The organism is Streptomyces macrolidinus (assembly GCF_023887685.1).
Lineage (GTDB): Bacteria > Actinomycetota > Actinomycetes > Streptomycetales > Streptomycetaceae > Streptomyces > Streptomyces macrolidinus.
Map to the genome: position 1 here is coordinate 113,713 of NZ_JAMWMR010000011.1, position 53,209 is coordinate 166,921.

A 53,209-nucleotide genomic window follows, 5' to 3' on the forward strand; every position below is an offset into this window, starting at 1 on the left:
CGCTCGCCGGGGCACCTGTCACGCCTGCTGTGATCGGGCCGCACCCACCCTGTGTGAGTCCGGGCGCCGCGGGCGAGCCGATCTCCCTAGCCCAGAACGGGTACGGGGGACCCAGGCACCCGGCGAACCCGGGGGCCGGACCGACGGAGGAGCACACGTGACCGTGGAGAGCACTGCCGCGCGCAAGCCGCGACGCAGCGCCGGAAGCAAAGCCAGCACCACCGGCACCAAGCGCACCAGCACGACGCCCAGGAAGGGCGACGAACCCGAGATCGTCCAACTGCTGACCCCCGAGGGCAAGCGGGTCAAGAACCCCACGTACGACCCGTACGTCAAGGGCATCACCCCCGAGCAGTTGCGCGGCCTGTACCGGGACATGGTGCTGACCCGGCGCTTCGACGCCGAGGCGACCGCGCTCCAGCGTCAGGGCGAGCTGGGCCTGTGGGCGTCGCTGCTCGGCCAGGAGGCAGCCCAGATCGGCTCCGGCCGGGCGCTGAAGGACGACGACTACGTCTTCCCGACCTACCGTGAGCACGGCGTCGCCTGGTGCCGCGGGGTCGACCCGACCAATCTGCTCGGCATGTTCCGCGGCGTGAACAACGGCGGCTGGGACCCGAACAGCAACAACTTCCACCTCTACACGATCGTCATCGGCTCGCAGGCGCTGCACGCCACCGGCTACGCGATGGGCGTGGCCAAGGACGGCGCCGACTCGGCCGTGATCGCGTACTTCGGCGACGGCGCCTCCAGCCAGGGCGACGTCGCGGAGTCGTTCACCTTCGCGGCGGTCTACAACGCCCCGGTGGTGTTCTTCTGCCAGAACAACCAGTGGGCGATCTCCGAGCCCACCGAGAAGCAGACCCGGGTGCCGCTCTACCAGCGCGCCCAGGGCTTCGGCTTCCCGGGCGTGCGCGTCGACGGCAACGACGTCCTGGCGTGCCTCGCGGTGACCCAGTGGGCGCTGGAGCGGGCGCGCAACGGCGAGGGCCCGACCCTGGTCGAGGCGTTCACGTACCGCATGGGCGCGCACACCACCTCCGACGACCCCACCCGCTACCGTCACGACGACGAGCGGGCCGCCTGGGAGGCGAAGGACCCGATCGCGCGGCTGCGCGCGTACCTCGAGGCCTCGAACCACGCGGACGAGGGATTCTTCGCGGAACTCGACGCGGAGAGCGAGGCGTTGGGAAGGCGGGTGCGTGAAGCGGTCCGTGCCATGCCGGACCCGGACCACTTCGCCATCTTCGAGAACGTGTATGCGGACGGGCACGCGCTCGTCGACGAGGAGCGGGCCCAGTTCGCGGCCTACCAGGCCTCGTTCGCGACGGAGACCGAGAGCGGCGTCGCCGCGGGCGAAGGGGGCCGGTGACATGGCGGAGAAGATGGCACTCGCCAAGGCGATCAACGAATCGCTGCGCAAGGCCCTGGAGTCGGACCCCAAGGTCCTGGTGATGGGCGAGGACGTCGGCAAGCTCGGCGGCGTGTTCCGGGTGACGGACGGCCTCCAGAAGGACTTCGGCGAGGAGCGGGTGATCGACACCCCGCTCGCCGAGTCGGGCATCGTCGGTACGGCGATCGGCCTCGCGCTGCGCGGGTACCGGCCGGTGGTGGAGATCCAGTTCGACGGGTTCGTCTTCCCGGCCTACGACCAGATCGTCACCCAGCTCGCGAAGATGCACGCCCGCTCGCTGGGCAAGGTCAAGCTGCCCGTCGTCGTCCGTATCCCCTACGGCGGCGGCATCGGCGCGGTGGAGCACCACAGCGAGTCGCCCGAGTCGCTGTTCGCGCATGTGGCCGGTCTGAAGGTCGTCTCCCCGTCCAACGCGTCGGACGCGTACTGGATGATGCAGCAGGCCATCCAGAGCGACGACCCGGTGATCTTCTTCGAGCCCAAGCGGCGCTACTGGGACAAGGCCGAGGTCAACCGCGAGGCCATCCCCGACCCGCTGCACCGGGCCCGGGTGGTGCGCGAGGGCACGGACCTGACGCTCGCCGCCTACGGGCCGATGGTGAAGGTGTGCCAGGAGGCCGCCGCAGCCGCCGCCGAGGAGGGCAAGTCCCTCGAGGTGCTCGATCTGCGCTCGGTCTCGCCGCTCGACTTCGACTCCGTCCAGGCGTCGGTGGAGAAGACCCGCCGCCTGGTCGTGGTGCACGAGGCGCCGGTGTTCTTCGGCTCGGGCGCGGAGATCGCCGCCCGCATCACGGAGCGGTGCTTCTACCACCTGGAGGCGCCGGTGCTGCGCGTGGGCGGCTATCACGCCCCGTACCCGCCGGCGCGGCTGGAGGAGGAGTACCTGCCGGGCCTGGACCGGGTGCTGGACGCCGTCGACCGCGCCCTGGCGTACTGAGGAGAGGGTCGTGACGACGATGACTGATACGTCCGTACGCGAGTTCAAGATGCCCGACGTGGGCGAGGGGCTCACCGAGGCCGAGATCCTCAAGTGGTACGTCCAGCCCGGTGACACGGTCACCGACGGGCAGGTCGTCTGCGAGGTGGAGACGGCGAAGGCGGCCGTCGAGCTGCCCATCCCCTACGACGGCGTGGTCCGCGCGCTGCACTTCCCCGAGGGCACCACGGTGGACGTCGGCACCTCGATCATCGCGGTGGACGTCGCCGGGGGCGCCCCGGCCGAGGCGGCGCCCGCCCCGGCGGAGGAGCCCGCGCCCGCGCAGGAGCCGAAGGCGGAGGGCCGCCAGCCCGTCCTCGTCGGCTACGGCGTGGCCGAGTCGTCCACGAAGCGCCGCCCCCGCAAGGGCATCCCGGCGCCCTCCGGCGACCCGCTCCACGCGGCCACGGCGCTCCAGAGCGAGCTGAACGGGCACGGTCGGCAGAGCCGTCCGCTCGCGAAGCCGCCGGTGCGCAAGCTCGCCAAGGACCTCGGCGTCGACCTGGCGACCGTGACCCCCTCGGGTCCGGACGGCATCATCACGCGCGAGGACGTGCACGCTGCGGCGGCTCCGGCCGCGGCCCCGGCCGAGGCGCCCGCCGCCGTCCAGGCGTCGGCGCCCGCGGTGACGTACGACGACCGGCGGGAGACCCGTGTCCCCGTCAAGGGCGTCCGCAAGGCCACCGCGCAGGCGATGGTCGGCTCGGCGTTCACCGCGCCGCATGTCACGGAGTTCGTGACGGTCGACGTCACGCGCACGATGAAGCTGGTCGAGGAGCTCAAGCAGGACAAGGACCTTCAGGGTCTGCGCGTCAACCCGCTCCTGCTGATCGCCAAGGCCCTGCTGGTGGCGATCAGGCGGAACCCCGACATCAACGCGTCCTGGGACGAGGCCAACCAGGAGATCGTGCGCAAGCACTATGTGAACCTGGGCATCGCGGCGGCCACGCCGCGCGGCCTGATCGTGCCGAACATCAAGGACGCGCACGACAAGACGCTGCCGCAGCTCGCCGAGGCGCTGGGCGAGCTGGTGGCGACCGCCCGCGAGGGCCGGACGTCCCCGGCGGCGATGCAGGGCGGCACGATCACCATCACGAACGTGGGCGTGTTCGGCGTCGACACGGGCACGCCGATCCTCAACCAGGGCGAGGCGGCGATCCTCGCGATCGGCGCGATCAAGCTCCAGCCCTGGGTCCACAAGGGCAAGGTCAAGCCCCGCCAGGTCACCACCCTGGCGCTCAGCTTCGACCACCGCCTGGTCGACGGCGAGCTGGGCTCCAAGGTCCTCGCCGATGTGGCGGCCGTCCTGGAGAAGCCCAAGCGGCTGATCACCTGGGGCTGAGCAGCCCGGACGCACAAGCCCGAGGGGCCGGCCGCTGGTGAGCGGCCGGCCCCTTGGCACGTGGTCGGAGCGGCTCAGACGGCGAAGCCGTAGTTCAGCAGCTTCTTGGCGTCGGACGTGCGGTTGGCGACCGACGACGACGCGAGAACCGTGCCGATGACCGTCTTGCCGTTGCGGGTCGCGGCGAAGACCAGGCAGTACTTGGCCTGCGGGCCCGAGCCGGTCTTCACCCCGATCGCGCCGCTGTAACCGCCGAGCAGCGGGTTGGTGTTGGACCAATTGTAGTAGCGGTAGCCACCGCTCTTGGTCGTCACCTTCTGCTTGGTGGACTTCGTCTTCACGACGGTCCGGAAGGTCGAGTTCTTCATCGCGCTGCTCGCGATCTTGGTCAGATCACGCGGCGTCGAGTAGTTGTTGCCCTTGCCGATGCCGTCGAAGGAATCGAAGTGCGTGTTCTTCAGGCCGAGCTTCTTGGCGTCGCTGTTCATCTTGCCGAGGAACGACTTCACGCGCGCGGCCCGGGTGGAGCCGCTGCCGAACTTGTCCGCGAGCGCGTAGGCCGCGTCACAGCCGGAGGGCAGCATCAGCCCGTACAGCAGTTGGCGGACGGTGACCTTGTCGCCGACGATCAGATGCGCCTGGGAGGCGTTGTTCGCGACGACGTAGTCGCTGTACGCCTTGGCGATCGTGACCTTCGCGTCCAGGTTCAGCTTCGGCTGGGCCAGCACCACCTTGGCCGTCATGATCTTGGTGGTGGAGCCGGTGGACAGCCGTGTGTCCGCGGCCTTGGTGTACAGGCTCTTGCCGGTGCCGTTGTTCATCACGAAGCCGCCCTTGGCCGTGATGGACGGCTTGGTCGCGGCCTGCGCGGGCGCTGCGGTGAGAGCGGCGGAGGTGAGCACGGCTGCGGTGGTGACCACTGCCGCGGCTGCCTTGCGTACTCGTGCGCCCTTAATGCCGGTATTCAAGTTGAACGCTCCGATTGCGTCTCTGATGCGGTGAATGCATCCGAATGCACCTGAAAGCGGCCCGGAGGGAAGGGCCGCTTTCAGGTGAGACTCACCGGCGGCGCAAAAGGATGTACCGATACCGGAGGTGATCCGGCGAGGAGTGCGACGGCCTCCGATGGGGGCGGTAATGGAAGTGGGAGTCCGTATCGTGGACTGCCCTCGGCGATGCGTACGTGTTGTATCTATGATGTACGCATGTCTCCAGCGCCGTCCGCAGCCTCTGCCCCCGAGAAGCCGCCCGCCAAGCAACCACCCGCCGCCGATCGCGTGTACACGCACGTCAAGCGGGGTCTTCTGGAGCGCCGCTACGAAGGTGGGACCCTGCTCACCGAGGGCGAGCTGGCCGAGGAGGTCGGTGTCTCGCGGACGCCGGTGCGCGAGGCGCTGCTCCGGCTGGAGATGGAAGGGCTGATCAAGCTCTATCCGAAGAAGGGCGCGCTCGTCCTGCCGGTCTCCGCGCAGGAGATCGCGGACGTGGTGGAGACACGCCAGCTCGTCGAGGAGTACGCGGTCCGCAAGGCCATGACCGCCCCACCCGCGCTGATCGCCCGCCTGGAGGAGCTGCTCGCACGGCAGCAGGAGCAGGCCGCCTCCGGTGACCTCGCGGGTGCCGCGGCCACCGACCGCGCCTTCCACGCCGCGATCGTGCGCAGCGCCGGCAACGAGATCCTCTCCCGGCTCTACGACCAGCTCCGCGACCGCCAGTTGCGGATGGGCGTCGCCGTGCTGAACTCCCACCCCGACCGTGTAGCCAAGACGCTCGCCGAGCACGAGGAGATCCTCAAGGCGCTGCGGTCCGGTGACACCGAGGCGGCCGTCACCCTCGTCCACGGGCACGTGAGCTGGTTCTCCCACCTGGCTCGCGGGGAGGTGCGATGAGCTCCCGCTCCGTGTCCCTGCCCGGCGATCCGCCGGGCGGTGCGCGCGCCGTCGGCGTGTGGTCCATAGGCGTCGCGGTCTATTTCGTCGCCGTCATCTTCCGTACGTCGCTGGGCGTGGCCGGACTCGACGCCGTCGACCGCTTCCATGTGGGCGCCTCCGCGCTGTCCACCTTCTCCATACTCCAACTGCTCGTGTACGCGGGCATGCAGATACCCGTCGGCCTGCTGGTGGACCGGCTCGGCACCAAGAAGGTGCTGGCCATGGGGGGCATCCTCTTCACGGTGGGTCAGCTCGGGTTCGCGTTCTCCGCCTCGTACGGCATGGCGCTGGCCTCGCGCGCGCTGCTCGGCTGCGGTGACGCGATGACGTTCATCAGCGTGCTGCGGCTCGGCCAGCGCTGGTTCCCGGCCCGCCGCGGACCGGTGGTGGCGCAGCTCGCCGGTCTCGTGGGCATGGCGGGCAACCTGGTCTCCACGCTCGTCCTGGCCCGGCTGCTGCACGGGGTGGGCTGGACGACGGCGTTCGGCGGCAGCGCGCTCGCCGGAGTCGTCGTCCTCGTCCTGCTTCTCCTCTTCCTCAAGGACCATCCCGAGGGCCATGAGCCCGAGCCGTTCCCGCACCATGGATCGGCGTACGTACGGCGCCAGATCGTGGCGTCCTGGAAGGAGCCCGGCACCCGGCTCGGGATGTGGGTGCACTTCACGACGCAGTTCCCGGCGATGGTGTTCCTGCTGCTGTGGGGCCTGCCGTTCCTGGTCGAGGGGCAGGGGCTCTCGCGGGGCACCGCCAGCGATCTGCTCACGCTCGTCGTGCTGTCGAACATGGCCGTCGGCCTGGTGTACGGGCAGATCATCGCCCGGCATCACTCGGCGCGGCTGCCGCTGGCGCTCGGCACGATCGGGGCGACGGCGGTGCTCTGGGCCGCCACGCTCCTCTACCCCGGGGACCACGCTCCGATGTGGCTGCTCGTCGTGTTGTGCGTCGTGCTCGGCGCCTGCGGTCCGGCCTCGATGATCGGCTTCGAGTTCGCCCGCCCGGCGAACCCGCCCGAGCGTCAGGGCACGGGCGCCGGCATCACCAACATGGGCGGATTCATCGCCTCCATGACGACCCTGCTGGCGATCGGCCTGCTGCTGGACGCGACGGGCGACGACTACAGCGTGGCGTTCTCCGCGGTGTTCGTCCTCCAGGCGCTGGGGCTGAGCCAGATCCTCAGGCTGCGGGGGCGCGCCGCGCGCCGGGAGCGGGAGCGGCTGGTGGAGAGCCGGGTGGAGACGGTGCACGTGCCCGCCGTGTAGGAGTGCGCGGGCGGACCCAGGGCCTGTATCGAGTTGCCCGCCTGCGTCGCGACGCCTGGCACGGCACCTCGCTGCGTTGTCGGGCCCGCCCGCGTACGCCCAGTACGTGGGCGACCCTCCGCCTTGCGAGCTACCGCACCAGACGCCGCGACGCCCGCCCTCCGGGCGGACGACGGGCAACTCGATACAGGCCCTGGACGTACGGGCGGTGCCGGGCCATGGCGCCGCCCGTCCCGTGCAGGGGTACCGGGGGTACCGCCGTCAGCGGCGGGGGCGCTCCAGCCCCAGTACCCGGTCCTTCAGCGCCGGGAACTGCTCGCGCGTGGTCGCGACCTTCGCCGGGTCGAAGTCCACCGTGAGGACCTCCTCCTCGGGCCCCGCCTCGGCGAGGACCTCGCCCCAGGGATCCACCACGATCGAGTGACCCGCCTGCGGAACTCCCGCGTGGGTACCGGCCGTTCCACAAGCAAGGACGTACGCCTGGTTCTCGACCGCCCGCGCCCGGGCCAGCAGCGTCCAGTGGGACCGGCGACGCTCCGGCCAGCCCGCCGGGATCACGAGCGTCTCGGCCCCCGCGTCCACGAGCGACCGGAACAGCTCGGGGAAGCGGAGGTCGTAGCAGGTGGCCACGCCGACGGTCGTTTCCGGCAGACGGACCGTCACCGGCCGGTCGCCCGCGCCCATCAGCACGGCCTCGCCCTCGTCGAAGCCGAAGCGGTGGATCTTGCGGTAGGTGGCGGCCAGTTCGCCGGAGGGGGAGAAGATGAGCGACGTGTTGTAGAGGGTGCTCGCGGCGGAGCCGCTGTCCGGCGCCGAGCGTTCGGGGATCGACCCTGCGTGCAGCCACACGCCCGCGTCGCTCGCCGCCTTCGCCATCGCCTCGTACGTCGGCCCTTCGAGAGGTTCGGCCTCGACAGCGAACTGTTCATAGGCGAACGCTCCGGTCGTCCACAGCTCGGGAAGCACCACCAGATCGGCCCCGGCTTGCTCACGGACGAGTGAGGCGGCCCGTCGCCTGCGCGAATCGACCGATTCCTGTTCGTCTACCCGGATCTGAATGAGGGAGGCCCGCACGCTACCACCGTCCTGGCATTCGGGCCCGACGCTACGGGCCTACGATCGTCATACGAAAGCACTGCCGGGGTGCCTGACAGCAGCGTAACTTAACGCTCCAAGACACCCGCCGACAGTCGCCTCCCGTCGACACTGCCGTCACCATCGCCCGTGCACCGACCGCTTGAGGGGTCCCGTTCCGTGAGTCTGCATCCCACTCTTCAGCCCTACGCCGACGCCTGGACCCACTCCATCGAAGCGATATCGGAGCTGGTGCAGCCGCTCGTGGAGAGCGAGTGGAACCGGCGTACGCCCTGCCCCGGCTGGTCGGTACGCGACGTGGTCTCCCATGTCATCGGTCTGGACTGCGAGATGCTCGGCGACCCGCGCCCCATCCACTCGCTCCCGCGCGATCTGTTCCACGTCACGAACGAGCACCAGCGCTATATGGAGATGCAGGTCGATGTGCGCCGCCACCACACGGCGCCGGAGATGACGTCCGAGCTGGAGTACACGATCATCCGCCGCAACCGCCAGTTGCGGAACGAGTCGCGGGACCCGGAGACCAAGGTGCGCGGCCCGCTCAGCACCGAGCAGACCCTCGAAGAGGCCATGCGCTACCGCGCGTTCGACGTGTGGGTGCACGAGCAGGACCTGCGCGCGGCGCTCGGCGTCCCCGGGAACCTGGACTCGCCGGGCGCGCACATCGCGCGGGACGTGCTGCTGGCCGCGCTGCCGGACGTCGTCGCGAAGGACGCCGGGGCACCGGCCGGTTCGGCGATCGTCGTCGACGTCCACGGCCCGATCGAGTTCCTGCGCACGGTCCGGGTCGACGCGGAGGGCCGCGGCTCGATCGACGGCGCGCCGTCGCTGGGCCCCGCCGTGTCGCTCACGCTCGACTGGGAGACCTACGTCCGCCTCGCCTGCGGCCGGGTCCCGGCGGACGCGGTGGCGGACCGCATCAAGACGGAGGGCGACGCGGACCTGACGGCGGCGCTCCTGCGGGTGTTCGCGGTGACCAACTAGGGCTCGGGCAAGCCCAGTTCGGACGACGACCGGCGACGGGGGCGGCGGCAGGCCCGCGCCCCCGTACCCGCCCGCAGCGTCCGCGAGGGCCCGCTCTGCCCTTCTTGAGCACGTCGTCCTCGCGTCAGTCGTCCTCGCGCTCCTTCTCCGCCAGATGGATCACGCACACCGCCACCGCGATCACCAGCGCCGGGTCCGCGTCGTCGCGCACGATGTCGACGCCGTAGGTCTCGCGGAGATGCAGCCAGCGGCGTGAGATCTGCGCGAGCAGTTCCCCGTCGCGGTCGACGGCGAACTCGCGATCGAGGATCTTGCCGCTCACATCGAGTTCCGTCCCGTCCGCCAGCAGCACGCGGTAGTGGTTGCGGAGCAGGGACAGGCGCTTGCGCTTGATCGTGGCCAGCCGGTCGCCGTCGCGCTCGATGAGCATCGTGTCCCGCAGCGCGAACATCTTCTGGTGGATGTCGATCAGGACGCGCCCCTGCCGGTCCTTGATCTGGAAGGTGTCCCGCAGCCGCATCGCCTTGCCGTCGACGAGGAGCACCTTGGTGCCGTGCTGGTCCTCGATCCAGTAGTCGTCGCCGAAGCCGAGGAGCCGATCGCGTACCTGGAATCTCATACGCTCAGGCCTTCCCCCCTGCCGGGTCTCAAACGCCGCCGGTAGGCCGAGGGGGCGGACCAGTGCGAGCCCCCGCGGCTCGGCGGGGGCCCACGCACCGGGTGCCGGATCAGCCCTCCAGGAAGGCCGTCAGCGCGTTCGCCAGCAGATACGGGTCATCGGCGCCGCACAGCTCGCGGACGCTGTGCATCGACAGGATCGCCGCGCCGATGTCGATGGTCCGGATGCCGTGGCGGGCCGCCGTGATGGGGCCGATGGTGGTGCCGCAGGGCATCGAGTTGTTCGAGACGAAGGACTGGAAGGGCACGTTCGCCTTCTCGCAGGCCGCCGCGAAGAGCGCGCGGCCCGAACCGTCCGTGGCGTAGCGGTTGTTGACGTTGACCTTGAGGATCGGGCCGCCGTTGACGCGCGGCTGGTGCGTCGGGTCGTGCCGCTCCGGGTAGTTGGGGTGGACGGCGTGACCGGTGTCGGAGGACAGGCAGACCGTGGCGGCGAAGGCGCGCGCCCGGTCCTCGTAGGAGCCGCCCCGGGCGAACACCGAGCGCTCCAGTACCGAGCCGAGCAGCGGCCCGTCGGCGCCGGTGTCCGACTGGGAGCCGTTCTCCTCGTGGTCGAAGGCCGCGAGCACCGGGATGCAGGTGAGCGCGGCGTCGGAGGCCGCCACGGCCATGAGCGCCGCGGTGGCCGCGTGCACCGACAGCAGGTTGTCCATGCGCGGGCCCGCCAGCAGCTCCTTGTCGCGGCCCAGATAGGCGGGCGGCTCGACGGAGTGGGTCATCAGGTCCCAGCCCGTGACCTCACCCGAGGTCAGACCCAGCTCCTCCTCCAGGAAGGCGATCAGATCGCCGTCCCGTACCTCGCCCGCGAGGCCCCAGATCGGCTGGAGATGTCGCTGCTTGTCGAGCTTGAGGCCCTCGGAGGAGACCGAGCGGTCCAGGTGGATGGCGAGCTGCGGCACGCGCAGCAGCGGTCTGTCGATGTTCACCAGGCGCGACGAACCGTCGCGCAGGGACAGCCGGCCGGACAGGCCGAGATCGCGGTCCAGCCAGGAGTTGAGCAGCGGGCCGCCGTAGATCTCCATGGCGAGCTGGCGCCAGCCGAGCGCGCCGCTGTCCGGGCGCGGCTTCACCCGCAAGTTCGGGGAGTCGGTGTGCGCGCCCACGATCCGGAAGGGGGTGTGCGCGTCGGCGCCCTCGGGGACGTACCACGCCACGATCGCGCCGCCGCGCAGCACGTACTTGCCGCCGCTCGTGCCGTCCCACGCTTCGGTCTCCACCACCTGCCGGAAGCCGGCCTTCTCCAGCCGTTCGGCGGCGTTCGCCACGGCGTGGTACGGCGACGGGCTCGCCGCGAGGAAGGACATGAGGTCGTCGGTGTGACCGCGGTCGAAGCGGGGACGTGTGCGCATGGATTCACCTTAACGACGGACGAGGGCCCGCTCCCCGTGCCGGGTAGCGGGCCCTCGTAAGGAGGCTGTGGAGGCTTGGCGGGCTGACCGGACGGGCAGGTTCCGGTCAGCCTCGCGCGGGCCGGGCCGCAGATCTCAGAACGCGGCCTCGTCCAGCTCCATGAGGTCCAGGTCCACGCCCTGGGCGACCTTGCGGGCCAGGGTCACGCCGGGCAGGACGTTGGCCGCGAAGAACCTCGCCGCCGCGATCTTGCCGGTGTAGAAGGCCTGGTCCTTGGCCGAGGCGGTCTCCAGCTTCTCGGCGGCGATCGCGGCGCCCTTCAGCAGCAGGTAGCCGACGATCACGTCACCGGAGGCCATCAGCAGGCGGGTGGTGTTCAGGCCCACCTTGTAGATGTTCTTGACGTCCTGCTCGGTGGCCGCGAGGTCGGTCAGCATGAGGCCGACGATCGCCTCCAGCTCCGCGGCGGCCTTGGCCAGGTGCTCACGGGCGCCCGCGAGCTGCTCGCCGCCCGTGCCGAGCGCCAGGAACTCCTTGATGTCCTCGGCGACCGAGTTCAGCGCGGCGCCCTGGTTACGGACGATCTTCCGGAAGAAGAAGTCCTGGCCCTGGATCGCGGTCGTGCCCTCGTAGAGGGTGTCGATCTTGGCGTCGCGGATGTACTGCTCGATCGGGTACTCCTGCAGGAAGCCGGAGCCACCGAAGGTCTGGAGCGACTGCGCGAGCTGCTCGTAGCCCTTCTCGGAGCCATAGCCCTTGACGATCGGCAGGAGCAGGTCGTTGAGCGCGTGCTCGGCGGAAGCGTCCTCGCCGTTCGCCTCCTTGACCGCGATCGTGTCCTGGACGGAGGCGGTGTGGAGGACGAGCGCGCGCATGCCCTCCGCGTACGCCTTCTGCGTCATCAGCGAGCGGCGCACGTCGGGGTGGTGCGTGATGGTGACCTTGGGCGCGGTCTTGTCCATGAAGTTCGCCAGGTCGGGACCCTGGACGCGCTCCTTGGCGTACTCCAGCGCGTTCAGGTAGCCGGTGGACAGCGTGGAGATCGCCTTCGTGCCGACCATCATGCGAGCGAACTCGATGATGCGGAACATCTGGCGGATGCCGTCGTGCTTGTCGCCGATCAGCCAGCCCTTGGCCGGGTGGCGGTCGCCGAAGGTCATCTCGCAGGTGTTGGAGGCCTTCAGGCCCATCTTGTGCTCGACGTTCGTGGCGTAGACGCCGTTGCGCTCGCCCAGCTCGCCGGTCTCGAAGTCGAAGAGGTACTTCGGGACGAGGAAGAGGGACAGGCCCTTGGTGCCGGGCCCCGCGCCCTCGGGACGCGCCAGCACGTAGTGGAGGATGTTCTCCTCCATGTCGTGCTCACCGGAGGTGATGAAGCGCTTCACGCCCTCGATGTGCCAGGAGCCGTCCTCCTGCTGGATCGCCTTGGTGCGGCCGGCGCCGACGTCCGAACCGGCGTCCGGCTCGGTGAGCACCATGGTGGAGCCCCAGGTCTTCTCGACCGCGATCTCGGCGATCTTCTTCTGGACCTCGGTGCCCTCGTCGAAGAGGATGCGGGCGAACGCCGGGCCGGAGGAGTACATCCAGATCGCCGGGTTCGCGCCGAGGATCAGCTCCGCGTACGCCCAGATCAGGGACGGCGGGGCGGTGGTGCCACCGACCTCCTCGGGCAGGCCGAGACGCCAGTACTCGGAGTCCATGAAGGCCTTGTAGCTCTTCTTGAAGGACTCCGGGACCGGAGCGGTGTTCGTCTCCGGGTCGAAGACCGGCGGGTTGCGGTCGGCGTCCGCGAAGGACTCCGCCAGCTCGTTCTCCGAGAGGCGGGTCAGCTCCTCGAGGATGCTCTTGGCGGTGTCGACGTCCATCTCGGCGAACGGGCCCGTGCCGTACAGCTTGTCGCGCCCGAGTACTTCGAAGAGGTTGAACTCGATATCGCGGAGATTCGACTTGTAGTGCCCCATGGCGACGGCTCCGTAGAGGGATCGGCGAGGCACTGACTCCTCGCGAACGGTTCACGTACCAACTAGTAACACCGATGATGCTACCCGTCGGTAATAAGAAGCAACCCCTGGTGGCCTATGTGTGGCCCACTACTCTTTGGGACATGTACGGCTACCAGAACGCGGGCACGCAGCAGCAGTACGCCTCGTCGCAGCAGATGCCCGGTCCGATGCCGGGCGGGCAGATGCCCGGTGGTTACGGCCAGCAGCAGCCGCCGCTCTACCCCGAGCCGTCGCCGCCGTCGCTCGCGGACGCGGTGCGCGCCTTCACGACGGGGTCGATGGCCGCCGAGGACTTCCAGCAGATCTTCGCCACGTCCAAGGTGTACTGCCCGCGCGGCGACAACCCCGGCTTCCTGGCGCTGCACAACACCCAGCAGCCGGTGATCCCGATGTTCACCTCGCTGAAGGAGCTGCGGCGGTACGCGGGCAAGGAGTCGAAGTACTTCGTGATCACGGGCGCGGAGGTGATCGACCTGCTGCCGACGGGGTACGGGTTCGTGCTCGACATGGAGGGGGAGCACCGGATGGTGTTCGACGCGAAGGCGGTCGAGCAGATGGTGGACTTCGCGATGCGGCGGATGTACGGCTAGCGGATCTACGGCGGCCGCACGCCTGGCGTCGTACCGTCGTGCTGGTGAGAGCCCGGAGGAATACCCTCCGGGCTCTCTTGTGTTCCGGGTGGCAGAAAGTTCAATCGTCAACTAAAGTCGGAGCACAAGGAGGTACCGACCATGCCCGCAGTGACCGTCGAGAACCCGCTGACCCTTCCCCGTGTGGCCGCACCCGTCGACGCCGTGGCCCGTCCCGTGCTCGGTGTCACGACCGCGCCCAGCGGCTTCGAGGGCGAGGGCTTCCCGGTGCGCCGAGCGTTCGCCGGGATCAACTACCGCCATCTCGACCCGTTCATCATGATGGACCAGATGGGCGAGGTGGAGTACGCGCCTGGCGAGCCCAAGGGGACGCCGTGGCACCCGCACCGCGGCTTCGAGACCGTCACCTACATCATCGACGGCGTCTTCGACCACCAGGACTCGCACGGCGGTGGCGGCACCATCACCAACGGCGACACCCAGTGGATGACGGCGGGCTCGGGCCTGCTGCACATCGAGGCGCCGCCGGAGTCGCTCGTCGTGTCGGGCGGGCTGTTCCACGGCATTCAGCTCTGGGTCAACCTGCCCGCCAAGGACAAGATGATGGCCCCGCGCTACCAGGACATCCGCGGCGGCCAGGTCCAGTTGCTGACCACCCCCGACGGCGGCGCGCTGCTGCGTGTCATCGCCGGTGAGCTGGACGGCCACCAGGGCCCGGGTATCACCCATACGCCGATCACGCTGGTCCACGCGACGGTGGCACCGGGTGCGGAGATCACCCTGCCCTGGCGCGAGGACTTCAACGGTCTGGCGTACGTCCTGGCCGGGCGGGGATCGGTCGGTGCCGAGCGCCGTCCGATCAGGCTGGGGCAGACCGCGGTCTTCGGCGCGGGCTCCTCGCTGACCGTCCGCGCGGACGAGAAGCAGGACTCCCACACGCCGGACCTGGAGGTCCTCCTCCTCGGCGGACAGCCGATCCGCGAACCGATGGCGCATTACGGGCCGTTCGTCATGAACACGCGCGACGAGCTCCAGCAGGCCTTCGAGGACTTCCAGAAGGGGCGCCTCGGCTCGATCCCGGCGGCCCACGGGATGACCGAGGCCGGCCCGCAGGGCGACTGACCTCGGGGCTGATCCGAGCGGGCCGTCCGTACAGGACGGCCCGCTCTGCCGTTCCCCGGGCTCCTACCGTTCCCCGTTCTCTTGCACGGAGTCCTCGGCCAGTTCGAACCAGATGGTCTTGCCCTCGCCGCGCGGGTCCACCCCCCAGGCGTCCGCGAGCATCTCCACGAGGACCAGGCCGCGCCCGGAGGAGGCCAGCTCGCCGGGGTGGCGCCGGTGCGGCAGATCGTCGCTGGAGTCCGTCACCGCCACACGCATCCGGCGTCCGCCGAAGCGGTCCGCGGCGCCGGAGACCTCGGCGACGAGGAGTGCGTCGCTGTCGGTGTGGACGAGGACGTTCGCGAGCATCTCCGAGGTCAGGAGCACCGCCGAGTCGATCTGGTCCGCGCCGGACCAGTCGTGCAGCAGCTCGCGCAGCATCTGCCGGGCCTCCGCGATCCTTTCGGGTTCGGCCTGCGCGATGGTCATGGCCGAGCGGCGCACGGTCGGCCGTACCCCGGTGCGCGCGTCCGCGCAGCCGCAGCCCTCGCCCGCCCGGCACAGCAGCAGGAGCGCGATGTCGTCCTCGCGCCGGTCGGTCAGCGGTCCTGTGGCGTGGTGCGAGGAGGGGCCGTGGACGGCCTGGACCAGCGAGTCCGCCAGCTTCTCCAGATCGCCGTCGTGCTGTTCGAGGATGTGGCGCAGCCGCAGCCAGCCGGTGTCGAGGTCGTGCCCGCCGGTCTCGATCAGGCCGTCCGTGCACAGCAGCATGGTCTCGCCGGGCTCCAGGACGAGGCGCGTGGTCGGGTAGTCCGAGTCGGGGTCGATGCCGAGCGGCAGTCCGCCCGCGGTCGGCCGGGTCAGGACCGTGCCGTCGGCCATGCGGATCGCGGGGTCGGGGTGGCCCGCCCGCGCGATCTCCAGCGTGCCGGTGGCGGGGTCCACCTCGACGTAGAGGCAGGTCGCGAAGCGCAGGTCGGTGCCGTCCTCGCCGGAGGTCATGCCGTGCAGGAAGCGCGAGGCGCGGGAGAGGACCGCGTCCGGGCGGTGGCCCTCGGAGGCGTAGGCGCGCAGGGCTATGCGGAGCTGGCCCATGAGACCCGCGGCCCGTACGTCATGGCCCTGGACATCGCCGATGGTGAGCGCGAAGCGGCCCTCACCGGGCAACTGGATCATGTCGTACCAGTCGCCGCCGACCTGGAGTCCGCCGCCGGTCGGGACATAGCGCGCGGCGACGGTCATGCCGGGTATCCGGGGGCCGAGGACGGGCAGCATCGAGCGCTGGAGTCCGTCCGTCAGTTCGCGCTCGGTCTCGGCGGCGCCCGCGCGGGACAGCGCCTGGGCGAGCATGCGGGCGACCGTGGTCAGCACCGAGCGCTCGTCGGGCGAGAACGCGACGGGGTGCTTGAACGCCGCCATCCACGCGCCCATCGTGCGCCCCGCCACGGTGAGCGGCAGGAACGCCCAGGACTGGCGGCCGAACTGCGCGGCCAGCGGCCAGGAGGCGGGGTAGCGCTCCTTGTACTCCGCGGGGGAGGACAGGTAGACGGCGCGGCCGGTGCGGACGACCTCGGCGGCCGGGTAGTCCGCCTCGCGCGGCATCTGGGTGAACGGGCTCTCGTCGCCCGGCCGGTGGCCGTGGTGGCCGACCACGGTCAGTCGTTCGCCCTCGGTGCCGAAGACCGCGAGGCCGTCCGGGGAGAACCCGGGCATCGAGAGGCCGGCCGCGACCCGCAGCACCTCCTGGGTGGAGCGCGCCTCGGCCAGCGCGCGGCCCGCGTCCAGCAGGAACGCCTCGCGGGAGCGGCGCCAGTCGCCGATGACGGCGGAGTGCGCGGTGGCGCCGGGGGCGGGGTCGGTGACCTCCTGGAGGGTGCCGACCAGCTCGTACTCCCCGGTCTGCGGGTGGAACGACGGCTTGGAGCGGCTGCGGACGACCCGGACCACCCGCCCTCGCGCGTCCATGATCCGCATCCGGGCCTCGGCGAGCGTGCCCTCGGCGAGGGCGAGTTGGACGACGCCGTCGACCTCGTTCCAGTCGACGGGGTGGAAGCGGGCGCGGATCCCGGCCTCGGTGAGCGTCGTCGGTTCCGCGGGCAGTCCGACCAGCCGCGCGGCCTCGGCGTCGAGAGTGACGAGCCCGGCGGCGGTGTCGTAGCGCCACAGGCCGGTCGCGAGGGCGGCCAGGACGTCCCCTACGGCGGGCAGGGGCTCGGCAGTACGCATTGCCCCACTGTAAGAAGAGGTGATCGCTGGGTGCCACCGAAGGTAAGAAGAGAGTGACCTGGGGGCGGTTTCGGGTGATATTGGTCGCATTCGGCGGCGTCGGGCGAGATCCGTGGACGGTGGCGCCGAATGAGGAAGAGGCGATCTTGGCCTGGCCGGTAGGCTGGGTGGGTCCGGGCCCTGTCCGCCCGGAGGCGCCGGGGAGAAGCACCCCCGGAAAGACCCCGATCCGTGAAGACTGGATGAACGACGATGCATCGGTACAGGTCCCACACCTGCGGCCAGCTCCGCGCCTCTGACGTCGGCAGCGACGTCCGGCTGAGCGGCTGGCTGCACAATCGGCGCGACCTGGGCGGCATCCTCTTCATCGATCTGCGCGACCACTACGGCATCACGCAGCTCGTCGCCCGTCCGGGCACCCCGGCCTACGCCGCGCTGGACAAGCTGACCAAGGAGTCGACGGTCCGCGTCGACGGCAAGGTCGTCTCCCGCGGCGCCGAGAACGTGAACCCCGACCTGCCCACCGGCGAGATCGAGGTCGAGGTCGGCGAGGTGGAGCTGCTGGGCGCCGCCGCCCCGCTGCCCTTCACGATCAACACCGAGGACGGGGTCAACGAGGAGCGGCGCCTGGAGTACCGCTTCCTCGACCTGCGCCGCGAGCGCATGCACCGCAACATCATGCTGCGCACGGCCGTGATCTCGGCCATCCGCCACAAGATGGTGGCCATGGGCTTCAACGAGATGGCGACGCCGATCCTGTCCGCCACCTCCCCCGAGGGCGCCCGCGACTTCGTGGTGCCCTCCCGGCTGAACCCCGGCCGGTTCTACGCCCTGCCGCAGGCTCCGCAGCAGTTCAAGCAGCTGCTGATGATCTCCGGCTTCGACCGCTACTTCCAGATCGCGCCCTGCTTCCGCGACGAGGACGCCCGCGCCGACCGCTCGCCGGGCGAGTTCTACCAGCTCGATGTCGAGATGAGCTTCGTCGAGCAGGAGGACATCTTCCAGCCGATCGAGAAGCTGATGACGGAGCTGTTCGAGGAGTTCGGCGGTGGCCGTCACGTCACCTCGCCGTTCCCCCGTATCCCGTTCCGCGAGGCGATGCTGAAGTACGGCTCGGACAAGCCCGACCTGCGCGCCAAGCTCGAACTGGTCGACATCACCGACATCTTCGAGGGCTCGGCGTTCAAGGCCTTCGCGGGCAAGCACGTACGCGCCCTGCCGGTGCCGGACGTCTCCGCGCAGCCCCGTAAGTTCTTCGACCAGCTCGGCGAGTTCGCCGTCTCGCTGGGTGCCCAGGGCCTCGCCTGGGTCCGCGTGGCCGAGGACGGCTCGCTGACCGGCCCGATCGCGAAGTTCCTGACCGAGGACAACGTCGCCGAGCTGACCAAGCGCCTGTCGCTGGCCGCCGGGCACGCGGTCTTCTTCGGCGCGGGCGAGTTCGACGAGGTCTCGAAGATCATGGGCGCGGTGCGGGTCGAGGCCGCCAAGCGCGCCGGGCACTTCGAGGAGAACGTCTTCCGCTTCTGCTGGATCGTCGACTTCCCGATGTACGAGAAGGACGAGGAGACCGGCAAGATCGACTTCTCGCACAACCCGTTCTCGATGCCGCAGGGCGGCCTCGAGGCGCTGCAGACCCAGGACCCGCTGGACATCCTGGGCTGGCAGTACGACATCGTCTGCAACGGCGTCGAGCTGTCCTCCGGCGCGATCAGGAACCACGAGCCGGAGATCATGCTCAAGGCGTTCGAGATCGCGGGCTACGACCGGGACACGGTCGAGGAGAAGTTCGCGGGCATGCTGCGCGCCTTCCGCTTCGGCGCCCCGCCGCACGGCGGCATCGCGCCCGGCGTCGACCGCATCGTCATGCTGCTGGCCGACGAGCCGAGCATCCGCGAGACGATCGCCTTCCCGCTCAACGGCAACGCCCAGGACCTGATGATGGGCGCGCCGACCGAGCTGGAGGAGGCCCGTCTGCGGGAGCTGCACCTGACGGTGCGCAAGCCGCAGGCCAAGTAGGCGTCGCAGCGGGGCAGTCGAAGGGCCTCGGGGCGGAACTACGGTAGAGGGACCTGGAATCGAAGCGGATTCCAGGTCCCTTCGCCGTTGGTTCCCGCTGCCGGATGCTGCGCGCCGAGTCACAGGTGCGTACAGGGTGCTCCTTACCCGTGTCGGTCAGGTGTGCGGGACTTGTGTCGGTCAGGTGTGCGGGTGGTGTTCGCCTGCGTCTTCGGTGAAGAGATCCTCCGGTCGTTCGACCGTGCCGGAGCGATCCAGCCAGTCGGCGAGGCGATCGAGGTCGGTGCAGGAGGCGATGCGCTCGCGGGTGTCGTCGGAGACGTGAAAGCCGCGCACCTCGAGAACGCGCAGAATCCCCTTGGCCTCGCCTCTGGCCTCGCCTTCGGCCTTGCCTTCGGCCTTGCCCTTCAGGTAGGTCTCCTCGAAGAGGGTGCCCCTGCCCGGGAAGTAAGTCACGACCATCTTCTCCAGTCCTTTCCATACTTCCTTCGCCGGAGTGTTCTCCAGGCCGATTTCCACCAACTCGCACCAGTACATCGCCGTGGACTTGTCGAAGGACCGCATCCCGCGGGCCAGCATGCCCAGTATGGCGGCGATTCTCCTGCTCTCGCTGTGCACGATGACCGAGATCGTCGCCAACGCCGGAGAATGGGCGACCGATGACTCGTCGGTGATCTCCGGGACGTTGTCCGGGCCGATCACGAAGGGACGCGTGGTCTGGGTCGACCAGGGACCGACACGGCATTCGAAGGGACCTGCCGCCCAATGTGCGGTCCGCTGGTTCTTGCAGACGGTGACCAGCAGCACCGGGAGTTCGTACTTCGCGTGCAGGTAGGCCACGTAATAGGCCCAACTGGTGCCCTTGTCCAGGTCCTGCTTGGTCTGGGCCTCCACGGCGACCAGGAAGTGTTCTCCCTCCGACGGCTCGACTCTCAGGACGGTGTCCACACGGCGTTCCATGGGCCGGATCTCTGTGGCGTCGGGGGTGAGCGCCTCGATGATCGCCTTCGCCGGCGGCGGGAGGCCGAGCATCTCGAAGACGGGGGTGAGGGCTTCCGGATGGTCCTGGAAGATCCGGTGTGAGGCCTCGTGTGTTGATGTGACCATGGGCGCAACGTTGGCCGGTCATGGAGCGGGTTGGCCGGGAGATCGGCGAGTGTTCACTCGTTCGGGAAGTGAAGAAACGTTCAGAGCGTGTGTGAGGAGACGGCCGTATGTGACCTGGGCCGCTAGGGCCTCGACTCGCGCTTACGGTGCGGGGGCTCCTCGTATGCCGCGGAGCGGTCGGCTTCCCCTGTGCGCGCGCCCCACTCCTGATCGACCAGGAATGGGGCGCGCGGGGGTGTGCGGGGCGGGTCAGCCCTCGGTGCCGCCGAAGCGTTCCTTGTACGTCTCCAGGTCCTCGTCCGTGAGCTTGGCGAACAGGACCGGCGGGACCGTGAAGGGCGTGCCGGTGGGCACCGCGGTCAGGGACTTCGCCTCGTCGGGCGTGACCCAGCTCGCCGTGTCGTCCGGCAGGGCGAACGCCGCGCGCATCCTCGCCGCCGTGGCGGGGATGAACGGCTCGGAGACCACCGCGTAGAGGTGGATCAGGTTCATCGCCGTGCGCAGGGTGAGGGCCGCGCCGTCCTTGTCGGTCTTGATCTCCAGCCAGGGGGCCTTCTCCTCCAGGTAGGAGTTGCCCGCCGACCAGAGCGCGCGCAGCGCCGCCGCCGCCTTGCGGAACTGGAGCGCCTCCATGTGCTCCTCGTACTCGGCGAGGAGCCGCGCGATCTCCTCGCCCAGCTTCGCCTCGGGCTCGCCCGGCGTACCGCCGTCGGGGACCTCCTCGCCGAAGCGCTTCTTGGAGAAGGACAGGACGCGGTTGACGAAGTTGCCGAGGGTGTCGGCGAGGTCCTTGTTGACCGTGGCCGTGAAGTGCTCCCAGGTGAAGGACGAGTCGTCCGACTCCGGCGCGTTGGCGATCAGGAAGTAGCGCCAGTAGTCGGCCGGGAGGATGTCCAGGGCCTGGTCGGTGAAGACGCCCCGCTTCTGGGAGGTGGAGAACTTACCGCCGTAGTACGTCAGCCAGTTGAAGGCCTTGACGTAGTCGACCTTCTTCCACGGCTCGCGCACGCCGAGCTGCGTGGCCGGGAACATCACCGTGTGGAACGGGACGTTGTCCTTCGCCATGAACTCGGTGTAGCGGACCGCGTCGTCCGCGTCGTACCACCAGGACTTCCAGTCGCGGTTCTCCGGGTCCTGGTCCGACCACTCCTTCGTCGCGCCGATGTACTCGATCGGGGCGTCGAACCAGACGTAGAAGACCTTGCCCTCCGCCGCCAGCTCGGGCCAGGTGTCCGCGGGGACCGGGACGCCCCAGTCCAGGTCGCGGGTGATCGCCCGGTCGTGCAGGCCCTCGGTCAGCCACTTGCGGGCGATCGAGGAGGCCAGGTGCGGCCAGTGCCGCTCGTGGCGGGCGACCCACTCCTCCACCTCGTGCTGGAGCTTCGACTGGAGGAGGAAGAGATGCTTGGTCTCCCTGACCTCCAGGTCCGTGGCGCCGGAGATGGCGCTGCGCGGGTCGATCAGGTCCGTGGGGTCGAGGACCCGGGTGCAGTTCTCGCACTGGTCGCCGCGGGCCTTGTCGTAGCCGCAGTGGGGGCAGGTGCCCTCCACATAGCGGTCGGGGAGGAAGCGGCCGTCCGTGGGCGAGTACACCTGGCGGATGGAGCGTTCCTCGATGAAGCCGTTCTCGTGCAGCTTGCGGGCGAAGTGCTGCGTGATCTCGACGTTCTCCGGGCTGGAGCTGCGGCCGAAGTAGTCGAAGGAGAGCGCGAAGCCGTCGTAGACCGCCTTCTGGGCGTCATGGGCCTGCGCACAGAACGTGTCCACCGGGATGCCCTGCTCCTTGGCGGCCAGCTCGGCGGGGGTGCCGTGCTCGTCCGTCGCGCAGATGTACAGGACGTCGTGGCCACGCTGGCGGAGGTACCGGGAGTACACGTCCGCCGGGAGCATGGACCCCACCATGTTGCCCAGGTGCTTGATCCCGTTGATGTACGGAAGGGCGCTGGTGATGAGGTGTCGAGCCATCGCGGGCTGCTCCCAAGTCGCTGCACGGAGTGACGATCAATCGGATTTTCGGGTCGGCTGGATCGTCTACGAACCTTGAAATCGTAGCCGACATGGGTACGCCGCCCGCGTCCCGTTTTATGAGCTGAGAAGCCCGGCGCTCCTGAGGGGGTCGTACGACTGCCTCAGGAGGCCTTGGGGGGAGGGATGCGGGCGGCGCTGGGGGGTTCGCTGGGGGTTGCTGCGGGCTTACGGGCGCCAGTTCGCCAGTACGCCCTCGTAGACCTCCGTGTCGGTGAGTTCCCGGGGGGTCTCGCCGGCGAGGAAGTGTGCCGTGTTGTCGGCCTTGAGCTTGCGGAGGTAGTCGAAGGCCTTGTGCTCCGGGTCACCGAAGGCGACGAAGGAGAAGAAGACGGCGGGGTGGTTCTTCGCGGCGGCCGTGAGCGCCTGGGTGGCGGGCGTCTTGGTGTCCGGGGCGCCGTCCGTCTGGAAGATCACCAGGGCGGGCAGGGCGGGGTCCGCGGACTGCTCGTGGTGGGCGACGACCGCGTCCACCGCCGCGTGGTAGCTGGTGCGGCCCATGCGACCGAGGGCCGAGTGGAGTTCGTCGATCTTGTTCTCGTACGCGGCGAGGGTGAGTTCGCCGGTGCCGTCCAGCTCGGTGGAGAAGAACACGACGTGGACCGAGGCCTCGGGGTCGAGGTGCGCGGCGAGCGCGAGGGCCTGCTCACCGAGGGCCTGCGCGGAGCCGTCCTTGTAGTACGGGCGCATGGACGCGGAACGGTCCAGCACGAGGTACACCTTGGCCCGCGCACCGGCAAGCTCGCGCCGCCCGAGCACGGCACCGGCGGCCTGATAGGCGGTGGCGAGCCCGGGGGCCAGGGAGGCGACGCGGTCGTGGGGGACGGCGGGCTGGGCCGTGCCGTCGGAGCCGTCGGTGACGGGGTTCTGGGGCTGGGCCTCGGCTTCGGGTGCGGCTTCCGGGGTGGGCTGGGGCTCGGCTGCCACGTCGGCGTCGGCCGGGGTCTGCGGCTCGGGCTCGGCCGCGACCTCCTCCGGTGCGCTCGCCGTCTCCGGCTCGGGGCTCTCCTCGGCCTCGGGCTGCGGCGCGGTGTCCGTGGCGGGCTCGGCTGTGGCCTGCGGTTCGGGTTCGACGGTCGTCTCGGTCGAGACCTCGGCGATGGGCTCGGGGTCCGGTGCGCTCGCTGTCTCGGGCTCGGGGGTGGGCTCCGGCTCCGTGGCCTCCGGTTCCGGGATGACCTCGGCCTGCGGTTCAACGGCGGCTTCCGGCATGGCCGTGACCTCGGCCTGCGGCTCGGGCTCGGTCTCTGCGGTGGCCGTTGTCTGCGTGTCGAGCTGGGCGGCCTCGGGTTCCGGGTTCATGGCCTGCGGCTCGGGGGTGACGTCGATCTGGGGTTCGGGCTCCGCCGTGACCTCGGCGGTGGGCTGCGGCTCCGGGGTGTTCGCCGTCTCCGGTTCGGAGGCGGGCTGGGGCTCCGGGCTCTCCTCGGTCTCGGGCTGAAGCTCGGGGTCTGAGATCGTCTCCGCCTCGGGTTCCGGGTTCGTGGCCTGCGGTTCGAGGGTGACGTCAGCCTGCGGTTCGTCCGTGGCCTTGGGCTCGGCCTCTGCCGTGACCTTCAGCTCCGGGGTGGGCGCGGCCTGCGGATCGTCCGTGGCCTCCGGCTCGGGGGTGACGTCGATCTGCGGTTCGGGCTCCGCCGTGACCTCGGCGGTGGGCTGCGGCTCCGGGGTGTTCGCCGTCTCCGGTTCGGAGGCGGGCCGGGGCTCCGGGCTCTCCTCGGTCTCGGGCTGAGGCTCAGGGTCTGCGTCGGTCTCCGCCGGGGTGTCCTCGGTCTGCGGTTCAACGGCGGCTTCCGGCGTGGCCGTGGCTTCGGGCTCGGTCTCCGCGATGACCGTCGTCTGCGTCTCGGGCTGGGTGGCCTGCGGCTCGGGGGCGACGTCGGCTTCGGGCTCGTTCGCCGCCGTAGCCGTCGTCTCCGCCTCGGACTCCGGTGCGTCCGCCGTCTCGGCCTCGGCCTTGGGTTCCGGGCTCTCTTCGGCCTTGGACTGCGGTCCCGTGGCCTCCGGTTCGGGGCTGGCCTCGGCCTCAGGCTTGGTCTCCGCCTTGGGCTGCGGCTCCGGGGTGACGTCTGCCTGCGGTTCCGGCGTGGTCTCGGCCCCGGGTTCGTCTGTGGTCGTCGTCTCCGACGACTCGGGCTTCGTGACCTCGGGCGGGGCCGACTCGGTGGTTTCCGGTTCCGTCGCACGCGATGCCTGGCGCGGCACCGTCACGTTCTCGAAGGCCGCCTTCACCAGCTCGTGTTCCTGCGCCCCCGGCGCCTCCGCCTCCGACTCCGGCGACTGTTCCGGGATGTCGGCCGCGGGCTCCGTGACGGGCGGCTCCGGTTCTGCCGTTGCCACCGGCGAGGTGGTCGTCTCCTCCGAGGGCTCCCCCTCGGCGGCGCGACCCTTGCGTGAGCGGCCGAACGCGTTCCGCAGGAGAGTGAGAATGCCCATGTGCGCAACCCTTCGCATGAGGTGAAGCCCGTCAATCCCTGGCCAGGACGGACACGTAAGGTTAGCGGCCACGGGCAGTGATCTTGGGCAGGGTCCGACCATCGGAAGCGCCCGATGTCAACACCACGATCCCGCCACCGCCGACCTCGCGCTCCCTCCCGCCGCCCCCGAGGCCACCGCTGCCACCTCTTCGGCGCAACTCCCCCCGCCCTCAGCAGGCGGAACGGCTAGGCGCGCTGACGTAGCGTCAGATCCACGAGCAGCGCACGGTGATCGGTGTCGGCGATGTCCAGGAAGCGGGCCGAGTTCACCGAGAAGTCCTCGCGCGAGACGAGGACATGGTCGATCTGCACGCCCAACGGCGAAGGGACGCGGGCGGGCCAGGAGGGCGTACGGGCGCTGTCCGCGAGTCGCGCGCTGTCGTGCAGGCCGGTGTCGAGGATGCGGCGGAACTCGGCGTGGTCCTGGGAGGCGTTGAAGTCGCCCGCGAGGATCGTCGGGGTGTCGTCATCGGCCGTCGCGTATGTACGCAGTGCTCCCAACTCGCGGCGCCAGAGCGCCAGTTGACCCATCAGCGGGGGCATGGGGTGGGCGAGTTGGAGGCGTACGCGGTGTCCGCGGACGTCGGCGACGGCGCCCGGCATACCCATGGTGCCGGGCACACCGGACGCGGCCTTCAGCGGGAACCGGCTGAGCAGGACCGAACCGTCGGAGCCGGCGCCCTCGACCGCCTGCCGGTAGCGGTAGACGCCGTCCGGGCCGCCGAAGGCCTGCTCCAGCGTGGCCGAGCAGCGGTGCTCGCATTCCTCGACGAACACGATGTCGGGGCGTTCACGGCGGATGGCGGTCACGAGAGAGGCGGTGCCCCGGCCGTACTGCACATTGGACGTCAGCACGCGGAACTCGGCGAGCGGCGTGCCGGTGGGTTCGTCGCTCTTGCCGTACGGCTCCATGAACCACGCGAGTGGCGCGAGGACGAGAACGCCCCAGACCAGGCCGGTGCGCCAGCGGGCGAGCAGGGCGAACAGCAGGGCCAGGCCGACCGGAACGATCAACCAGGGGAGGAACGCGAGCAGTTGGGGGACCGGGCTGATCGCGTCGGTGTCGGCGGCACGACAGCCGACGACGGCGCTCACCCCCGCGAGCAGCACCCCGGCGAACCAGGCGGCCACGGTCCGCCCCCGGGACCGGTGCCCGGCAGCGGTCGGCTCGGTCCACTCCGCGGTCGCCGTCTCCACGTACGTACCGCCTTCCCCTCGGTGGGCTGGGGTCCGCATCCTCCCCCAAAGACGGGGCGGGCGGGGAGACGGTTGCCAGACCCGCCAGACCCGCCAGACCCGCCAGACCCGCCAGACCCGTCGGGCCTGTCAGGTCGGGTCAGGCCTGTACGCGCTCCGTCCCCTCCGTCCCTTCCGTCGCGACCGCGTCGTCCCCCGCCGTCGCGCGCCGTCGGCGGTGGATCAGGCCGGTGAGCCACGCACCCAGGGCGACCGCGAGGCCGAGTGCCAACAGCAGCCAGGAGACCGTGCGGAGGGAGCGGGTGAGCGCGTCGTAGACCGCCCCGGCGGCCGGTTGCGAGACGCCCGCCGGGAGGTCCCGAAGTGTCATCCGGCGGCCCACCTCGATCGCGACGACGAGCAGCCCGGCGCCCAGTGCCGTGCCGAGACCGGTCACGAGCACCGCCCGGCGGCGGCACACGGCGACCAGGATGCCGGTCAGCGCGAAGCCGACCGCGGCGCCGGGCAGCCAGAAGCCGGTGACCTCGAGCACGTGGAACCCCTTCCGCAGCTTCGTCAGATCCTCGGCCTCCAGCAGGGTGATCTCCGTGTGCGCCACCGGGATACGGCCCGCGAACGGCACGTGGTCGTCGGTCAGTCGGCGCTTCAGCCGCTCGGTGGCGGGGGCGAGGTCGATGATCACCGGGTGGTCGTCGTCCTCGCGCAGGGCACGGATCACGGCGTCGTGGGCGGTGAGGTTCGCGGTGTCCCAGGCGCTGCGGAAGGCGTCGGTGTCGGTGAACGAACGCACCGCGTCGTGCACGAAGGCGTGCACCGAGCCCTGGAGGGGCTGCCCGACGTGCACTTCGCGCATGATGCCGTCGGTGACGGCGGCGGCGATGGCGTCCTGGACCCCGGCGTCGGAGACCAGCGGCTCGGTGGTGGCGGCGTAGCGCGCGCCGTCCTCGATGCCGTACGTCGCCCACACGGCGAGGACGCCCAGTGGTGCGAGCAGGCAGGCGAGGCCGACGAGCACGGCGGAGAGCATGCTTCGGACACGTTGGGACACGCCCTCAGCGAATCGCGCCGCCCCACGACCGGCGAGCCGATCGCCTGCAAACGGGTGGGGGGCGAACAGGGCCCGCCGCGCTCTCCGGTGGAGGGTTCACCCGAACGGGTGTTACCTGGTGAGGGGAGGGCTGCCGGTCCCCGGGAGCGGGTCCCGGGGCGGGTGAGTGAGGGAGACGCATGAGGCCCCGACGTCGGCGCGGCCGATACGCCGGGGTCTCGTGCGTCGGAGCGTGTACCGGAGCGAACGCCGGGCGGGGCGGTCGCCCCGCCGAGCCTGGCGGTCAACCCACCGCGCCGGACGGCCGACCCACCACACCGGACGGCCGGCTCACCGAGCCGGGCGCCAATCCGTCCGTTCCTCCGGTCTCTTCGGCTCGTGCGTGTAGTACCGGTAGTAGTTGAGCAGGAACACGGCCGCGGCGATCACGAGTCCCAAGCCCACCGTGCTGTACACGCTGTGGCCGCTCTGGCTGAACAGGAAGCCGAGTGCGATGCCCGCGAACATCGCCCACAGCAGCGCGTGCTGCCCGCGTCGCATATGCCGTGTCGCGAAGAACAGCGCGATGCTCACCACCGCGAACACGAGCGCGGTCATGAAGCCGAAGAGGATGTTCCAGCCCGTGAGCGGGCCGCCGTGGCGCCGGGTGGTCGCGGCCCAGTAGCCGTAGACGAGACCGAGGACGACGGGCACCGCGAACCGCCCGACGGCGTGCGTACGCCGGTCGAAGAGGTCGGGCGGGCGCTGTGCCGTGGTCATGCCGGGGTATCCCGTGACCCTGTCGGGGGATCTGGTGACGGGTGTGCGTGCTGTCCCCGAGGCGCGTGCCGCGTGAGCCATGAGAGCACTCCTCTCTCCTCGTTCCCGCCCTCCAGAGCACACCTGGCCGGGGCGGTCGGCAAGTCGGGATGCGGGGCCACGGGGGCCGTGTTTCGCTGGGGCACATGAGGATCGAGCTGCTCGGGGCGACGGCTCCACGCGCCCGCGTGCCGGACGCGTCCTGATGAACGGCGGCGCCGGGTGCCCATCTGTCGACCACCGCACGACCGGCCCGAGGACCGCAGCCAGGACGGGCCCGTGCGCCGACGGCGCGGCCTCGCGTGGTCCCGTCGACGCCGTGGCCCCGGACGACTCGCCGCCTGGCGGATCCGGCGCCGACCGTACTCCCCCGACTCCGGGACGCCGCCCGGCGACCCCGACCCCGGCAGACCCGCCTGGCGCGGTGTGCCGCGCCCGCGGTGGCTGCCGCTGCGCGTGCACGGGCACAGCGTCACCTGGCTCCTGCCGCTCGCACTGCTCCTGATCATCGCGCTGCTCGACTGGACCATGGCGGGCGGGTTCCGGACCATCTCCTGGGTCGTGCTGGCCCCGGCCATCGCCGCCGCCCTCTGCGGGGTGTGGGGCACGGTGAGCGCCGCCGTGCTGGCCGCCACCGTCTACGAGGTCGAGGACCACACCTGGCCGCACGAGCTGCGGACCGGGCTGCCCGGCTTCATCCTGGTCGTCGTGGGCGGCGCGCTCGCCGTGCTGGCCTGCGTGGTCCGGGTGCGCGGCGAGCGGCGCATGGTGCACATGCAGGACCTGGTCGAGATCACCCGGCACACGGTGCTGCGCCCGCTGCCGGACGGCTGGGGCGGCCTCGACCAGGCCGCGGTCTATCTCGCCGCCGACAGCGTCGCCCGCGTCGGCGGCGACTTCTACGACATCCAGCCCGGCCCGCAGGGCACCCGTGTCGTGCTCGGTGACGTCCAGGGCAAGGGGCTCGCCGCCGTCACCGCCGCCCTCGCGCTGCTCGGCACCTTCCGCGAGGCGGCGTACCACGAGCCCGCCCTCGACGTGCTCGCCCACCGGCTGGAGCTGCGCATGCAGCGGCATGTGCGCTACCGCGTGGGCCTCGGCTACCAGGACGACCCGCGCTTCACCACCCTCGTGCTGGTCGCCTTCCCCCCGGCCGACAGCTCGTACGTGGAGGTCGTCAACTTCGGCCACGAACCGCCGCTGGTGGTCTCCCCCGACGGCGTACGGCCGCTCCCGCCGGGGGACGGCCTGCCGCTGGGCATCGCCGACCTGAGCGACGAAGGACTGCCGCCCGTGCGGCGCGTACCGCTCGCACCCGGCGAGACGCTGCTGCTGGTCACGGACGGGGTCTCCGAGGCGCGCGACGCCGCCGGGGAGTTCTTCCCGCTGAGGGAACGGGTGGCCGACGCGGTTGCCGAGGACCCGCGTGCCGCCGAGCCGGGCCCGCTGGTCCGCCTGGTCCGCGACGGCACCCTGCGGCACTGCGCGGGCCACCTCGACGACGACACGGCGATCCTCGCGGTACGCCGGTCCCGAGGAGCCGCGGCGAGTGAGCGCGGAGGCGAGTGAGCGCGGAGGCGAGTGAGCGCACAGGCGCAGCGGTTACGGTGCTGACGTACGTGGTCGATCGGGGAGGGAACGATGCCCGGAACCGTGCTGCTGCTCGCGGCGTCACCGGCGGGCAAGGGGAGCCTGGTGGACGCGACGTCCGTGCTCCCGGTGCTCGCCGCGGTCGCCCCGCCCGTGCTGTCCGGGACCGACACGGCGAACGTGGTCGAACTCGCCGACCCCCTGGAGCCGCAGGCCGTCCTGACCTGGCTGCGGGGCGCCGCGACCGCCCCCGGCCCGCTGACGGTGTTCCTCACCGGGCAGCTCCAGCTCGACCGCCGCCAGCGTCTGCCGCATCTGGCGCTGGCCCGCACGACCCCGGCCACCGTCCGCTACACCGGCTTCCCCTGGCACTGGTTCCGGGAGGAACTGCGGCTGCGTACGCCCGGTACGACCACGGTGTTCGCGGATCTGCACGCGGACGCGGAGACCTGGCGGACCCGGCACGCGCTCTCCCTCGACTGCGGCCCCCGGGTCGCCCTCTACGGCCGCGTCGGCCCGCCGCCACCGCGCCGCACGCGGGCGGTCCCGGCGTACACGAAGGCGCTGGCGACGATCCTGCGCAGTGGTCAGCGGCCGGAACCGGCAGCCCTCCACCACCAGGCCCTGACCCGGGCGTTCGCGAAGGGCCGCACACCCGACGCACTCGTCCTCAGCCCCGACGAGCAGGCGCCAGACGGGAGTTGGGGCGCTGCGCCGACCTCCTCGCGGACGTCACCCCCGTCCCCGTCCGAGCCCCCGCCCACAGATCCGCACGACGCCCTCACGGCTGCCGTCCGGGAGGGTCGGCACGCCGACGCGGCGGCGCTCGCGGCGCGGTGGGAGGAGGCCGCGGTGCGCGAGCGCGGGCCCGGCTCCGCGGAGGCGCTGCACTGGAGCGAGGTCGGCGCCGACCTCGCGATGCTCGCGGGGGACGCCGGTCGCAGTTGCCGGGCGTGGCTGGCGGTGGCCGACGCCCGTCTGGACGCGGGTCAGGACCCCGAGGACCCGGCGGTGGAGGCCGCCGTCGATCGCGCCCATCACCAGTGGAGCCGCATGAGCGATCTGGACCTGGCCTGTGAACTGGGGCCCGCCCTGGCGGACTTGCGCGCGCGGGTGCCGGGCCGCCGCGAGGGCGCGCTCCGGCATGTGCACCAGCGGCTGGAGGAGTTGAGGCAGGCCCAGCACGTGCCGGGGTAGACGCCCGATCAGGGGCCGGCCGAGGGGACGTACGACGGGTTCCCCGACTCCGTGGCCTGCGCCGGGCCGAACTGGGCGGCCATGGTCAGGGCGGCCACGGCGATCAGGGCGGCGGCGACGCTTCGGGAGTAGCGGGCGGCTGTTCGTCGGAGCACGGCGACCTCGCCTCGCATCAGCGGCTTGTTAAGTGGGCTTAACGTCCGGCTTAACGTAGGGCGTCCCGAGGGGTGGTGCAAGGGGGTGCGCGGAGGTTCCCGGTCCGCGCCCACCTGCGTCAAGTGCGCTGTGCTTCAAGAGGAGTTGGGAATCCGTGCAACTGGACGGGGAGATAAGTGCAGTTGATGGCATGCTTGATGCATGGCGGAGCGTGACGATCCGGAGACCATCGGGCGCAGGGTGCAGCGGCTGCGGACCGAACGCGGACTGACCCAGAAGCAGTTGGCCGAACCCGCGTACACGCCCGCGTACATCTCCACCGTGGAGGCGGGCCGGGTCCGCGCCTCCGAACCGGCGCTGCGGCACATCGCGGAGCGACTCGGCATCGCCTACGAGGAGTTGCTGACCGGCCGCCCGGCCCATCTCGCCACCGGCCTGCGTCTCAGGCTGACCGACGCCCAGCGCACCCTCGCGACCGGTGACGCCGAGGCCGCCGCCGAACAGTACGCCGCGCTGCTCGCGGAGGCCGAGGAGCACGGGCTCGTCGGCGAACAGGCCGCCGCGCTGCTCGGGCTCGGCGAGTGCGCCCTGGAGCGGGGCGATCTGACCACCGGGCGGCGCCACTTCGAGCGCTCGGAGGAGTGTCTGCGCGACGCGCCGCTGACCAGCCGCGTCCCGGCCCTGCGCGGCCGTGCCGTCTCCCACTACCTCGCCGGTGAACTCCGCTACGCCTGCTACCTGTTGGAGACGACCCTCGACGAACTGAACCGCTCCGGCCTGCACGACCCGGACGCCCTGCTGCTGCTCTACGCGAGCGCGATCGGCCCGTACATGGACATGGGCGCCCATGCGCGCGCCGCCCAGGCCGCCGAGTTCGCGCTGGCGCTCGCACCCCAGGTGGGCGACCCGGCGCTGGTCGCGCGCATGCACCGGTCGGTGGCGCGCACGCTGATCGCCGAGGGCCGTATCGCCGAGGCGGACGCCTCCCTGGCCAAGGCCGCCGAGATGTACCGCCAGCTCCAGATACGCACCGAGCTGTCCAACTGCCACTGGATGCGCGGGTACCTGTATGTGCAGAACGGCGAACTGGAGCGCGCCGAAGGGGAGTTACGCGAGGCGCTCGCCATGCTCTCCGAGCAGCGGGCCGCCCTCTACAGCAGCCAGGTCGCGGTGGAGCTGGCGGACGTTCTGCACCGCCGCGGGAAGTCCCAGGAGGCCGCCGGGCTGCTGCGCGGCGTCCTCGGTGACATCGGCCCCGAGCGCGGCGCCGTGCACTCCGCGGGCGCCCACCGCCTCCTCGGCATCATCGCGGAGGACGCCCGCGACACGGAGGCCGCCGAGGAGCACTACGTCCGCGCGCTGAGCCTGCTGGAGCGGGCGGGCGCGGCCGGTGACCTGGCGGACCTGTGCCGACTGCTCGGCGATCTGCTGCGCCGTACGGGCCGGGTGGAGGCGGCTCTGGACGCGTACCGTACGGGCCTCGGCCACCGCACCGCCCCCGGCACGACGACCCTCGGCCCCGCCCCGGCCCAGCCACCCCTGTAGCGACCCCGGCCGCGCTCACGGGGTGACGATCGCGAAGCCCCGGTCCGGCTGGGTGACGTACGAGAACAGCCGCTTGAGCAGCCCCCGGTCCCCTTCCGTCTCGATGCCCGCGAGGCCCTTGCCCGCGAGCAGCCCGAGGAGTTCGGCGCGGGTCAGGGTGAGCGTGAGGCCCGCGTGCTGTTTCGGGGCGCGGTGCAGCGGCAGGCTGCGGTGGGTGAGCGCGCCGTGCTCCAGGTTGATCCGGTGGCGGCGCTGCTCGTCGATCAACACCAGGTCGATGATGATCCGCGGCTCCCGGGCCGCGCGCGGCCCGTCGATACGGATCGCGATCGAGTCCAGCAGCATGCTCACGGTGAGCGCCGAGGTCATCCCGCTGGTGTCCGTCGGGTCATGGGCTCCCGCGCCCTTGCGCAGCTCCAGCGCGCCGGTCAGATAGATGTTCCGCCAGGGCCCGTTCTCCGCGCCGTATCCGAGGCGTTCGTACACGCCCGCCAGCGCCTCCTTCGCCTCCTCGTCGTCCGGGTCGGCGAAGACGAGGTGGTTGAGGAGGGTGGCGGCGAAGCGCGGGTCCCCGGCGTCCGCGTACCGCCGGGCCGTGGCGAGCATCGCCTCCGGACCGCCCGCCACCTCCACGTACCGCTCGGCGAGCGCGCGCGGCGGATGCTCCCACAGATGGGCGGGGTTGCCGTCGTACCAGCCCATGTAGCGCTGGTAGACGGCCTTGACGTTGTGGTTCAGGGACCCGTAGTAGCCCCGCGCGTGCCAGGCGCGCTCCAGAGCGGGCGGCAGCCGCAGCTCCTCCGCGATCTCCGGGCCCGTCAGACCGCTGTTCAGCAGGCGCAGGGTCTGGTCGTGCAGATACGCGTACAGGTCCCGCTGCTCCACCAGCAGCCGGACGACGTTGTCGTGTCCCCAGGTCGGCCAGTGGTGCGAGGCGAAGGCCACGTCGTAGGCGTCGCCGAAGAGATCGACGGCCTCGCCGAGATGGCGCGACCAGGCGTGGGCGTCGCGGACCAGGGCGCCGCGCAGCGTCAGGATGTTGTGCAGGGTGTGCGTGACGTTCTCGGCGAGGCACAGGGCGCGCTGCTCGGGAAGGAGGAAGTTCATCTCGGCGGGCGCCTCGGCGCCGGGCGTCAGTTGGAACAGGATGCGGATGCCGTCCACGGTCTCCGTCTGCCCGGTGTGCGTGATGTCGACGGTCGGCGGGACGAGGCCGACCGTGCCGGTGGACCGGGCCATGCCGAGCCCGCTGCCGATGTGCCCGTCCGGCGCCTTGGTCAGCCGGGTGCCGAACACGAAGTCGGCGCGGCGGGCCATCGCGGGCCCGGCGAAGACGTTCTCGCTGACCGCGTGGTCCAGGAACCCGGCGGGCGCGAGGATCGGCACGGTCGCGTCGTCGCGCGGCAGCACCCCGGGGGCGCCACCGAAGTGGTCGACATGGGAGTGGGTGTAGATCAGCCCGGTGACGGGCCGCTGCCCGCGATGGTGCCGGTAGAGGGCGAGAGCCGCCGCCGCGCACTCGGCGGAGATCAGCGGATCGATGACGAGGACACCGTCCCGGCCCTCGATCAGCGTCATGTTGGAGAGATCGAGTCCGCGTACCTGGTAGACGCCCTCGACGACCTCGTACAGCCCCTGCCGCGCGCAGAGCTGCGACTGCCGCCACAGACTCGGGTGCGCGGTGCCGGGACAGGCCTCGGCGAGGAACCCGTACGCGTCCCCGTCCCACAGCACCCGCCCGTCCTCGGCGCTCACCACTCCGGGGGAGAGGGCGGCGACGAACCCCCGGTCGGCGTTCTCGATGTCGGTCCGGTCCTCGAAGGGCGGCAGTCCGTCAGGGGGCGCGGCGTCCATGGGGCCAGCTTTGGCGCGCGGGCTGCCGGGGGCCAGCGGTGGGGGACCGTTCGAGGGGCCCCGGCGCCCGGCCGACCCTGCGCCTTGGCCGGCCTGATGCCCAACGGCCTGTAGAGCAGAGGTCGTTGGACGTGATCAGGGCGTCGGATCGGCCGGGCCCGACTGCTGGGTCTCCGTGGGGGTCTCCGCCGAGCTGTCGTCCGGGGAGAACAGCGCCATGCCCACGAACACCGCCACGACGAACAGCACCGTCGCGGCGGCGATCCCCACCACGCGCGGTCGCTGTGCGAGAAGCGCGCGCAGGTCGAGCCTGCTCCCGGTCGGCGCCGGTCGGCCGCGCCGGCCCCCCGAGGCCGTGCGCTCACGGGGAACGGCCGCGGCGGTCCGCTGGCGGTGGGCCGCCCGGTGCCCCGCGCCCCCGGCCGCGGACGGGAGCTTGTACGTCGTCGCCGGGCCCGTCTCGGTACGGGGGACCGGCGGCCGGGCGGGGACGGGAGGCGGCGCCGGGGCCGCGGCCGGGAGCGGCTCGGCGCTGCCCCGCCAGGAACCGGAGCCGAACCAGTCGGCGGTCTGCCGTGCCGTGGGCCGCTCCTCGGGCCGCTTGGCGAGCAGGCTGAGCAGGTAGTTCTCGAAGGCGGGCGGCAGGGCGACGCCGAGTTCGCGCGGTGGCACGGGGGCCGCGTCGAGGTGCTGGTGCAGGATCGCGATCGGGGTGTCCGCGCGGAACGGCGGCTTCCCGGTGAGGAGTTGGTAGAGCACGCAGCCGAGCGAGTACACGTCGCTGGGCGGTCCCGCGGGCTTGCCCAGGGCGCGCTCGGGCGCGATGTACAGACTCGTGCCGACGATCTGCCCGGTCGCCGTGAGCGCCGCCGAAGGGTCGTCCATGAAGCGGGCGATACCGAAGTCGCCGATCTTCACCGTGCCGTCCGCGTCGAGCAGCAGATTGCCGGGCTTGATGTCGCGGTGCACGATGCCCTGCTCATGGGCGACGGCGAGCCCGGCCGCCGCCTGTGCGGCGATCAGGGCGACCCGCTCGGCGGGCAGCGGCCCGTCACCGGAGAGCACCCCGGAGAGGCTGTCGCCGTCCACCAGCTCCATCACCAGGAACAGCCGGCCCTCGTGCTCCCCGAAGTCGAGGACGCCCACGACATGGGGGTGATGCAGCCGGCCCGCCGTCTGGGCCTCCAGCCGGAACCGGGACTCGGCGGTGGGATCGGTGTTCTCGGTGCGCAGCACCTTGACGGCGACGGGGCGGCCGAGCATCTGGTCGTAGGCAGCCCAGACCTCCCCCATCGCGCCGCGCCCGATGGCAGTGTGCAGCTCGTACCGGCCCGCGATCAGCACCTGTTGTTACATCCTCATGCCGCGAGGCGAACGCCGTTGAGACGCACGCCGTAAGACGAATCCGTAAGACGAATGCCGTGAGACCTCTCGGCCGCTGTCGGCCATGACTCGCCGGGGCGGGTGATGGTGGGGGTGCCGCAGCGGGTCCCAGCCTACTGGCCGCGGTCACCCGGCTCGATCATGGTCTCCGTTCAGCACCCGAGACCGGTCGGAACGAACTCGATCCGCGCCTGCCGGTCCGTGCCGAGGGCCTCGTGGTACGTGGTGCTGGTGACCCGGTACCAGACGTGGTCCCGCGTGGTGTCGCCGTTCACGTCGTCCAGCATCACGCACCACCGCTCCTTCCGGACCACCCGCCGGTAGCTCTCGGTGCCCTGGTGGACCTTGCGGCAGCTCCGGTACCGCTCGGTGGTGTACCAGGTGCGCGTCTTCTTCCGGGTGCCCGTCCCCGTGCGCCGGGTGTGCTTGACCCGCCTGGTGGCGGGCGTGCACTTCTTGACCAGATGCGGCCGGGTGTCCCGGACGGTCTTGCGGGAGACATGGCGGACGCTGTCGCGGAGCCCGACGACATGGTCCGGGTCCGCGGGGGACCGCGTGCTGACGTTCCCGCTGCCGGGACCCGCGCCGCCCTTGTACCCCGCGGCGTCCCCGTTCCCTCCGCCGCCACCGCACGCGGCGAGCCCCGCCATGAGGAACGCCGTCACCCCGGCGACCAGCAGTCGCTGCTTGCTGAACATCTCTCCCCCTGGGGTCACCGCACGTGTCCGGGCGCGGCCGGCAGTCAGACTAACGGATCTGGGCAGCACGGCCTTTCGACAGCGGTGGGGACAGCACGGCCTTTCGAGAGGGGTGGGTGCGGCGTGAGGATGGAGGAGTGGAGGGAGGTACGCGATGCGAATCCTTCACCCTCACTTCTGCGTGTACCTGATGGCCCTCGGCATACCGCCGGTGTGGAGGACGGTCCCGCTCGCCACTCACCCGGGCGTGGCCGCCGCCGTCCTGGCCTTCGCCGCCCTCGCTCTCGTGGTCGGCACGCGGGCACGGCAAGGCCGCGTCCGGCGGTTCCGGGGCGGCCCGCGGGACAGGGCGGCCGAGCCGGTGGACGCGTCGTGGTTCACCACCCACACGCTGGACGGCTTCCCCGAGGCCGCCGTCCGCGCCCGCCTGAAGGCTCCCGGCGCGCCGTCCACCGACCGTGTCTATGCCGCCTGGGTGCTGGCCGTCCATGGAATGGACGCCGCGGGGCTGGAGAGGCACCTCTCGCTGCCCGCCGACCTGGCCCATCTGCTCGTCGAGGCCGCCGAACCGCGACGCCACAACCGGGAGCCGCCGGAGAGGTGCGACGGGTCCGGGAGCGTGTAGTCGGGCGTGTGGTCGGGTGCGGTCACGGCGTCCGGCGCCCCGAAGGGGACGCCGGACGCCGTCCGTCCGCGGGCGCCTACGCCCGGTGCGCTTCGAGCGCGGCCCGGACGCCCGACTCCACGGCACCCTCGATCCACGACGGCTTCACCGAGGTGTGGTCCCCGGCGAAGTGCAGCGGTCCCTCGGGGGCGCGGATCGCCGCGAGCAGCTCCGTGTGCTGGCCGGGGAGCAGGACGGACGCCTCGCCGTACGCGTACGGGTCACGCAGCCAGCTCTGCGTGCGCCCGGCGCCCGTGTAGAAGACCTCGACGCGCTGCCCGTAGACCTGCTGCAGGCCCCTGAGCGCGTGCGGATAGCGGGCCTCCTCGTCCAGGGAGTCCCAGCGGGAGGCGTCGTCGGCCCAACTGTAGGAGGCGAGGACGACGCCTCCCTTGCTGCCGGGGACCGGGTGCGAGGGCTGGATCATGAAGCGGTTGGAGTTGTCGGAGACCGAGCCGCCGCCGACGATGTGCGCCGCCTCGGGCTGGTCGCGGGTGGCCCAGCGGTTGGCGGCGTAGTGGGCGCGCTGCGCCGGGCTGATGTGCCCGCGCGGCACCGACGGGTGCGCGCCGAGCAGGCTTCCGTCGGCGGGTGCCTTGCCCCGCCGGTAGTCCTCGTACAGTCCGGGGCGCACCGCCTCCAGCTCTCGCTTCCAGTCGCTCTCGGTGAACTCCCACCAGCGGCGGCTGAATTCGAGCAGCACCTTGGTCGCGCTGTCGTAGTGCAGCTCCGTGACGGCACGGCGCTTGCCGTACGACATCAGCGGGCTGATCTGCACCTGCCGCAGTCCGGAGAACGGCACGGTGACGATCGCCAGGTCGCCCGTGAACTGCTCGCGGACGACCTTGCCGTCGCGGCCCTCGGACACCGTGTCGATCCATACGTGCGGACCGCCCTCGCGGACCTGCGAGACGTCGTCGCTGCCGTGCCGGTCGGGGGACCAGTACTCGATGTGCGTCGCGCGGCGGTCCAGGCGTACGAGGCCCTCGACCTTCCGCAGCAGCGCGTCCGGCAGCGTCGCGGTGCCGCCGACCAGCTCCCAGAACGTGGTGTCCGGGCTGATCAGCGACTGGCTGATGAAGCTGTGGATGAACGACAGCGGCAGCCGCGAGGTCAGGTTCTCCAGGGTGCCGACGAGATCGAGCGTGCGCTCGTCGAAGCCCGCCTGCTCGGTCAGGAAGCGGTACATGGACCAGTCGCCGTACCGCTGGATCACCCGGGCCCAGCCCCGCACCCGCTCGGGCAGGGGCTTGTCGACGCGCTTGCCGTCCGCGCCGACCGTGCTGAACTCGTCGCGTACGGGGTCCAGGGCCTCGCGCAGGATCTGGGAGGAGGGCTTGTCCTGGTACTTGCTCGGGACGCCGAACGACTGGTTGATCCTGCGGGGTGACTTCGCGTAGTCGGAGCGGCGCATCCGGATGCCGTTGACATGGAGCCACGCGTGGTTGACGGGCTTGCCCTCGCCGTCGACGTCCACGAGGTAGAACGGCCGCCGCTGGACGCCGAGTCGGTCGATCAGGCCGATCACCAGCGGATGGCTGCCGGGGATCCGCATGGCCCCGGCCTCGGCGTACTGCCGGGGGTCGGTGAACGGCTGGGCCGCGTGCTCGTGCCCGCCCGTACGGAAGGTTTTGATACGGCCGCCGACGCGGTTGCCGTTGGCCTCCAGCACCGTGACGTGGTGCCCGGCCCGCTTCAGCAGCCAGGCGGCCACGAGACCGGCCGGTCCGGCGCCGACCACCAGGATCTTCTTGGCGGCCGTGGACCGGGCGCGAGGCAGCCCGGAGTCGAGGATCTTCTGGTAGGCCGGGACGAGCGAGGTGTCGTGGTCGTCCACGACCAGCAGCGCGCGGGCGACCGCGAGACAGGTGTCCCAGTCGGCGGTGGATCTCGGCGGACAGGGGGCCTGGCGAGGAAGAACGGGTGCGGCGGGCGCGGCGGCGGCCGGTTCCGGCGCGGCGAGACCGAGCGCGGTCACGGCGGTGGCCGTACCGGCCACGGTGGTGAACTGCCGCCGGGAGAAGGGCTGATGACTGTCCGGGGTACGGAGTTGATCCATACGTCACTGCATAGGGCGCCGGGGCGCACGCTCACAGGACGATCAACGACGTTCACCTGAATGTGTGAGCGCGAGGATCGGCTCCGCGCGCCTCAGGGCCGGGTGTCCGCCATCAGCTTCGCGAACGAGGCCATGCAGGGCGTGCAGTGCTCCGCCCGCTCGGCACCGGACGCCTCGATCTGTTCGTCGAGCTGCCGCCCGCACAGGGTGGTGGTGGCCTGCTTGGCCATCACATGCCACACCAACGTCTCGCCTGCCCCGTCGGGGCCTACGCACATCTCATACATGACCGGCCTCCCAGGACGGACGCCCTCTGACCCAGCAAACCCCCTGGGAGTCCGGCGCACGGAGTCATGGTGAGCCGTTCGGGTGACGGCCGTGCATGGGTCCGGTGCGCGGATCTCCGCTCCGTGGATACCCCTGTGGGGTATCAAACCGTGCATCGCCTTGCGTCTCGTACGGGGGAGGGGTATACATGAGGTGAGAGATACCCCCTGGGGGTATGAGAGGGAGCGTGCGAGAGAGCAGCATCCTCTTCGCCCGCCGCGTCCGTGAGCTGCGAGGAGCAGACATGACCACCGCTACGTCTGGTGCCGCTGAGGTCGAGCTTGCCATCGGCGGGATGACCTGCGCTTCGTGCGCGGCGCGTATCGAGAAGAAGCTGAACCGTATGGACGGGGTCGAGGCCACGGTCAACTACGCGACGGAGAAGGCGAAGGTCTCCTTCGACGCGGCGGTGTCGGTGGCCGATCTGATCGCGACGGTGGAGGCGACGGGGTATACGGCGCGCGAGCCGGAGCCCGTACGTGCCGAACCGGAGGCGGGCCGCGGGGAGGCGGCGGACGAGCTGCTGCCGTTGCGGCAGCGGCTGGTCACGGCGGTCGTACTGGCGGTGCCGGTGATCGCGTTGGCGATGGTCCCGGCGCTGCAGTTCGACTACTGGCAGTGGCTGTCCCTGACCTTGACGGCGCCCGTGGTCACCTACGCCGCGTGGCCGTTCCACAAGGCGGCCTGGACGAACGCCCGCCACGGCGCGGCCACCATGGACACGCTGATCTCGGTCGGTACCTCGGCGGCGTTTCTGTGGTCGTTGTGGGCGTTGTTCTTCGGTTCGGCGGGGATGCCGGGGATGCGGCATCCGTTCGAGCTGACGATCGCGCGGGGTGACGGCGCGGGGAACATCTATCTGGAGGCCGCGGCGGGGGTGACCGCGTTCATCCTGGCGGGCCGGTACTTCGAGGCGCGTTCGAAGCGGCGTGCGGGCGCGGCGCTGAAGGCGCTGCTGGAGCTGGGCGCGAAGGAAGTCACCGTCATCCGCGGCGGACGTGAAGTACTGATCCCGGTCGGGGAGTTGAAGGTCGGGGACCGGTTCCTCGTACGTCCGGGAGAGAAGATCGCGACGGACGGCACGGTGGTGGAGGGTTCCTCCGCGGTGGACGCCTCGATGCTGACGGGTGAGTCGGTGCCGGTCGAGGTCGGGGTCGGTGACGCGGTCACCGGCGCGACCCTGAACGCGGGCGGCCGTCTGGTGGTGGAGGCGACCCGGGTCGGTGCGGACACGCAGTTGGCGCGGATGGCGAAGATGGTCGAGGACGCGCAGAACGGCAAGGCCGCCGCCCAGCGGCTGGCCGACCGGATCTCCGGTGTGTTCGTCCCGGTCGTGATCGCGCTGGCGCTGGGCACGCTGGGCTTCTGGCTGGGCAACGGTGCCGGTCTGACGGCGGCGTTCACCGCCGCTGTCGCCGTCCTGATCATCGCCTGCCCCTGCGCGCTGGGCCTGGCCACGCCCACCGCGCTGATGGTCGGCACGGGGCGTGGTGCGCAGCTCGGCATCCTGATCAAGGGTCCTGAGGTGCTGGAGTCCACGCGGAAGGTGGACACCATCGTGCTGGACAAGACGGGCACGGTCACGACCGGCAAGATGACGCTGCTGGCCGTCCACACCGTCGAGGACACCAGTGAGGCGGAGGTGTTGCGGCTGGCGGGTGCGCTGGAGCACTCCTCCGAGCACCCCATCGCCCAGGCCGTCGCCGCCGGCGCTACCGCCCGTATCGGCAGCCTGCCCGCGCCGGAGGACTTCGCGAACCTGGCAGGCCTGGGCGTGCAGGGCATCGTGGACGGGCACGCGGTCTTGGTCGGCCGCGAGCAGCTTCTCGCGGAGTGGGCGATGGAGCTGCCTGCCGGGCTGCGGGAGGCCAAGGCGAAGGCCGAAACGGCTGGGCGGACGGCGATCGCGGTCGCCTGGGACGGCCGGGCACGCGCCGTCCTCGAAGTCGCCGACGCGATCAAGGAGACCAGCCCCGAAGCCATCCGCCGCCTGCGCGCCCTGGGTCTGACCCCGATCCTGTTGACGGGTGACAACAAGGCGGTGGCCGAGGCGGTCGCCGCGGAGGCGGGGATCGATGCCGGGCATGTGATCGCCGAGGTCCTGCCGCAGGACAAGGTGGAGGTGATCAAGCGCCTTCAGGGTGAGGGGCGTTCGGTCGCGATGGTCGGTGACGGTGTCAACGACGCGGCGGCTCTGGCCCAGGCCGACCTCGGCCTGGCCATGGGCACCGGCACCGACGCCGCGATCGAGGCCGGTGACCTGACCCTGGTCCGCGGAGACCTGCGCGTCGCGGCCGACGCCATCCGCCTGTCCCGCAGGACACTGGGCACCATCAAGGCCAACCTGTTCTGGGCCTTCGCCTACAACGTCGCGGCCCTCCCGCTGGCCGCCGCCGGCCTCCTCAACCCCATGATCGCCGGGGCCGCCATGGCCTTCTCCTCCGTCTTCGTCGTCGGCAACAGCCTGCGACTGCGCGGCTTCCAGCCCACCGACCGGTAAGCGCTCGACCCAGCAGCTCGCCCGAGGCTCGACGGCTCAGCAAGGCCGTCGAGCCTCGGGCGGACCAGTTCGTACCGAACCGAAGGGAGCACGGTCATGGCGTACCCACCGGAACTGCCGGACCACGCGGGACCGCAGAGCGTACGAGCGACCTCATGGACCCGCGTCCGCAAGGGAGTTGCCCACCCGATGACCCGGGTGGTCACCGCGGCGGTGCTGCAAGCCGTGGCGTCGTATCTCGGCCGAGCGGGCACCCCTCAGGGGCAGGCGGGCCCCTGCGTCTGTCAGCGCGGGTAGGCCACCAGCGCCATCATCCCGGCCTCGCCGTGGTACGCGTTGTGGCAGTGCAGCATCCACCGGCCGGGGTTGTCCGCGTCGAAGAAGACCGACACCGTCTGCCCGGGCACCACGATCGTGGTGTCCTTGCGGGGTCCGTCGCTGCCGAGCTGGTACGTGTGACCGTGCAGATGCATCGGGTGCCACATGGTCGTGTTGTTCACGAAGTCCAGCCGGACGCGCTGACCCCGTTCCACCATGATCGGGTCGGCGGTCGGGTCGCTCATGTCGAACCGCTTGCCGTTGATGGACCAGTCGTACGCCGCCATGCTGCCGGTCAGCTCGATGCGGTGGACCCGGTCCGTCTTCCGCGACGCCAGCCGCACGTCGTCCGCCGCCTTCAGCCGCGACGCGGACATGATCTCGCCGTCCAGTTCCTTCGGGCGGACGGTCGCCTCGGGGCGGTGCCCGGAGCCGGTGCGGACCACGGCCATGCCGCTCGCGTTCTTCCCCTCCGCCGACGCGACCAGCGGGAAGACACCGTCGGCGAGGGTGACCAGGACGTCGTAGCGCTCCCCCATGCCGATCAGCAGGGCGTCGACCTCCTGGTGCCGTACGGGGAAGCCGTCGGTGTGGGTGACGGTCAGCCGGTGCCCGCCGAGGGCGACGCGATAGGCGGTGTCGCCTCCGGCGTTGACCAGCCGGATCCGGACTCGCTTGCCGGGCTTGCCGCGGAACACCTGCGGATCGGTCGCGACCCGTCCGTTGACCAGGTGGTACGGGTACTTCACATCGCCCGCGTCGCCGCCGAGCAGCGCGCTCCGGGCGCCCATCATCATGAACTTCGTCGACATGCCGCCATCGGAGGGCGAGGCGGACGCGGACCCGTCCGAGCCGCCGCTCATGTCCATGCCGTCCATCTCCATGCCGCCCATGTGCCCCATGTCATGGCCGCCGTGGTGCATGCCGCCCATCCCCCGCGACAGTTCGGCAAGGGCCTCGTCCGGAGTGCCGGTGACACCGTCCAGCCAGTCGTCGAGCATGACGACCCACTCCTCGTCGTACGACAGCGGCTCCTTCGGGTCCTCCACGATCAGCGGGGCATGCAGACCGCGGTCGATCTGAACCCCCACGTGAGGGTGGAAGAAGTAGGTGCCGGGGGCGTCGGCGAGGAAGCGGTAGGTGAAGGTGCGCCCGGCCTTGACGGCGGCCTGGGTGGCCGGTGGGACGCCGTCCATGTCGTTGCGCAGGGCGAGGCCGTGCCAGTGGACGGATGTGGGGGTGTTGCCGGGGAGTCGGTTGGAGAGCGTGGCGGCGATCCGGTCGCCCGCCGAGACGCGTAGCTCCTTGCCGGGGGTCCGGCCGTCGTACGCCCAGGTCCTGGCGGTGATGCCCGCGCCCAGCTCCACCGTGGCCGGGGCGGCGACCAAGGTCGTCTCATGGGTCCTGCCGGTCCGCGTGCGCTTCCTCTCGGCCGCGGCGACCGCCGAGCCGGACGGGTCGACCAGGGCGGGGGCGGCGTCGGAGCCGGTGCTGCACGCGGCGAGCGCGCCCACGCCTGCGATGCCGAGTCCGGCCAGGAGCACGGATCGGCGGTTCACGGTGTTCACGAAGTAGTCCTCATCTCACGGTTGTTCACGCTGAGTGCCGAATACGGCGGGCGGGAACGGCAGCGCGCGTACGAGACCACGCGCGACCGCGGGCGCGGCCTACAGCAGCAACCGGGAGAGGAGGGAGAGATCGGGCGGTGCGCGGCCCACGGTTCCGGGGACGTCCCGCCCGGCGACGGCATGGGACGGTACGGCCGGGGCGTCGCCGACGGCGGCCTCGGTCGGCGGCACCGGCTTCACCGTGTCGACACCGGCGGCGGTGCAGTGGTGCGTCCCCACGCCTGCGCAGGCGCCGTCGAGGTCCATGGCGACCGAGTCCGAGGCGCCGATGAGCGGGGCGGACCGGTGATCCATGCCGACAGCGTCGGTCACGCCGGTCCTCTCGCCTGCCGGGGCCGCCGCGACCGTCCGTGCGGCCGGGGCATGGGCCATCGGCGCGACGATCTCGTGGTGCACCACCACGGCGAGCACCGCGACCAGGACGAGGACGGCAGCACGCGTACCGCGAAGGACGGCGCCCACGGCGCCACTTCTTCCCTCGGCTGTCGTCATGCGTCCGTCCGCGCTCGGAGAGGTCATCATCGGGTGCGTCGCCAATATACCCGTGGGGGGTAACGGTGCCGATGTGGCGGTAGCGCCCCTGAGCTGCCGAGGCCCGGCCGTCCTTGCGGACACACACGGCGAAAGGATCAACGGCCGCCGGACAACATGGGGCAAAGACGCCTGTGGGCAAGGCGGTTCGCGGTGTACGTTCGACGCAGTTGCGAGCGACGTCTTGTCGCGGGGCCGGATCCGCTCGGGCCTGCCCTGGGACTTCTTCTGGCGAAGGGGACAGGATGAAGCGCTGGGCCGGGAACCACACGAAGGCGGTCGGTACGTCCCGCTTCGGGAAGAGGCTCCGCAAGGAGACCGGCACGTTGGTGGAGAGACCCACCCCGGGGCTCTCGCTCGCGGAGATCGTGGACGCCGTCGGCGCGCTTCCGGAGGAGTCCGTGCTCCGGATCGCGGCGGGGCTGGCCGTCGCGCTGTCGGGGCTGCATCGGACGGGCCTCGCCCACGGCAACATCCAGCTCGCCAGCGTGCTGCTGACCCGGAGCGGCCCTCGGCTGGCCGACTCCGACGCCGACAGGGCGCTCGGCACAGGTGATTCGGCCCGTCCGCCGGGGCAGACCGGCCGACCGTACGAACCGTCCGCCGACATGGTCGCCCTCGGACTGCTGCTGGTCACCGCGTACACCGGCAGAGCCGGGTCCGGCGAGCCCGACATCAGCACGCTCCCCGTAAGGCTGCGCCAAGTCGTCGCCGTGTGTCTGGCCGACGAGCCGGGCGACCCGCCGACCACCGTCCGACTGCTCGACGCCATCGGCCCGCTCGTGCCCGCACCGCGCACCTGGCCGCCGGAGGTGGATGAGCTGATCGCGCGCAGACAGGTCGACAGTCCACAACTGACCGCCGGGGCAGAGGCGTTGACCAGTACGCCTGTCGATGCGCCGCCCGTGCGGGCGGACTTGACCGATACCACCCCGCCACCGGTTCCTCCGACCGGAACGGAGTCCCTGCCGCCCAGGCGTACTTGGCCGCGTCGCGCCGCCCTTCTCGGGGCCGTGGCCGTCGTCAGCTCGATCGTCACGGCGCTGGTCATCACCGTGCCGCACCACGATAGCGACCCCGACACCGACATCGCCGAAGCGCCCCCGTCGATTCAGCCGACAACGAGTGAGCCGACGCGGGAGACGCCCCCCAGCGAGGCGCCACGGCAACCGGCCCCGGACCCGGAGCAGAACCAGGACGAGGACCGGAGCCAGGACGAGGACCAGGTCACGGAGCAGGAGACGGCCGCCGACCAGGAGCCGACCTCCGCCACCACGCGGCAGACCAGACAGCCCGGCGCGATCGCCGACTGCCAGGGGAAGCCCCTGAGCGAGCCGACCATGCTTCTGGTCGCCTGCGGCGACGGCGCTGCCACGCTCCTGGACATGACCTGGACCGCGTGGGGAGAGCCCTCGGCCACCGCTCGGGGAGTGCTGGCCGAGGTGGTCTGCGAGCCGAGCTGCGCCAACGGCCACGAAGTACGCGTCCCGGCCACGGTGACCGTCTCCGGACTGGTCGGCGGGCGCTACACCCTCATGGACGTCAGCGCACCGACTTCGCCCGTCAGCCCCTTCGCCCACTACACGCTCGACGCGATGGGCCCGACCCGCAGAAGCTGAGCGACCGGACGCCCCCGCTCATACCCCCCACGCGGTGAACCCGGCCCAGTGGACGGGCGAGGCGAACGGACGCTCGTCCCGGTCGGGTGTCGGCCGGGCGGACGGTCCGTACTGTCCGAGCAGGGCCGCGAGATGGGGATGGGCCGCGGTGTACCGCGCAAGGCCGTCCCAGGTCAGACCGCGCAGCCAGGTCCGCGAGCGGCGCAGCGCGGACGCGGGTGGTTCGCCCGGCGCGGGGCCTGCGGGGGCGAGCAGCTCGTACAGGCGTGTCATCAGCAGCGCGGTCACCATGTCGTTCACCTGCCACAGGCTGGTGATCGCACAGGCGGCCCCGGCCTGCAGGAAGCCGCCCGGGAGGCCGACGAACTCGTCGGGCGCCTCCTTGATCTCGTAGTGACCGGACTGGCAGGCACTCGCGACCACGAGGCGGCAGTACGGCAGTCGGCGGCGCACCAAGGTGTCCAGGTCCAACTGGCCGTCCGCGAGGGCCAGTGAGCCTCCCCGGCCCGCGAACTCCGCTCTGCCATGGCAACTCAGGTGAAGATACGAGGCGTTGGCGAGGTGATCGAGCAACCACCCGACGGTGGCATCGGAACCGATCGCGTGGAAGGTCTCGCCCTGCGCAGCGAACAGGTCGCGCAGCTCGGCCAGTTCGCTGCGGGCGCCGGGAAGCGAACCGTCCGGGTCGGTGACGGCGACCAGACGCGGCACCGGCAGCGGCGGCCGTGCGGCAGCCGCACGGGAGGCGGCGTACACGCCTGCCGACGGCGCGAGCGTCAACGTGCCCGTGTCGTCGAGTACGCCATCGAGCGCGTCATGGCTCACCTCGTCGAGTGCGCCATCGCGTACGACGTCCGTCTCCGGGCCGTCCGTCTCCGGGCCGAGCGGTACGGCGTGCAGCGGGACGTGTCCCAGCAGACCGGTGGGCACGACGACCGCCTCGTGCCTCGGGTCCCGCGCCAGGAGCCGGGCCACGGGACGCAGCAGCGGCGCGAGACCCCGGAGACGGTCCACGGCCGCCGGGAGCAGCCGACGCCGCTTGAGGACACCGGCCTGCTGGACCACAAGCAGTCCCGCGCTCTCGACGTCCGGGTCCAGCGTCAGGAGGCGGACGATCGAGGTGCTGCTCACCTCGGGGACGAAGAAGGCGTGCACAAGAGGTTGCGCGAGCGCGTCCGCGTCGCGGGGGATCACGAGGACGTAGCTGCCCCAGGGCGCGTTCACCAGGTAGGCCAGCGGCATGCCACCGGCGGCCCGCACGATGTCCGCCAGCTCCGTGGTGCGCAGGAAGCTCTCGAAACCGGGGATCGTACGAATCTCCTCGACCACTTGGCGCACGGCGCGCTCGGCCGCCGCTGCCCCGAGGACGGGCCCCGCGGACGTATCGCCGTACGGGCCTGCGGACGTGCCGCCGTACGGGCCCGCGGACGTACTGTCGTCCGGACCTGCGGGCGCCTGCGCCACCAGGACCCGGTACCGCTCGCGCGCCCGCCGATAGCGCTGGGCCAGCAGGGGATCGACGCGCTCCAGCGCCTCCAGGTCCACCGTGTCCCGCCCGGTCATCACCGACAACTCGCAGGCCAGACCGCGTTCGATCGCTTCCACCGCACGGTCCGGGTGCCCCGCGCGGGCCAGCAGGAAGGCGGCCCGGCGGGCGATGCCGTTCGCCTGCGCGAGCACACTGCGCCGACCGGCCGCGGTGACCTGGGCGTCGTAGAGCGCGTGGACGGCGGACAGCATGCCCGACGCGACCTCGGCCGCGCCGTCCCAGTCCTCGTACTCCGCAAGGGAGTTGACCGCTTCCCGGGCGATGGACAGATGCAGGGACGGCGCGACGCGCGGCGGTGCGGCGGCCAGGGCCGCATGGCGCAGTCGTACGCTCTCGGCGCTGCCGGGACCGTCGAGCAGGTCGGCGGCTCGGGCCAGCAGCCAGGTGGCGCGGCCGGTGTCGAGGAGACCCGGACGGGCGGCGTCGAACTCGACCACGGCGGTGGCCGCTTCCCGAGCGCCGCGCGGGTCCGCCGGTTCGCGGGAGAGCAGCAGATCGGCCAGGTTGCACCGCACCTGCGACCACAGCACCGGGTCGTCGTCCGGGCGCAGGTGGCGCAGGGCGTTCCGGTAGCACCGCTCCGCCTGCGCGAGGTCGTCCGGCTCGGCGCGCCGGAACAGCAGGAGCCCCAGGTTGAGTTGGGAGTACGCCCAGTCGACCGGGTTCCGCTCGGGGGAGCGTTCCGCCAGTCCGGCGTTGACGTGGTCGATGCCCAGGGTGAGATCCATACGGTCGCCGCCGGGCCGTTCGGCGAGCAGCAGCCCGTAGTTGGTCTGGATCCGCGCCCAGGATTCAGGCTGGGCACGGCGGTCGAGCGCGGTGGCGCGGGCGAGCAGGTCGCGGGCGGTCTCCCAGCGCTCGAGACGGTCGCCGTCGTCGCGAAGATGCTGGGCGGCGGCGAGGTTGTTCGCCACCTCGGCCCACTGGAGACCGCCTTCGGGCAGCCGGGCCAGGGCGTGTTCCAGGACGCGCAGCGCCTCGGACAGGTCGGCGTCGAGCCCGGTGCGCACGGCGACCACCAGACGCTCGCCGAGCCGGGCGGCGAGTTCCGTCTCCATCTCCCCCTCGCCGAGCTGCCCGGCCAGCTCGAAGGCCTCGCGGGCCAGGGGGATCACGCTGAGGTCGTCGGTGGCTCGCACGGTGGCGTACATCGTGTGCAGGTGGGCCCGCAGGTCGTGGGCGAAGGCGCCCAGCGACGCGGCGTAGCGGTCGATCGCCGTACGGACGGGCATCCGGCCGCCGCACAGATCCTCCAGAAGCTGCTGGCGTACGCGCAGCGTCGCTTCCAGCGGGGTACCGAGGGCCGTGCGCAACTCCTCGGCACCGGCGTCCCGTACGCGGCTGTCGTCGGTGAACTCGGGGTGCGTCCTGACCAGTTGGGCCAGCCGATCCGGCGAGGTCACCGTGACGACGTGCAGCAGCTCCCCGAGGCGTGCCTCCTCCTTGTTCTCGGCGACGTACTGCAGGAACTTCTGGTAGTTGGCGACCGTCGGCGGCCCGTGAACCGTCAACTCCCGTAACGCGGCCTCGGGATCGGCCAGATCGCGGTCGACGTCACGGCTCAGTACGTGTGGCAGCAGCCTGCGGGGCAGCTGGATCACCCGCCCGCCGAAAGGGGTGCCGCGGAAGGCGCCGGCCTGCGCCGCCTGCGCCACCAGTTCGGTCGCGGTCGCCGTGGCGTCCTGCTGAAGCTCGGCGACGGAGGTCGCGAACAGCATCGGTGCGGACGCGTGGGGCCGCAGGACCAACAGCGGCGCCTCGATCGGCGCCGGGCTGCCGCAGCCGGGGCAGTCCACCCAGCACAGACCGGGTTCGAACCCGTCCGGCGGCGTACCGTGCTCCTCCAGGACATCGGCGCGCTCACGGCCGTCGACGACGTGCCACACCGGAACCTGGCACTGCCTGCCACACGCCTCGCAGCGCCACGAGTAGGGGGCCCTCACCGACACCGACATCAAGTACCCCCGAACTACTTGCCGTTGGTGAGATGGGAGAGAAGCGTCGCCAGCAGACGCCCGAGCGAGGAGTCCCCGAGGGCCCGCTTGTGCACGGTCAGACTCCATCTGCCACGGGGGTCCCGCTTGACCATGACCTCCGTCTGGAGCAGCGTGACGACAAGTACACCGACGGAGACGGCCACGGGATCGAACCGATCGAGCGGCGACCGCACGTACTCGACGGCTTCACCGACCACGCCCGCCAAGTCCCCCTGAGCGGCGGCGTAGTGGAGCGCACTCCGCGCGACGTCCCCCGCGCCGACCGAAGAACCCTCCGGTGCGGGCAGACCCCCTACGACCCCAGCCGCACCCAAGGCATCACGTAACTCGTCATCCGTCACGGACATCCCCGCGGCCGAGGCGAGCAGCCCCCGGTCCTCCACCAGTACCGCCAGCGCCCGCACCGCCTCCGCGTCGGAGAGTGCGCGGATCTCCTGTGCCAGATCGTGTTGTCGGGACATGCCCCAAGTGTGCCCATCGACGGCGACGCAGGGGGCTGTTCGGACAAGTACGTCAGCAGTGGGGCGTCATACGTCAGCAGTGGCGGTGTCATACGGCAACAGTGGGGGTGTCATACGGCAACGGTGGGCCGTCAGCAGTCGGGCGGTACACCCCTCGGCGGGGTGCACCGCCCACTCGACACTGCTGCCAGCAAGGAAGGTGGAACGCGACGGCTCAAGGACGGTCTGTGCGTGTGCCGGTGCCGGTGCCGGTGCCGGTGCCGGGCCCGGTTCCTGTGCCCCGATAGGTCCCCGTGTCGTGGCCCTTCCGTCCACGAGGGACGAGACCGAGCAGACCGAGAAGACCGGCGAGGCCCCAAAGTCCCCATCCTCCGCCGCCATCGTCCTTGTTGCGGTCGACCTGCGTCGGGCTCTGGGTCTGGCTCTGAGCGGCCTGCACGGTGACTGTCCGGGCCACCGGCTGTGCCTGCGCCTCCGCGGTGACCGCGGCGGGTCCCGCGAGGAGAGCGACGGACAGGAGAGCACCGATTGTCGTGCGACGCATAGTTCCTCCTTGCATGACCCATGAACGGGTCTCATTCCTATGTCGCGCGACGTCAGAGTGCCGCGCAACTCCGACGACGACGAAAGCCTCTCCTGGAGCGGATCTGAGCCGACTCCTCGGGGAATGCGGCCCCCAGCGCCATTAGGCCGAACGAGTGACTTGTCCGTCCCGACTTGCGCGTCGGCCGGCTCTGTGAGCGCGCGCACGACCGAGCGGTGCCCGGCATCGATGACGGGTGGGCGTCACGCTTCGTCGTCAGACCCGTACGTCATGATCTCCGCACGGAGCGTTCGGGCGCGGTACGGGGGACAGGATGACGGCGGGCGAGCTGGTGGCGGCGGGCGAGCTGATGACGGCGCGGGCCGAGGTCTCGGCCCTGGACGATCACTTGGTGGCGGTCGCGCTCGACGGGCTCGTGAACAGCTTGGGGTACTGGGGCCACGAGGGGGCGCTGGCCGGTATCGAGCGGACGGGGCGCTATCTGGCCGGGACGTGGAATCCGACCACGCCGGACGAAGGTCCGGGAATGGCGGGGAAGGGGTCCTGGACGCAGTTCATGGGGCGTATCGGGGCCGTGGCGGTGCCGCGGTGGAGCCCACGCGCGATGAGCGGCGCCGACGGCTGCTCACGCTGCTGCGGATCTGGGCGGAAAGCCCCTTCGCCGCTCCGTGGTTCCCGGATCCGTACCGGTGTGGTGCGCACAGCCGGGGATCGCGCCACACGTTGGACCCTCGGATGTGTGAAGTGGATCTGCCCGCTCTGCTAGTTTCTACAACGCTGTAGAAATGAGCTGGCTGCCGGTTCGCCTTCCTGCGCGATGTGGCGGCCCCGGAGCGCAACGGAGGCGACATGGCCCTGTGGGACCGCATCAAGGATTCGGCGTCGCAGATGCAGACGCAGCTTGCGGCGAAGAAGAACGACCTCAAGAGTGGTGCGTTCCGCGATGCGAGCATGGCGATGTGTGCCCTGGTCGCCGCCGCTGACGGAAAGATCGACCCGTCCGAACGGCAGCGCGTCGCACAGCTCATCTTCAGCAACGAGGTGCTGCGGAACTTCCCCGCCGACGACCTCCAGCGCCGCTTCGAGGACAACCTCGACAAGCTGACCGCCGACTTCGACTTCGGCAAGGTGAGCGTGCTGCAGGAGGTCGCCAAGGCGAAGAAGAAGCCCGCCGAGGCACGGGCCGTGATCCAGATCGGCATCGTCATCGGAGGCGCCGACGGCGACTTCGACGACACGGAGCGCGCTGTGGTTCGGGACGCCTGCTTCGCGCTGGGGCTGCCGCCCCACGAGTTCGACCTGTGACCGAGGCTCCTCCGAGCAGGTCACTGCTGGGGTCGACGGGGGTGTCGACCTGTCGGCCCCAACAGCGTACGGGCGTCAGAGGGGCGTGGCAGCGTGCAGCAGGAGCAGCAGGGTGACCGCCGAGTTGGCTGAGAACATCGCCGACAGGAGGGTTCCGGTGGTGGCTGTCCACAGGGCCAGGCCCACGGCGGTGAAGACGGGCGGCCAGGAGCGCGCGGCCGGTGCGGGTCCGAGGAGGGCCGCGACGCGACGGGGAAGCGGGCCGGGCTCGGCAAGGCCGGCGAGTGTGGGCGCGGGGGTGCCGCGAGAGACCAGGGCCGCCCTGCCGATCGCGCGGGCGACCGTCTTGCGGCTGCCGACGGCCAGGGCGGCCTCCTCGTTTGCCCACCGCTCCGTCGTGTAAGCGACTGCTGTCCGCAGAGGGCGTAGGAACGGGTTGGCGCAGGCGGCCAGTTCGACGAGGAGCAGGTGGCGGTGGTGCCGGGCGGCGAGGTGAGCGCGCTCGTGGGCGAACAGGGCGCGGCGCTCCCGGGAGCCCAGGCTGGTGAGCATCGCCGTCGAGACGACGACGCGGTCGCGCGGCCCGCCGGGCAGCGCGTAGGCGTAGGACTGGGAGTCGGGCAGCACCGCCACCTCCGTGCGCGGCAGGCCCTCCAGGGCTTGGTGGGCACGACGCCGTACCCGGTGATGATGCAGCAGAGCGCGAGCGCAGCTCGCCACGGCTGCGATCAGTGCCGGGATCGCGGCCTTCCCGGCGATCTCGTGGCGCGGCACGCTCTCACGCACCTCGGGGTCCGACCAGCCGTCCGGCAGCGGATTGCCCGGAAGTTGAGCGGTGCCGACGACCATCAGCAGGGCCAGGCACACCGTGCTGCACACGGCCATGACACAGGAGACCCCGGTCAGCAGTGTCGTCGCGGTGCGCGGGTGGAGCCGGTGTGCGGCCAGGCGCGCGATCGGCCAGGCCGTTAACGGCAGCACCAGCGGGAGGAAGACGAAGATGCCCATGCCGTCTCAGTCCTCGTCGCCGGCCTGGTCCAGCAGTTCGCGCAGCAGTTGCTCGTCGCCCTCCGGCAGCGTGGTGATGAAGCTGGCCAACACCGCTCTGCGGTCCTGCTCACCGTCAAGGACCCGGTGCATCTTCAACGCGGCGAGGCCCGCCTCGTCCGCAGTCGGCATCCATACGAACGAGCGGCCTTCGCGTCTGCGCGTCACGGCATTCTTCGCCAGGAGGCGGACCAGCACCGTCATCACGGTTGTGTATGCGAGGTCGGCGGCCAGGTGCTCCTGCACCCAGCCCGCGGTCACCGGTTCCCCGGCCTCGTGCAGCGCCGCGAGTACCCGCGTTTCCAACGTGCCCTGTGCCCTGCGCCGACGGCGCGAATCCGGCTCCGCCACGCACGGCCTCCTTTCTGGTCCCCCGCCTCGATTCCTCGCACCGGGGGTGCACATCGTATAGAGCGGACGGTCAGGGCCCCTTCACGCCGTAGACGCCTGTTCCTGTGGTCTGCGGGCGAACTCGCGCCGGCCTCCCCGAGACAGCGCGTGACGCATGAGGAGTCGCCTTCTCACCGCCCCCTCCGATTGTTTCTACAGTGTTGTAGATTCTAGCTCGGGTCCGTGACACGGATCCGAACCGACCGCGTGTATGGAGGGGTGAAGCATGGGTG

43 protein-coding genes are annotated in these 53,209 nt (G+C 71.1%); 18 read left to right on the forward strand and 25 right to left on the reverse strand.

The window, feature by feature from the left end; genetic code table 11:
- Positions 1-157: 157 nt before the first annotated feature.
- The 3 genes from pdhA to NGF19_RS15205 are packed head-to-tail and all read left to right on the forward strand — an operon-like array spanning position 158 to position 3,729.
- Complete coding sequence (gene pdhA / locus NGF19_RS15195; protein WP_252425415.1) at positions 158-1,369, forward strand: pyruvate dehydrogenase (acetyl-transferring) E1 component subunit alpha; 1,212 nt, start codon at positions 158-160, stop codon at positions 1,367-1,369.
- A 1-nt stretch (position 1,370) separates the two neighbouring features.
- On the forward strand, positions 1,371-2,348 hold the full coding sequence (locus tag NGF19_RS15200) for an alpha-ketoacid dehydrogenase subunit beta (protein ID WP_252425416.1): 978 nt from the start codon (positions 1,371-1,373) through the stop codon (positions 2,346-2,348).
- A gap of 10 nt (positions 2,349-2,358) precedes the next feature.
- Positions 2,359-3,729 (forward strand): dihydrolipoamide acetyltransferase family protein, encoded by a 1,371-nt coding sequence (locus NGF19_RS15205; protein ID WP_252425417.1) that lies wholly within the window; start codon positions 2,359-2,361, stop codon positions 3,727-3,729.
- A 74-nt stretch (positions 3,730-3,803) separates the two neighbouring features.
- Here the strand turns inward: NGF19_RS15205 and NGF19_RS15210 are convergent, their stop codons facing one another.
- On the reverse strand, positions 3,804-4,697 hold the full coding sequence (locus NGF19_RS15210; protein ID WP_252425418.1) for a D-alanyl-D-alanine carboxypeptidase family protein: 894 nt from the start codon (positions 4,695-4,697) through the stop codon (positions 3,804-3,806).
- Positions 4,698-4,934: 237 nt separating this feature from the next.
- Here NGF19_RS15210 and NGF19_RS15215 point away from each other — a divergent pair, with 237 nt between their 5' ends.
- A complete protein-coding gene (locus tag NGF19_RS15215; RefSeq protein ID WP_252425419.1) occupies positions 4,935-5,618 on the forward strand; it encodes a GntR family transcriptional regulator in 684 nt (227 codons plus the stop codon).
- The gene (locus NGF19_RS15220) at positions 5,615-6,919 is read left to right on the forward strand and encodes an MFS transporter (protein ID WP_252425420.1); all 1,305 of its coding nucleotides are present in this window, start codon (positions 5,615-5,617) and stop codon (positions 6,917-6,919) included. Before NGF19_RS15215 ends, NGF19_RS15220 begins: the two co-directional genes overlap by 4 nt.
- Positions 6,920-7,180: 261 nt before the next feature.
- Here NGF19_RS15220 and NGF19_RS15225 read toward each other — a convergent pair whose 3' ends face one another.
- The gene (locus NGF19_RS15225) at positions 7,181-7,993 is read right to left on the reverse strand and encodes a carbon-nitrogen family hydrolase (RefSeq protein WP_252425421.1); all 813 of its coding nucleotides are present in this window, start codon (positions 7,991-7,993) and stop codon (positions 7,181-7,183) included.
- 180 nt (positions 7,994-8,173) lie between these two features.
- On the opposite strand from NGF19_RS15225, the gene NGF19_RS15230 reads away from it, so the two are divergent.
- The gene (locus tag NGF19_RS15230) at positions 8,174-8,998 is read left to right on the forward strand and encodes a maleylpyruvate isomerase family mycothiol-dependent enzyme (RefSeq protein WP_252425422.1); all 825 of its coding nucleotides are present in this window, start codon (positions 8,174-8,176) and stop codon (positions 8,996-8,998) included.
- Positions 8,999-9,122: 124 nt separating this feature from the next.
- On the opposite strand, the gene NGF19_RS15235 is transcribed toward NGF19_RS15230, so the two are convergent.
- From NGF19_RS15235 to NGF19_RS15245, 3 genes are all read right to left on the reverse strand, one after another.
- Positions 9,123-9,617, reverse strand: a complete 495-nt coding sequence (locus NGF19_RS15235; protein ID WP_252425423.1) for an LURP-one-related/scramblase family protein — start codon at positions 9,615-9,617, stop codon at positions 9,123-9,125.
- A gap of 109 nt (positions 9,618-9,726) precedes the next feature.
- Complete coding sequence (locus NGF19_RS15240; RefSeq protein WP_252425424.1) at positions 9,727-11,025, reverse strand: M18 family aminopeptidase; 1,299 nt, start codon at positions 11,023-11,025, stop codon at positions 9,727-9,729.
- Positions 11,026-11,160: 135 nt separating this feature from the next.
- Positions 11,161-12,987 carry an acyl-CoA dehydrogenase gene (locus NGF19_RS15245; RefSeq protein ID WP_252425462.1) on the reverse strand — a complete coding sequence of 609 codons (1,827 nt, stop codon included), beginning with the start codon at positions 12,985-12,987 and terminating at the stop codon, positions 11,161-11,163.
- A gap of 143 nt (positions 12,988-13,130) precedes the next feature.
- Between NGF19_RS15245 and NGF19_RS15250 the strand changes: the two genes are divergently transcribed.
- Together NGF19_RS15250 and NGF19_RS15255 are read left to right on the forward strand one after the other, a co-directional pair.
- Positions 13,131-13,619: an SseB family protein gene (locus NGF19_RS15250; protein ID WP_252425425.1), complete on the forward strand. Its 489-nt coding sequence runs from the start codon at positions 13,131-13,133 to the stop codon at positions 13,617-13,619.
- A gap of 141 nt (positions 13,620-13,760) precedes the next feature.
- On the forward strand, positions 13,761-14,741 hold the full coding sequence (locus NGF19_RS15255) for a pirin family protein (protein WP_252425426.1): 981 nt from the start codon (positions 13,761-13,763) through the stop codon (positions 14,739-14,741).
- A gap of 63 nt (positions 14,742-14,804) precedes the next feature.
- Here the strand turns inward: NGF19_RS15255 and NGF19_RS15260 are convergent, their stop codons facing one another.
- Entirely contained in the window at positions 14,805-16,946 is a 2,142-nt protein-coding gene (locus NGF19_RS15260) for an ATP-binding SpoIIE family protein phosphatase (protein WP_252425427.1), read from the reverse strand.
- 252 nt (positions 16,947-17,198) lie between these two features.
- Between NGF19_RS15260 and aspS the strand changes: the two genes are divergently transcribed.
- Positions 17,199-18,962 (forward strand): aspartate--tRNA ligase, encoded by a 1,764-nt coding sequence (gene aspS, locus NGF19_RS15265; protein ID WP_252425428.1) that lies wholly within the window; start codon positions 17,199-17,201, stop codon positions 18,960-18,962.
- 180 nt (positions 18,963-19,142) lie between these two features.
- Here the strand turns inward: aspS and NGF19_RS15270 are convergent, their stop codons facing one another.
- From NGF19_RS15270 to NGF19_RS15295, 6 genes are all read right to left on the reverse strand, one after another.
- A complete protein-coding gene (locus NGF19_RS15270; RefSeq protein ID WP_252425429.1) occupies positions 19,143-20,069 on the reverse strand; it encodes an RpnC/YadD family protein in 927 nt (308 codons plus the stop codon).
- A 249-nt stretch (positions 20,070-20,318) separates the two neighbouring features.
- A complete protein-coding gene (gene metG / locus NGF19_RS15275; RefSeq protein WP_252425430.1) occupies positions 20,319-22,034 on the reverse strand; it encodes a methionine--tRNA ligase in 1,716 nt (571 codons plus the stop codon).
- 228 nt (positions 22,035-22,262) lie between these two features.
- Positions 22,263-24,530, reverse strand: coding sequence for a VWA domain-containing protein (locus NGF19_RS15280; RefSeq protein WP_252425431.1), 2,268 nt, complete (start codon positions 24,528-24,530; stop codon positions 22,263-22,265).
- Between the two features lie 227 nt (positions 24,531-24,757).
- Entirely contained in the window at positions 24,758-25,768 is a 1,011-nt protein-coding gene (locus tag NGF19_RS15285; RefSeq protein ID WP_252425432.1) for an endonuclease/exonuclease/phosphatase family protein, read from the reverse strand.
- A gap of 139 nt (positions 25,769-25,907) precedes the next feature.
- The gene (locus NGF19_RS15290; RefSeq protein ID WP_252425433.1) at positions 25,908-26,816 is read right to left on the reverse strand and encodes a hypothetical protein; all 909 of its coding nucleotides are present in this window, start codon (positions 26,814-26,816) and stop codon (positions 25,908-25,910) included.
- A gap of 330 nt (positions 26,817-27,146) precedes the next feature.
- Positions 27,147-27,656 carry a hypothetical protein gene (locus tag NGF19_RS15295; protein WP_372505660.1) on the reverse strand — a complete coding sequence of 170 codons (510 nt, stop codon included), beginning with the start codon at positions 27,654-27,656 and terminating at the stop codon, positions 27,147-27,149.
- Between the two features lie 384 nt (positions 27,657-28,040).
- Here NGF19_RS15295 and NGF19_RS15300 point away from each other — a divergent pair, with 384 nt between their 5' ends.
- Entirely contained in the window at positions 28,041-29,183 is a 1,143-nt protein-coding gene (locus tag NGF19_RS15300; RefSeq protein WP_252425463.1) for a PP2C family protein-serine/threonine phosphatase, read from the forward strand.
- A 72-nt stretch (positions 29,184-29,255) separates the two neighbouring features.
- Complete coding sequence (locus NGF19_RS15305; protein WP_252425435.1) at positions 29,256-30,401, forward strand: hypothetical protein; 1,146 nt, start codon at positions 29,256-29,258, stop codon at positions 30,399-30,401.
- Between the two features lie 8 nt (positions 30,402-30,409).
- Here NGF19_RS15305 and NGF19_RS15310 read toward each other — a convergent pair whose 3' ends face one another.
- Positions 30,410-30,574: a hypothetical protein gene (locus tag NGF19_RS15310; protein ID WP_252425436.1), complete on the reverse strand. Its 165-nt coding sequence runs from the start codon at positions 30,572-30,574 to the stop codon at positions 30,410-30,412.
- 184 nt (positions 30,575-30,758) lie between these two features.
- Here NGF19_RS15310 and NGF19_RS15315 point away from each other — a divergent pair, with 184 nt between their 5' ends.
- Complete coding sequence (locus NGF19_RS15315; RefSeq protein ID WP_252425437.1) at positions 30,759-32,102, forward strand: tetratricopeptide repeat protein; 1,344 nt, start codon at positions 30,759-30,761, stop codon at positions 32,100-32,102.
- A 15-nt stretch (positions 32,103-32,117) separates the two neighbouring features.
- Here NGF19_RS15315 and NGF19_RS15320 read toward each other — a convergent pair whose 3' ends face one another.
- From NGF19_RS15320 to NGF19_RS15330, 3 genes are all read right to left on the reverse strand, one after another.
- On the reverse strand, positions 32,118-33,956 hold the full coding sequence (locus tag NGF19_RS15320) for an alkyl/aryl-sulfatase (RefSeq protein ID WP_252425438.1): 1,839 nt from the start codon (positions 33,954-33,956) through the stop codon (positions 32,118-32,120).
- 135 nt (positions 33,957-34,091) lie between these two features.
- On the reverse strand, positions 34,092-35,300 hold the full coding sequence (locus NGF19_RS15325; RefSeq protein WP_252425439.1) for a serine/threonine-protein kinase: 1,209 nt from the start codon (positions 35,298-35,300) through the stop codon (positions 34,092-34,094).
- A 191-nt stretch (positions 35,301-35,491) separates the two neighbouring features.
- Positions 35,492-36,037, reverse strand: a complete 546-nt coding sequence (locus tag NGF19_RS15330) for a hypothetical protein (RefSeq protein ID WP_252425440.1) — start codon at positions 36,035-36,037, stop codon at positions 35,492-35,494.
- 154 nt (positions 36,038-36,191) lie between these two features.
- On the opposite strand from NGF19_RS15330, the gene NGF19_RS15335 reads away from it, so the two are divergent.
- Entirely contained in the window at positions 36,192-36,662 is a 471-nt protein-coding gene (locus NGF19_RS15335; protein ID WP_252425441.1) for a hypothetical protein, read from the forward strand.
- Positions 36,663-36,738: 76 nt separating this feature from the next.
- On the opposite strand, the gene lgoX is transcribed toward NGF19_RS15335, so the two are convergent.
- A complete protein-coding gene (gene lgoX, locus NGF19_RS15340) occupies positions 36,739-38,760 on the reverse strand; it encodes an L-glutamate oxidase LgoX (protein WP_252425442.1) in 2,022 nt (673 codons plus the stop codon).
- A 92-nt stretch (positions 38,761-38,852) separates the two neighbouring features.
- On the reverse strand, positions 38,853-39,047 hold the full coding sequence (locus tag NGF19_RS15345) for a hypothetical protein (protein WP_252425443.1): 195 nt from the start codon (positions 39,045-39,047) through the stop codon (positions 38,853-38,855).
- 284 nt (positions 39,048-39,331) lie between these two features.
- Here NGF19_RS15345 and NGF19_RS15350 point away from each other — a divergent pair, with 284 nt between their 5' ends.
- The gene (locus NGF19_RS15350; protein WP_252425444.1) at positions 39,332-41,587 is read left to right on the forward strand and encodes a heavy metal translocating P-type ATPase; all 2,256 of its coding nucleotides are present in this window, start codon (positions 39,332-39,334) and stop codon (positions 41,585-41,587) included.
- Between the two features lie 96 nt (positions 41,588-41,683).
- The gene (locus NGF19_RS15355) at positions 41,684-41,884 is read left to right on the forward strand and encodes a hypothetical protein (RefSeq protein ID WP_252425445.1); all 201 of its coding nucleotides are present in this window, start codon (positions 41,684-41,686) and stop codon (positions 41,882-41,884) included.
- On the opposite strand, the gene NGF19_RS15360 is transcribed toward NGF19_RS15355, so the two are convergent.
- Positions 41,872-43,473, reverse strand: a complete 1,602-nt coding sequence (locus NGF19_RS15360) for a multicopper oxidase family protein (RefSeq protein ID WP_252425446.1) — start codon at positions 43,471-43,473, stop codon at positions 41,872-41,874. The genes NGF19_RS15355 and NGF19_RS15360 overlap by 13 nt on opposite strands.
- 99 nt (positions 43,474-43,572) lie before the next feature.
- Positions 43,573-43,995 (reverse strand): hypothetical protein, encoded by a 423-nt coding sequence (locus tag NGF19_RS15365; RefSeq protein WP_252425447.1) that lies wholly within the window; start codon positions 43,993-43,995, stop codon positions 43,573-43,575.
- Between the two features lie 314 nt (positions 43,996-44,309).
- On the opposite strand from NGF19_RS15365, the gene NGF19_RS15370 reads away from it, so the two are divergent.
- A complete protein-coding gene (locus NGF19_RS15370; protein ID WP_252425448.1) occupies positions 44,310-45,683 on the forward strand; it encodes a serine/threonine-protein kinase in 1,374 nt (457 codons plus the stop codon).
- 18 nt (positions 45,684-45,701) lie between these two features.
- Here the strand turns inward: NGF19_RS15370 and NGF19_RS15375 are convergent, their stop codons facing one another.
- From NGF19_RS15375 to NGF19_RS15385, 3 genes are all read right to left on the reverse strand, one after another.
- Positions 45,702-49,118 (reverse strand): CHAT domain-containing protein, encoded by a 3,417-nt coding sequence (locus NGF19_RS15375; protein WP_252425449.1) that lies wholly within the window; start codon positions 49,116-49,118, stop codon positions 45,702-45,704.
- A gap of 83 nt (positions 49,119-49,201) precedes the next feature.
- Positions 49,202-49,690, reverse strand: a complete 489-nt coding sequence (locus NGF19_RS15380) for a hypothetical protein (RefSeq protein ID WP_252425450.1) — start codon at positions 49,688-49,690, stop codon at positions 49,202-49,204.
- Between the two features lie 214 nt (positions 49,691-49,904).
- Entirely contained in the window at positions 49,905-50,234 is a 330-nt protein-coding gene (locus NGF19_RS15385) for a WGxxGxxG family protein (protein WP_252425451.1), read from the reverse strand.
- A gap of 313 nt (positions 50,235-50,547) precedes the next feature.
- Here NGF19_RS15385 and NGF19_RS15390 point away from each other — a divergent pair, with 313 nt between their 5' ends.
- The gene (locus NGF19_RS15390) at positions 50,548-51,000 is read left to right on the forward strand and encodes a hypothetical protein (protein WP_252425452.1); all 453 of its coding nucleotides are present in this window, start codon (positions 50,548-50,550) and stop codon (positions 50,998-51,000) included.
- A gap of 83 nt (positions 51,001-51,083) precedes the next feature.
- Positions 51,084-51,539, forward strand: a complete 456-nt coding sequence (locus NGF19_RS15395; protein ID WP_252425453.1) for a tellurite resistance TerB family protein — start codon at positions 51,084-51,086, stop codon at positions 51,537-51,539.
- Between the two features lie 75 nt (positions 51,540-51,614).
- Here NGF19_RS15395 and NGF19_RS15400 read toward each other — a convergent pair whose 3' ends face one another.
- Both NGF19_RS15400 and NGF19_RS15405 read right to left on the reverse strand, forming a co-directional pair.
- Positions 51,615-52,547: a M56 family metallopeptidase gene (locus tag NGF19_RS15400; RefSeq protein ID WP_252425454.1), complete on the reverse strand. Its 933-nt coding sequence runs from the start codon at positions 52,545-52,547 to the stop codon at positions 51,615-51,617.
- A gap of 6 nt (positions 52,548-52,553) precedes the next feature.
- Positions 52,554-52,937 (reverse strand): BlaI/MecI/CopY family transcriptional regulator, encoded by a 384-nt coding sequence (locus NGF19_RS15405; protein WP_308288486.1) that lies wholly within the window; start codon positions 52,935-52,937, stop codon positions 52,554-52,556.
- Positions 52,938-53,209: the final 272 nt, after the last annotated feature.

Coding starts and splice junctions, on each gene's coding strand:
- NGF19_RS15245 (WP_252425462.1), bottom strand. CDS start 12,987: ATGGGGCACTACAAGTCGAATCTCCGCGATATCGAGTTCAACCTCTTC.
- NGF19_RS15295 (WP_372505660.1), bottom strand. CDS start 27,656: ATGGCTCACGCGGCACGCGCCTCGGGGACAGCACGCACACCCGTCACC.
- NGF19_RS15270 (WP_252425429.1), bottom strand. CDS start 20,069: ATGGTCACATCAACACACGAGGCCTCACACCGGATCTTCCAGGACCAT.
- NGF19_RS15305 (WP_252425435.1), top strand. CDS start 29,256: ATGCCCGGAACCGTGCTGCTGCTCGCGGCGTCACCGGCGGGCAAGGGG.
- NGF19_RS15220 (WP_252425420.1), top strand. CDS start 5,615: ATGAGCTCCCGCTCCGTGTCCCTGCCCGGCGATCCGCCGGGCGGTGCG.
- NGF19_RS15400 (WP_252425454.1), bottom strand. CDS start 52,547: ATGGGCATCTTCGTCTTCCTCCCGCTGGTGCTGCCGTTAACGGCCTGG.
- NGF19_RS15315 (WP_252425437.1), top strand. CDS start 30,759: ATGGCGGAGCGTGACGATCCGGAGACCATCGGGCGCAGGGTGCAGCGG.
- NGF19_RS15370 (WP_252425448.1), top strand. CDS start 44,310: ATGAAGCGCTGGGCCGGGAACCACACGAAGGCGGTCGGTACGTCCCGC.
- NGF19_RS15280 (WP_252425431.1), bottom strand. CDS start 24,530: ATGGGCATTCTCACTCTCCTGCGGAACGCGTTCGGCCGCTCACGCAAG.
- NGF19_RS15380 (WP_252425450.1), bottom strand. CDS start 49,690: ATGTCCCGACAACACGATCTGGCACAGGAGATCCGCGCACTCTCCGAC.
- aspS (WP_252425428.1), top strand. CDS start 17,199: ATGCATCGGTACAGGTCCCACACCTGCGGCCAGCTCCGCGCCTCTGAC.
- NGF19_RS15385 (WP_252425451.1), bottom strand. CDS start 50,234: ATGCGTCGCACGACAATCGGTGCTCTCCTGTCCGTCGCTCTCCTCGCG.
- NGF19_RS15310 (WP_252425436.1), bottom strand. CDS start 30,574: ATGCGAGGCGAGGTCGCCGTGCTCCGACGAACAGCCGCCCGCTACTCC.
- NGF19_RS15215 (WP_252425419.1), top strand. CDS start 4,935: ATGTCTCCAGCGCCGTCCGCAGCCTCTGCCCCCGAGAAGCCGCCCGCC.
- NGF19_RS15355 (WP_252425445.1), top strand. CDS start 41,684: ATGGCGTACCCACCGGAACTGCCGGACCACGCGGGACCGCAGAGCGTA.
- NGF19_RS15335 (WP_252425441.1), top strand. CDS start 36,192: ATGCGAATCCTTCACCCTCACTTCTGCGTGTACCTGATGGCCCTCGGC.
- lgoX (WP_252425442.1), bottom strand. CDS start 38,760: ATGGATCAACTCCGTACCCCGGACAGTCATCAGCCCTTCTCCCGGCGG.
- NGF19_RS15350 (WP_252425444.1), top strand. CDS start 39,332: ATGACCACCGCTACGTCTGGTGCCGCTGAGGTCGAGCTTGCCATCGGC.
- NGF19_RS15250 (WP_252425425.1), top strand. CDS start 13,131: ATGTACGGCTACCAGAACGCGGGCACGCAGCAGCAGTACGCCTCGTCG.
- NGF19_RS15255 (WP_252425426.1), top strand. CDS start 13,761: ATGCCCGCAGTGACCGTCGAGAACCCGCTGACCCTTCCCCGTGTGGCC.
- NGF19_RS15240 (WP_252425424.1), bottom strand. CDS start 11,025: ATGCGCACACGTCCCCGCTTCGACCGCGGTCACACCGACGACCTCATG.
- NGF19_RS15330 (WP_252425440.1), bottom strand. CDS start 36,037: ATGTTCAGCAAGCAGCGACTGCTGGTCGCCGGGGTGACGGCGTTCCTC.
- NGF19_RS15235 (WP_252425423.1), bottom strand. CDS start 9,617: ATGAGATTCCAGGTACGCGATCGGCTCCTCGGCTTCGGCGACGACTAC.
- metG (WP_252425430.1), bottom strand. CDS start 22,034: ATGGCTCGACACCTCATCACCAGCGCCCTTCCGTACATCAACGGGATC.
- NGF19_RS15345 (WP_252425443.1), bottom strand. CDS start 39,047: ATGTATGAGATGTGCGTAGGCCCCGACGGGGCAGGCGAGACGTTGGTG.
- NGF19_RS15395 (WP_252425453.1), top strand. CDS start 51,084: ATGGCCCTGTGGGACCGCATCAAGGATTCGGCGTCGCAGATGCAGACG.
- NGF19_RS15260 (WP_252425427.1), bottom strand. CDS start 16,946: ATGCGTACTGCCGAGCCCCTGCCCGCCGTAGGGGACGTCCTGGCCGCC.
- NGF19_RS15320 (WP_252425438.1), bottom strand. CDS start 33,956: ATGGACGCCGCGCCCCCTGACGGACTGCCGCCCTTCGAGGACCGGACC.
- NGF19_RS15200 (WP_252425416.1), top strand. CDS start 1,371: ATGGCGGAGAAGATGGCACTCGCCAAGGCGATCAACGAATCGCTGCGC.
- NGF19_RS15390 (WP_252425452.1), top strand. CDS start 50,548: ATGACGGCGGGCGAGCTGGTGGCGGCGGGCGAGCTGATGACGGCGCGG.